Source organism: Bradyrhizobium sp. USDA 3256 (assembly GCF_054058275.1).
Map to the genome: position 1 here is coordinate 6153840 of NZ_JBSSAE010000002.1, position 57671 is coordinate 6211510.

Annotated in this window: 50 protein-coding genes (2 of these 50 cut by a window edge); 22 read left to right on the forward strand and 28 right to left on the reverse strand. The window is 63.1% G+C overall.

The genetic code is table 11. The annotated features are described in order from the left end of the window. Nucleotides 1-766, forward strand: partial view of an LLM class flavin-dependent oxidoreductase gene (locus ACVWY5_RS30990; RefSeq protein WP_028333353.1) — the 3' portion only. The gene continues 575 nt to the left of window position 1, outside the view; 766 of the gene's 1341 nt are visible here — the last part of the coding sequence; its start codon lies off the left edge, out of view; its stop codon occupies nucleotides 764-766. A 5-nt stretch (nucleotides 767-771) separates the two neighbouring features. Here ACVWY5_RS30990 and ACVWY5_RS30995 read toward each other — a convergent pair whose 3' ends face one another. Then, complete coding sequence (locus tag ACVWY5_RS30995; RefSeq protein ID WP_028333354.1) at nucleotides 772-1863, reverse strand: LLM class flavin-dependent oxidoreductase; 1092 nt, start codon at nucleotides 1861-1863, stop codon at nucleotides 772-774. A gap of 417 nt (nucleotides 1864-2280) precedes the next feature. Here ACVWY5_RS30995 and ACVWY5_RS31000 point away from each other — a divergent pair, with 417 nt between their 5' ends. The 6 genes from ACVWY5_RS31000 to epsC all read left to right on the forward strand — a co-directional run bounded on the left by ACVWY5_RS31000 (nucleotide 2281) and on the right by epsC (nucleotide 7727). Beyond that, nucleotides 2281-3036, forward strand: a complete 756-nt coding sequence (locus tag ACVWY5_RS31000) for an ABC transporter permease subunit (protein WP_321176719.1) — start codon at nucleotides 2281-2283, stop codon at nucleotides 3034-3036. Continuing rightward, nucleotides 3033-3758 (forward strand): ABC transporter ATP-binding protein, encoded by a 726-nt coding sequence (locus tag ACVWY5_RS31005; RefSeq protein WP_028333356.1) that lies wholly within the window; start codon nucleotides 3033-3035, stop codon nucleotides 3756-3758. Before ACVWY5_RS31000 ends, ACVWY5_RS31005 begins: the two co-directional genes overlap by 4 nt. 10 nt (nucleotides 3759-3768) lie before the next feature. Further along, nucleotides 3769-4773: an NrtA/SsuA/CpmA family ABC transporter substrate-binding protein gene (locus tag ACVWY5_RS31010; RefSeq protein WP_028333357.1), complete on the forward strand. Its 1005-nt coding sequence runs from the start codon at nucleotides 3769-3771 to the stop codon at nucleotides 4771-4773. Nucleotides 4774-4815: 42 nt separating this feature from the next. After that, nucleotides 4816-6045 carry an acyl-CoA dehydrogenase family protein gene (locus ACVWY5_RS31015; RefSeq protein ID WP_028333358.1) on the forward strand — a complete coding sequence of 410 codons (1230 nt, stop codon included), beginning with the start codon at nucleotides 4816-4818 and terminating at the stop codon, nucleotides 6043-6045. A 136-nt stretch (nucleotides 6046-6181) separates the two neighbouring features. Beyond that, nucleotides 6182-6754, forward strand: coding sequence for a flavin reductase family protein (locus ACVWY5_RS31020; protein ID WP_051376074.1), 573 nt, complete (start codon nucleotides 6182-6184; stop codon nucleotides 6752-6754). A gap of 19 nt (nucleotides 6755-6773) precedes the next feature. Further along, on the forward strand, nucleotides 6774-7727 hold the full coding sequence (gene epsC, locus ACVWY5_RS31025) for a serine O-acetyltransferase EpsC (RefSeq protein ID WP_028333360.1): 954 nt from the start codon (nucleotides 6774-6776) through the stop codon (nucleotides 7725-7727). Between the two features lie 9 nt (nucleotides 7728-7736). Here epsC and ACVWY5_RS31030 read toward each other — a convergent pair whose 3' ends face one another. The 5 genes from ACVWY5_RS31030 to ACVWY5_RS31050 all read right to left on the reverse strand — a co-directional run bounded on the left by ACVWY5_RS31030 (nucleotide 7737) and on the right by ACVWY5_RS31050 (nucleotide 13006). Further along, complete coding sequence (locus ACVWY5_RS31030) at nucleotides 7737-8606, reverse strand: ABC transporter permease subunit (RefSeq protein ID WP_028333361.1); 870 nt, start codon at nucleotides 8604-8606, stop codon at nucleotides 7737-7739. After that, nucleotides 8599-9465 carry an ABC transporter ATP-binding protein gene (locus ACVWY5_RS31035; RefSeq protein ID WP_028333362.1) on the reverse strand — a complete coding sequence of 289 codons (867 nt, stop codon included), beginning with the start codon at nucleotides 9463-9465 and terminating at the stop codon, nucleotides 8599-8601. The genes ACVWY5_RS31030 and ACVWY5_RS31035 overlap by 8 nt, the downstream gene beginning before the upstream one ends. Next, entirely contained in the window at nucleotides 9462-10517 is a 1056-nt protein-coding gene (locus ACVWY5_RS31040; protein WP_051376075.1) for an ABC transporter substrate-binding protein, read from the reverse strand. The genes ACVWY5_RS31035 and ACVWY5_RS31040 overlap by 4 nt, the downstream gene beginning before the upstream one ends. Nucleotides 10518-10542: 25 nt before the next feature. Then, a complete protein-coding gene (locus tag ACVWY5_RS31045) occupies nucleotides 10543-11472 on the reverse strand; it encodes a TauD/TfdA dioxygenase family protein (protein ID WP_028333364.1) in 930 nt (309 codons plus the stop codon). A gap of 97 nt (nucleotides 11473-11569) precedes the next feature. Next, nucleotides 11570-13006 carry an FAD-dependent oxidoreductase gene (locus ACVWY5_RS31050; protein WP_028333365.1) on the reverse strand — a complete coding sequence of 479 codons (1437 nt, stop codon included), beginning with the start codon at nucleotides 13004-13006 and terminating at the stop codon, nucleotides 11570-11572. A gap of 143 nt (nucleotides 13007-13149) precedes the next feature. On the opposite strand from ACVWY5_RS31050, the gene ACVWY5_RS31055 reads away from it, so the two are divergent. From ACVWY5_RS31055 to ACVWY5_RS31070, 4 genes are all read left to right on the forward strand, one after another. Next, nucleotides 13150-13500, forward strand: a complete 351-nt coding sequence (locus ACVWY5_RS31055) for a hypothetical protein (RefSeq protein ID WP_321176724.1) — start codon at nucleotides 13150-13152, stop codon at nucleotides 13498-13500. Beyond that, nucleotides 13395-14219, forward strand: coding sequence for a class I SAM-dependent methyltransferase (locus ACVWY5_RS31060; RefSeq protein WP_028352101.1), 825 nt, complete (start codon nucleotides 13395-13397; stop codon nucleotides 14217-14219). Before ACVWY5_RS31055 ends, ACVWY5_RS31060 begins: the two co-directional genes overlap by 106 nt. 27 nt (nucleotides 14220-14246) lie before the next feature. Then, complete coding sequence (locus ACVWY5_RS31065; protein ID WP_028333367.1) at nucleotides 14247-15587, forward strand: LLM class flavin-dependent oxidoreductase; 1341 nt, start codon at nucleotides 14247-14249, stop codon at nucleotides 15585-15587. Nucleotides 15588-15658: 71 nt separating this feature from the next. Further along, on the forward strand, nucleotides 15659-16480 hold the full coding sequence (locus tag ACVWY5_RS31070) for a MetQ/NlpA family ABC transporter substrate-binding protein (RefSeq protein ID WP_028333368.1): 822 nt from the start codon (nucleotides 15659-15661) through the stop codon (nucleotides 16478-16480). On the opposite strand, the gene ACVWY5_RS31075 is transcribed toward ACVWY5_RS31070, so the two are convergent. Both ACVWY5_RS31075 and ACVWY5_RS31080 read right to left on the reverse strand, forming a co-directional pair. After that, nucleotides 16477-17235, reverse strand: coding sequence for an SDR family NAD(P)-dependent oxidoreductase (locus tag ACVWY5_RS31075; RefSeq protein ID WP_028333369.1), 759 nt, complete (start codon nucleotides 17233-17235; stop codon nucleotides 16477-16479). The genes ACVWY5_RS31070 and ACVWY5_RS31075 overlap by 4 nt on opposite strands. A gap of 81 nt (nucleotides 17236-17316) precedes the next feature. After that, nucleotides 17317-18582: an ROK family protein gene (locus tag ACVWY5_RS31080; protein WP_028333370.1), complete on the reverse strand. Its 1266-nt coding sequence runs from the start codon at nucleotides 18580-18582 to the stop codon at nucleotides 17317-17319. Nucleotides 18583-18823: 241 nt separating this feature from the next. Here ACVWY5_RS31080 and ACVWY5_RS31085 point away from each other — a divergent pair, with 241 nt between their 5' ends. The 4 genes from ACVWY5_RS31085 (at nucleotide 18824) to ACVWY5_RS31100 (ending at nucleotide 24102) form a co-directional block, all read left to right on the forward strand. Continuing rightward, nucleotides 18824-19789 carry a sugar-binding protein gene (locus ACVWY5_RS31085; protein ID WP_028333371.1) on the forward strand — a complete coding sequence of 322 codons (966 nt, stop codon included), beginning with the start codon at nucleotides 18824-18826 and terminating at the stop codon, nucleotides 19787-19789. 64 nt (nucleotides 19790-19853) lie between these two features. After that, a complete protein-coding gene (locus tag ACVWY5_RS31090; protein WP_028333372.1) occupies nucleotides 19854-21380 on the forward strand; it encodes a sugar ABC transporter ATP-binding protein in 1527 nt (508 codons plus the stop codon). Continuing rightward, nucleotides 21377-22438 (forward strand): ABC transporter permease, encoded by a 1062-nt coding sequence (locus tag ACVWY5_RS31095; protein ID WP_028333373.1) that lies wholly within the window; start codon nucleotides 21377-21379, stop codon nucleotides 22436-22438. The genes ACVWY5_RS31090 and ACVWY5_RS31095 overlap by 4 nt, the downstream gene beginning before the upstream one ends. Nucleotides 22439-22749: 311 nt before the next feature. Further along, nucleotides 22750-24102, forward strand: coding sequence for a carbohydrate porin (locus tag ACVWY5_RS31100; protein WP_028333374.1), 1353 nt, complete (start codon nucleotides 22750-22752; stop codon nucleotides 24100-24102). A 142-nt stretch (nucleotides 24103-24244) separates the two neighbouring features. Here the strand turns inward: ACVWY5_RS31100 and arcC are convergent, their stop codons facing one another. The 8 genes from arcC to ACVWY5_RS31140 form a co-directional block, all read right to left on the reverse strand. After that, complete coding sequence (arcC, locus tag ACVWY5_RS31105; protein ID WP_028333375.1) at nucleotides 24245-25204, reverse strand: carbamate kinase; 960 nt, start codon at nucleotides 25202-25204, stop codon at nucleotides 24245-24247. Beyond that, the gene (gene fdrA, locus ACVWY5_RS31110) at nucleotides 25188-26729 is read right to left on the reverse strand and encodes an acyl-CoA synthetase FdrA (protein WP_038377335.1); all 1542 of its coding nucleotides are present in this window, start codon (nucleotides 26727-26729) and stop codon (nucleotides 25188-25190) included. Before fdrA ends, arcC begins: the two co-directional genes overlap by 17 nt. Continuing rightward, complete coding sequence (locus ACVWY5_RS31115; protein WP_028333376.1) at nucleotides 26726-27976, reverse strand: YlbE family protein; 1251 nt, start codon at nucleotides 27974-27976, stop codon at nucleotides 26726-26728. Before ACVWY5_RS31115 ends, fdrA begins: the two co-directional genes overlap by 4 nt. A 10-nt stretch (nucleotides 27977-27986) precedes the next feature. Next, complete coding sequence (locus tag ACVWY5_RS31120) at nucleotides 27987-28178, reverse strand: hypothetical protein (RefSeq protein WP_028333377.1); 192 nt, start codon at nucleotides 28176-28178, stop codon at nucleotides 27987-27989. Nucleotides 28179-28282: 104 nt separating this feature from the next. Further along, nucleotides 28283-29284, reverse strand: coding sequence for an oxamate carbamoyltransferase subunit AllH family protein (locus ACVWY5_RS31125; RefSeq protein ID WP_283089695.1), 1002 nt, complete (start codon nucleotides 29282-29284; stop codon nucleotides 28283-28285). Nucleotides 29285-29315: 31 nt separating this feature from the next. Then, complete coding sequence (locus tag ACVWY5_RS31130) at nucleotides 29316-31847, reverse strand: branched-chain amino acid ABC transporter ATP-binding protein/permease (protein WP_028333378.1); 2532 nt, start codon at nucleotides 31845-31847, stop codon at nucleotides 29316-29318. Then, entirely contained in the window at nucleotides 31844-32719 is an 876-nt protein-coding gene (locus tag ACVWY5_RS31135) for a branched-chain amino acid ABC transporter permease (RefSeq protein WP_028333379.1), read from the reverse strand. The genes ACVWY5_RS31130 and ACVWY5_RS31135 overlap by 4 nt, the downstream gene beginning before the upstream one ends. Before the next feature lie 40 nt (nucleotides 32720-32759). Further along, nucleotides 32760-33884: an ABC transporter substrate-binding protein gene (locus tag ACVWY5_RS31140; protein ID WP_028333380.1), complete on the reverse strand. Its 1125-nt coding sequence runs from the start codon at nucleotides 33882-33884 to the stop codon at nucleotides 32760-32762. Nucleotides 33885-34116: 232 nt separating this feature from the next. Here ACVWY5_RS31140 and ACVWY5_RS31145 point away from each other — a divergent pair, with 232 nt between their 5' ends. The 3 genes from ACVWY5_RS31145 (at nucleotide 34117) to ACVWY5_RS31155 (ending at nucleotide 37285) form a co-directional block, all read left to right on the forward strand. Continuing rightward, the gene (locus ACVWY5_RS31145) at nucleotides 34117-35115 is read left to right on the forward strand and encodes a polysaccharide deacetylase family protein (RefSeq protein ID WP_410712150.1); all 999 of its coding nucleotides are present in this window, start codon (nucleotides 34117-34119) and stop codon (nucleotides 35113-35115) included. Nucleotides 35116-35170: 55 nt separating this feature from the next. Further along, the gene (locus tag ACVWY5_RS31150; protein ID WP_028333382.1) at nucleotides 35171-36382 is read left to right on the forward strand and encodes an amidohydrolase family protein; all 1212 of its coding nucleotides are present in this window, start codon (nucleotides 35171-35173) and stop codon (nucleotides 36380-36382) included. 240 nt (nucleotides 36383-36622) lie between these two features. Then, nucleotides 36623-37285, forward strand: a complete 663-nt coding sequence (locus ACVWY5_RS31155) for a TetR family transcriptional regulator (protein WP_028333383.1) — start codon at nucleotides 36623-36625, stop codon at nucleotides 37283-37285. Between the two features lie 55 nt (nucleotides 37286-37340). On the opposite strand, the gene ACVWY5_RS31160 is transcribed toward ACVWY5_RS31155, so the two are convergent. Further along, entirely contained in the window at nucleotides 37341-38933 is a 1593-nt protein-coding gene (locus ACVWY5_RS31160) for a gamma-glutamyltransferase family protein (protein ID WP_028333384.1), read from the reverse strand. A 237-nt stretch (nucleotides 38934-39170) separates the two neighbouring features. Between ACVWY5_RS31160 and ACVWY5_RS31165 the strand changes: the two genes are divergently transcribed. Beyond that, nucleotides 39171-40736 (forward strand): winged helix-turn-helix domain-containing tetratricopeptide repeat protein, encoded by a 1566-nt coding sequence (locus ACVWY5_RS31165; RefSeq protein ID WP_028333385.1) that lies wholly within the window; start codon nucleotides 39171-39173, stop codon nucleotides 40734-40736. Nucleotides 40737-41496: 760 nt separating this feature from the next. Here ACVWY5_RS31165 and ACVWY5_RS31170 read toward each other — a convergent pair. The 4 genes from ACVWY5_RS31170 to wecB are packed head-to-tail and all read right to left on the reverse strand — an operon-like array spanning nucleotide 41497 to nucleotide 46910. Further along, nucleotides 41497-42477, reverse strand: coding sequence for a WecB/TagA/CpsF family glycosyltransferase (locus ACVWY5_RS31170; RefSeq protein ID WP_028333387.1), 981 nt, complete (start codon nucleotides 42475-42477; stop codon nucleotides 41497-41499). 4 nt (nucleotides 42478-42481) lie between these two features. Next, the gene (locus ACVWY5_RS31175) at nucleotides 42482-43468 is read right to left on the reverse strand and encodes a glycosyltransferase (RefSeq protein WP_244482620.1); all 987 of its coding nucleotides are present in this window, start codon (nucleotides 43466-43468) and stop codon (nucleotides 42482-42484) included. A gap of 4 nt (nucleotides 43469-43472) precedes the next feature. Then, a complete protein-coding gene (locus ACVWY5_RS31180; RefSeq protein WP_028333389.1) occupies nucleotides 43473-45680 on the reverse strand; it encodes a GumC family protein in 2208 nt (735 codons plus the stop codon). A 12-nt stretch (nucleotides 45681-45692) separates the two neighbouring features. After that, nucleotides 45693-46910 carry a non-hydrolyzing UDP-N-acetylglucosamine 2-epimerase gene (gene wecB / locus ACVWY5_RS31185; RefSeq protein WP_080667016.1) on the reverse strand — a complete coding sequence of 406 codons (1218 nt, stop codon included), beginning with the start codon at nucleotides 46908-46910 and terminating at the stop codon, nucleotides 45693-45695. 589 nt (nucleotides 46911-47499) lie between these two features. Between wecB and ACVWY5_RS31190 the strand changes: the two genes are divergently transcribed. Continuing rightward, the gene (locus ACVWY5_RS31190) at nucleotides 47500-48633 is read left to right on the forward strand and encodes a glycosyltransferase family protein (protein ID WP_028333391.1); all 1134 of its coding nucleotides are present in this window, start codon (nucleotides 47500-47502) and stop codon (nucleotides 48631-48633) included. Between the two features lie 109 nt (nucleotides 48634-48742). Beyond that, nucleotides 48743-50287 carry a hypothetical protein gene (locus ACVWY5_RS31195; protein WP_321176708.1) on the forward strand — a complete coding sequence of 515 codons (1545 nt, stop codon included), beginning with the start codon at nucleotides 48743-48745 and terminating at the stop codon, nucleotides 50285-50287. 16 nt (nucleotides 50288-50303) lie between these two features. On the opposite strand, the gene ACVWY5_RS31200 is transcribed toward ACVWY5_RS31195, so the two are convergent. From ACVWY5_RS31200 to ACVWY5_RS31225, 6 genes are read right to left on the reverse strand one after another with little or no spacing between them, the layout of a single operon-like run. Beyond that, nucleotides 50304-50792, reverse strand: coding sequence for a hypothetical protein (locus ACVWY5_RS31200; protein ID WP_028333393.1), 489 nt, complete (start codon nucleotides 50790-50792; stop codon nucleotides 50304-50306). A 15-nt stretch (nucleotides 50793-50807) separates the two neighbouring features. After that, the gene (locus ACVWY5_RS31205; RefSeq protein ID WP_157340716.1) at nucleotides 50808-52379 is read right to left on the reverse strand and encodes a lipopolysaccharide biosynthesis protein; all 1572 of its coding nucleotides are present in this window, start codon (nucleotides 52377-52379) and stop codon (nucleotides 50808-50810) included. Further along, on the reverse strand, nucleotides 52342-53523 hold the full coding sequence (locus ACVWY5_RS31210) for a hypothetical protein (protein ID WP_321176707.1): 1182 nt from the start codon (nucleotides 53521-53523) through the stop codon (nucleotides 52342-52344). Before ACVWY5_RS31210 ends, ACVWY5_RS31205 begins: the two co-directional genes overlap by 38 nt. After that, entirely contained in the window at nucleotides 53463-54116 is a 654-nt protein-coding gene (locus ACVWY5_RS31215; RefSeq protein ID WP_028333396.1) for a PIG-L deacetylase family protein, read from the reverse strand. The genes ACVWY5_RS31210 and ACVWY5_RS31215 overlap by 61 nt, the downstream gene beginning before the upstream one ends. A gap of 5 nt (nucleotides 54117-54121) precedes the next feature. Beyond that, the gene (locus ACVWY5_RS31220) at nucleotides 54122-54916 is read right to left on the reverse strand and encodes a glucose-1-phosphate cytidylyltransferase (protein WP_028333397.1); all 795 of its coding nucleotides are present in this window, start codon (nucleotides 54914-54916) and stop codon (nucleotides 54122-54124) included. Then, the gene (locus ACVWY5_RS31225) at nucleotides 54913-56202 is read right to left on the reverse strand and encodes a methyltransferase domain-containing protein (protein WP_051376081.1); all 1290 of its coding nucleotides are present in this window, start codon (nucleotides 56200-56202) and stop codon (nucleotides 54913-54915) included. Before ACVWY5_RS31225 ends, ACVWY5_RS31220 begins: the two co-directional genes overlap by 4 nt. Nucleotides 56203-56410: 208 nt before the next feature. Between ACVWY5_RS31225 and rfbC the strand changes: the two genes are divergently transcribed. Further along, the gene (rfbC, locus tag ACVWY5_RS31230) at nucleotides 56411-56941 is read left to right on the forward strand and encodes a dTDP-4-dehydrorhamnose 3,5-epimerase (RefSeq protein WP_028333399.1); all 531 of its coding nucleotides are present in this window, start codon (nucleotides 56411-56413) and stop codon (nucleotides 56939-56941) included. Between the two features lie 4 nt (nucleotides 56942-56945). Here rfbC and ACVWY5_RS31235 read toward each other — a convergent pair whose 3' ends face one another. After that, nucleotides 56946-57671: the 3' portion of a DUF4910 domain-containing protein gene (locus ACVWY5_RS31235; protein ID WP_456671781.1), read on the reverse strand. Its footprint extends 534 nt past the window's final position; the window shows 726 of its 1260 coding nt (coding positions 535-1260); its start codon lies beyond the right edge, outside the window; it ends in the stop codon at nucleotides 56946-56948.

A 57671-nucleotide genomic window follows, 5' to 3' on the forward strand; every position in this document is an offset into this window, starting at 1 on the left:
AGCCCATTACGCCGTGGCCGGTCCACTCAACGTGCCACGTTCGCCCCAGGGCCGTCCGGTGACCGTGCAGGCCGGCGGCTCGAGCGACGGGCGTGACCTCGCTGCCGCGCAGGCCGAAGCCGTGTTCACGCTGGCGCAGACGATCGAGGAAGGCGTCGCCTATGCGCGCGATCTGCGCGCCCGCGCCGCGACCTACGGCCGCGCCGGCGACTCCATCGTCATCCTGCCGGGCCTTGCCACAGTGATCGGCAGCACCGAAGCCGAGGCGAAACGGCGGCAGGATGAGCTGTGGGAGCTGGTTCCGATCGAGTACAGCCTGGCGCGTCTCGCGGGCACATTGCAGGTCGATCCTGCGATCCTTGAGCTCGACAAGCCGCTACCCGATCCGCTGCCGCTGCCGGCCAACGCCAACCACACCATGTTCCAGGGCACGGTGAACCTTGCCCGCCGCGGCAACCTCACCGTCCGGCAGTTGTTGCGCGCGCTCGGCGGCGGGGTCGGACACCGCATCATCGTCGGTACGCCCGAGCAGATCGCCGACGACATCGAGGCCTGGTTCAAGGCTGGCGCGGCCGACGGATTCAATCTGATGCCGGACGTGCTGCCGACGGGACTCGAGGTCTTCGTCGACAGCGTGGTGCCTATCCTGCAGCGCCGCGGTCTATTCCGAACCGATTATGCCGGCACCACCTTGCGTGAGCATTTTGGCTTGCCTCGGCCGATCAGCCGCTTTGCACGTCGGACGGAAGCCGCCGCAACCGCGTGACGCAGTTACCGCGAGCTCGCCAGCAGTGCTGGGGTGTCATTCGCAACAGATGACGCTTCGCGGACGCGCGGGATGATCTCCTTCGCAAAGCGCTCCATCTCGGCCTCGAAAGGCTGGAACTGCAGCATGAATAACTCGATGCCTGCGGCATGGAACGCCCCGATCCTGGCGGCCACGTCATCATAGCTGCCGACCAGACCGGCAGCGGTGCCGCCGTTGCTGCCGACCCGCTCCGACTTCTGCATGGTCTGCATCATCACGACCTTCGGGTCGGTGTTCTGTCGCTGGATCGCCTTCATCGAGGCGTCCTTCCGCGACAGCTCAAGCAGCCGCTCATAGGCGGCCTGGGCCTCGGCCTGCGTCTGGCGCGCGATGACGAAGGCGGACAGCCCGAAGCGAAGCGGCGCCGACGTCCGCGGCCGCGCCGCCACGTCGGCAATGAGGCCCGCAACATCCTCGAGCGGCTGACCGTTGATGAACCAGACGTCGCCGCGGTCGGCGACCAAAGCGCGCGCCGGCTCGGACTCGCCGCCGACATAGATCAATGGTCGCGGTCGGTAGAGGCTCGACGGCCGCAACAGATAATCGCGGACATCGAAATGCTCGCCCTTGTAGGTCAACCGCTCGCCCTGCATCAGGCGCGAGACAATCGTGATCCACTCGCGGCCATAGGCGTAACGGGCATCATGCTCGGCAAAGCCGATACCGGCCTTGTCGAGTTCGGGCCGGTTCCAGGCATTGACCAGGTTGATCGCGAAGCGTCCGCGGCTGATGTTCTCGATCCCGAGCGCGAGCTTGGCGAGAACCACCGGATGATAGAGATAGGGCTTGATGGCCGCGATGATCTCGATCCGGCTGGTCAATGCCGCAACGGCCGCCGCCGCGCTCCAGGCCTCGAGCTGATCGAAATCCTCCTGATGCGGATTGATGGTGTGCTGCGCGATCAGCGTGGAATCGTAGCCCAATGCCTCGGCGGCAAGCACGAGGTCGCGATTGCGCTCCCACGATGCGTCATACGGCTCTTCTGGATCCTGATAGGCCGCGCGCGAACCATGGACCAGCGCCCAGATGCCAAAGCGAAGCGGTCGTGTCGACATGCCGTCTCTCCGATTTCCCTGACGTTACGTCGGTGTGTTTTCAAAGAAGCACGGCGACAGATCAAGCAGCGGCGCATCAAAAGATTTTCCTTGCCGCGCCGCGCGCGCCGATAAACCAGAAAACTCCGGACGTAGCGACAATTGGAATACGGCTCTATTTCTGTTCGAGAAAATTCGTGGGACAGTTTGCGTCGCATGAGCCGCGCGCGCTTTCGAACGGACGAACCGTCGATCGAGAGAATGGCGGACCATGCCGCGCGCGATCAATGATGCTCGCGCGCAATGTTAGACGAGGACAGAACAGACTTGAGCAACCTCGAACAGGCTGCGTCATCGATCGCGTTTGAGTCAACGCCGCGCAGCGATCAAACGGCATCGCCGTCCCGGAAGGCACGAGTAGAGATCGACCGGCGCGGCATGCTGCTGCTGTCGTGGCTCGCCCCGGTCGTGCTTCTGATCGTCTGGGAGTTGCTGGCGCAAGCCGGCTGGCTCTCGCCGCAGGTGCTGCCGGCACCGAGCAAGGTCGTCCGGACGGCATTCAAGCTGGCGACGTCCGGAAGCCTGCTGAACGATCTCGGCGTCAGCCTGCTGCGCGCAACGGCCGGTTTTGCGATCGGCGGCAGCGTCGGATTCGCGCTCGGCATCCTCGTGGGCTTCTCGCGAATCGCGGAGGCTGCGATCGACCGCAGCATCCAGATGATCCGCGCGATCCCGTTTCTCGCCGCGCTGCCGCTGGTGATCGTCTGGCTCGGCGTCGGCGAAGCCCAGAAGATCTTCCTGGTCGCGCTCGGCGTCGCCTTCCCGATCTACATCAACACCACGCTGGGCATCCGGCAGGTCGACCCGAAGCTGCTCGAGCTCGGACGCGTCCAGGGCCTCGGGACACTCGAGCTGATCCGGCGCGTCATCCTGCCCGGCGCCCTGCCCTCGATCCTGACCGGTGTGCGCTATGCGCTGGCGACCGCGTGGCTGGCGCTGGTGGTCGCGGAGACCATCGGCGCCCAGTCCGGCATCGGCTTTCTCGCCATGGATGCGCGCGAGTTCCTGCGCACCGACGTGATCGTGCTGACGATCGCGATCTATGCGCTGATCGGCGTCGCCGCCGACGGCATCGCGCGCGCCCTGGAGCGACGGCTATTGGCCTGGCATCCGAACTATGGAAGCGCGCGATGACACTGCACGCCGTGCCCTCACCGGCCGCGATTGCGCCGGCCGTCGTGGTGACGGGACTGCATCGCGCCTATGGCAGTCGCGTGGTGATCGAGAACCTCAACCTGCGCATCGAGCGCGGCGAGTTCGTCGTCCTGCTCGGCGAAAGCGGCTGCGGCAAGACCACGCTGCTGCGGGCGCTGGCCGGCCTCGATGCGATCGACGGCGGGCGCATCACGGCACCACGGCGGCCCGCCGTCGTTTTCCAGGAGCACCGGCTGCTGCCCTGGGACAGTCTGTGGCGCAACGTCTCGCTCGGCCTCAATGCGACCGACGCCCGCCAGCGCGCCGCCACCGCGCTCACCGAGGTCGGACTCGGCGGCCGTCTCGATGACTGGCCGCGCAACCTCTCGGGCGGACAGGCGCAGCGCGTGGCGCTGGCGCGCGCGCTGGTGCAGGAGCCCGAGCTGCTCTTGCTCGACGAGCCGTTCGCAGCGCTCGATGCGCTGACTCGCATTCGGATGCACGATCTGGTGCGCGAGCTGGTCGCCGTCCATCGACCCGGCGTCCTCCTGGTCACTCACGACGTCGACGAGGCGATCGCGCTCGCCGACCGCATCCTGGTGATGCGCGAGGGCCGGATCGCGTTCGAGCATCGCATGAAACGTAACGGCGCAGCGCCGATCGCCCGCACCGACCTGCTGGCGGAGCTCGGCGTCGGCACCTCTCACCCCATTCCTGCCTGAGGACCACTCAATGTCTATCCCCCGGTTCACCAACCCCACCCGTCGCAGCTTCCTTGGCGGCGCCGCCTTCGGCATCGGCGCGCTTGCCGGCTTTGACCTGTCCGAGCCGGCGCATGCGGCGACCGGCCGCGTCACCGACACGGTGCGTCTGACCTGGGGTTTGAGCGGCCTCAATCTGATCGCCAAGGAGCGCGGCGAGTTCGAGAAGCTGCTGGCCAGGGACGGCATCAAGGTCGAGTGGCTCGGGCCGTTCCCCAATCATGCACCGACGCTGCAGGCTGTGACCGGCGGCAGTGCCGATTTCAGCTTCGGCGGCAGCACGACGCCGGCACTCGCCGCGATTATCGCCGGCTCGCCGCTGGTGTTCACCCAATTCGTGGTTTACGAGCCGCGCACCACGGCGATCATCGCGCGGGATGACTCTGGCATAAACAAGGTCGAGGATCTCGTCGGCAAGTCGGTGGCGGTGAACCGCTCGGGTCTCGGCGAATTCCTGCTGGTTGCGGCGCTCGAGAAGCACAAGGTCGACCGCTCCAAGGTGACATTCGTCTATCTCAACCCGCCGGACGCAGCGCCGGCGCTGGCCTCCGGGAAGGTCGACGCCTGGTCGATGTGGAGCCCGGGCGTCGATATCGCGCGGCTCGAATACAAGGCGCACGACATCTTCCTGGAAGGTCGCGATCTCGAGTTCCAGATCGATTACACGTCCTACCTGACCACCCGAAAATTCGCGAACGACAATCCAGCGCTGGTCCGGGCCGTCAACGATGCCTTCCGCGCCGAAGGCAAGTGGATCTCAGCGAACAGCAAGGATGCCGAATACATCGCGCAGAAGGCCGGCAAGTACAGCGACCAGGTCCGCGACCAGTTCATCGCGCTGAACCGGCAGTATCGCTACTTCGCCGCCAACGACGAAAACTTCCTCGCCGAACTGCAAAGGGCCGCCGACTGGCTGGTCGCGCGCAAGGTGCTCCCGGAGCCGATCAAAGTCACCGACCACCTGGCCCAGCTCTGATCAACAGCCGTCATATCAATCAACGCCATTCGGGTGATACCAATGAACAAGCCTCTGTCCGCCACCTCGCTGGAGCCTTCCGACCGCCTGCCCAGCCGCGCACCCGATATCGACGCGCTGCTCGGCCGCATCGCGGAAGGCGCCGCCGACCGCGAACGCGAGCGCGTCCTGCCGTTCGCGCAAGTCGATCTCATTCGCAAGGCCCGCCTCGGCGCGTTGCGGCTTCCGATCGAATCCGGCGGCGCCGGCCTGTCGATTCGCGCATTGTTCGAGATCGTCATCGGTCTCGGCGAGGCCGACGCCAATGTCGCGCATATCCTGCGCAACCATTTCAGCGTCGTCGAACGCCTGGTGCGCCGGCCGAAGGACGATCAGCACAGGCAGTGGCAGAAGGCAGTTGCCGACGGCGCGATCATCGGGCTCGCGGCGACCGAGCTCGACACGCCGAAGATCGGCAATGTCACGCCGAACACGACACTCACTGCCGACGGCGACGACTACCTGCTCAACGGCACGAAATACTACAGCACCGGCACACTGTATTCGGACTACGTCCTCGTTCGCACCGCTGACGCATCCGCCACCAATGCTGCCGTGCTGATTCCGGTCAACCGCGAGGGCATTGAGCTCATCGACGACTGGGACGGCCTCGGGCAGCGGCTGACGGCGACCGGCACCACCCACTTCCGCAACGTGCGCGTCAAGCGCCAGGAAGCCGTGTTCGACGCACCGGATACCGGCTACGGCATTCCCTATTCCAACACATTTGCCCAGCTGTTCCTGACTGCGATCAATGCCGGCATCGCGCGCGCCGTGCTGCGCGACGCCAGCGCCCTGGTGCGGACCCGCAAGCGGACGTTCTACTACGCGCCCAGCGAGCTTCCGGCGGACGACCCGCTGCTGCAACAGACCGTCGGCCAGATCGCCAGCGGCGCATTCGCGGCGGAGACCGTGGTGCTCGCGGCCGCGGAGGCGCTCGATATCGCCACCAATGCTTTCGATGCAGGCGACGAAAAGGCCGTCGATGCCGCGCACAGGGCCGCGCTGCTGTCGGCCAAGGCCAAGATCGTTGCGGACGAGTTCGCGATCCGGAGCGGCAGCCTGCTGTTCGACGTCGGCGGCGCATCGGCCACCAAGAAGGCGACTAATTTCGACCGCCACTGGCGCAACGCGCGCACCCTGGCGTCGCACAATCCAAACACCTTCAAGGCGCGCTCGATCGGACAATACGAGATCAGCGGCACGCCGCTACCCGCCAAGGGCTTCTTCTAGAGTTCCGTTCCGATCGAGTCGGAACGGAGCCTAGATTCCTGTTTTGATGCGTTTCTTCACGCGAACCGGTATCCACTTCGCTCGAAAACGCTCTGGCGAGGTCCAATCCGGCGAGGCAATGCAGGGGAGAATCCTGATGAGCAGGCCGGATATTCATCTTGTGGACGCCGACCACGAGATCGAGCGTCAATTTCGCCTTGTCATGCGCCGCCTCCCGGCCGGCGTTTGCATCATCACCGCAGGACAAGGTGAGGACATCACCGGCATGACGGTGACCTCGCTGACGTCGCTCAGCGCCAGCCCACCCCGGTTTCTGGTCAGCATCAACCGGCAGGCATCGTCCTTCGCACCGATCGCCCGCCATCGGCTGTTCGGCGTCAACATCCTCGGCTCCGACCAGCAGGTCCTGGCCGAGCGCTTCAGCGATGGCCGGCTGAAAGGCAGGGAGCGCTTCGAGGGCACCGACTGGACCCATGGAGCCTCGGGCGTGCCGTTGCTGCAGCGTTCGCTTGCGATGATCGAATGCCAGGTCGAGGAGATCATCGAGCGACATTCCCATGGCATCATCGTGGGCCGCCTCGCCAGCATGGAGTTGTCGCACCGGCTGTCCGGCCTCACCTACTGGAATGGACAGTATGTCCAGATCGACCACGAGGCCGATCTCGACCTATTGGCCGAAGTCAGCATTCCTCTGGCGCATGTTCGGTAGGGCAGAGAAAGGGTGCAGCATGAAACGCGAATTGCCGCCAGCATCGCCTCCGTCCTCAGCCGGCTCAGTCAGCCGACAACCGGGCCGCTGGCAGCTCGACCGGATCGTGGCCGAGTTGCGCACGTCGCGGGAGGAGACCCACAGCATCCGGCAAGACGGCGAGGCTCACCGCGCGCCCTCGCGGGACGCGCTGGAGGCGATCCTCGACGGCCTCACCAAGGCGCTGTTTCCGCGCCACTACGGCCAATCGGACCTCGACGGCGAGAACATCGACTATTTCGTCGGCAATACGCTAAGCACGGCATTGGATTCGCTCAGCGCGCAGATCCATCGCGGCGCGCTGTTCGTTGGCGACGAGCTTGAGCCGGGCTTTGTGCACGAAGAGGCGATCGAGCTGACGCGCGCATTTGCCACCCAACTGCCGTCCGTCCGCGGACTTCTGATCAACGATCTGCGGGCGGCATTCGTTGGAGACCCGGCAGCGCGGAATTTTCCCGAGATCCTGATCGGCTATCCGGGGATGACCGCCATCATCCACCATCGCCTTGCCCATCTAATCTACCAGATCGGCGCGCGGCTGGTGGCTCGCCTGATGTCGGAGATCGCCCACACAAGGACGGGCATCGATATCCATCCCGGCGCCCGGATCGGCTCCGGCTTCTTCATCGATCACGGAACCGGCGTCGTGATCGGCGAAACCGCCATCATTGGCAACAACGTCCGAGTCTATCAGGCGGTCACGCTCGGCGCGCGGCATTTCCCGACCGACGACGATGGCCATGTGATCAAGGGCGATGCCCGCCATCCGATCATCGAGGATGACGTCGTGATCTACGCCGGCGCAACCATACTCGGCCGGATCACGATCGGCCGCGGCTCGACCATCGGCGGCAACGTCTGGCTGACCAAGGACGTGCCGCCGAACAGCATTGTGACGCAAGCTACCGCACGAAACAGCCCGAGCGCCGCCTGAACCACGATCTCACGTCGCAACCTGTGCCTTCCATCGCATCAAGCGCCGCTCCAACGCCTCCAGGACGGCATTGAATGCCAACCCGATCACGGTGATCCCGATTATGCCGAAATACATCTGCGGGATCAGGAAGCTGTACTGGCTGTTGATGATGAGATAGCCGAGACCGGCCTTGGCGCCGACCATCTCGGATGCGACCAGCACCAGCATGGCTGACGCACTGGCGAGCCGAACGCCGACAAAGATCGTCGGAAGCGCCGCCGGAAGGATCACCTTGCGGAACAGCTGCTGTGGGGTCGCGCCCATGGTCCGCGCCGACTTGATCAAGAGCGGATCGACCTGCTTCACCGCGGCGATGGTGTTGAGCAGGAGCGGCCAGGCGCAGCTATAGACCACCATCGTGACCTTCGAGAGCTCGCCGATGCCAAGCAGCAGGATGAACACCGGCAACAGCGCGAGCGGCGCGGTATTGCGGCAAATCTCGATGAACTGGTTCAGCAGATCGCCGAGCCTTGTGTACCAGCCGACGGCCAGCCCGAGCGGGACGAACAACACGACCGACACCAGAAACCCGCTCAGGGCGCGGAGCAGGCTCGCGGAGGCGTCGTCATAGAGCTCGCCGGTTTGCGCGAGCTGCCAGCCTGCGGCGATGACATCCGAGAAGGGCGGCAGAAACACCGCGTCGATCAAGCCGAGCCTGGGCGCGGCCTCCCAGATCGCCAGAAGGGCGATCAGCAGCAGGGAGCGGCGCCCGAAAGCTGCCAGACCGCGGGTCGCGGCGCGGGCCGCGCTCACCAGCGGTGACCGCGCGGCCGCCGGGTGTTCGTCTCGCCGCCCATGCGCGAGCTCCAGCAATGTCAGCATCTCCAGGCTAGACATGAGCGACTTCCTTCACTTCACGGTCGACACGGCCTGCGCTGACCCTGCCCGCCGACTGCCCCTGCTGCGCCTTCTGCACTTCCTCGCGGAGCAGGCTCCAGATCTCATGGCGCACGCGGCCGAATTCCGGCAGCGAGCGCACGTCCTCGGCTTCGCTGCGCAAGGCCGCGGGGATATCGACAATCTCTTTGATCCGCCCCGGACGCGACGTCATGACCACCACGCGCTGACCGAGCACGACGGCCTCGTCGATGCCATGGGTGATGAAGATGATGGTCTTGCCGGTGGCACGCCAGATCCGCAGCAGCTCGCCCTGCAGTGTTTCGCGCGTCTGGGCATCGAGCGCAGCGAACGGCTCGTCCATCAGCAGCACTTCCGGATCGTAGGCCAGGCTCCGCGCGATCGCGACACGCTGCTTCATGCCGCCGGAAAGCTCGTGCGGGTAACGGTCGGCAAAACCGGACAGCCCGACAAGGTCGAGAAAGTGCTGCGCGACCTCTCCGCGCTGCTTCGGCTTGAGGCCGGCAATGTCGAGCCCGAACTCGACGTTCTGCGCGGCGGTGCGCCATGGAAACAGCGCATACTGCTGGAAGACGACGCCGCGGTCGCGTCCGGGACCGATGATCGGCCGGCCATCGAGCAGGATGCGGCCGCTGGTCGGCGTTGCGAGCCCGCCGAGCAGATCGAGCAATGTCGACTTGCCGCAACCGCTTGGACCGACCAGGGCGAGGAATTCGCCGGCGCGGACGTCGAACGTGATGTCCTCGAGCGCGGTGAAATGGCCCGCCGGCCGGCCCTTTTCGCCTCGTGTGACGAACTCCTTGCGGACCTTGTCAAAGCTGATCTTGACCGACGTCATCGCGCCTCCGCCGTCTTTCCGGGACGGAAATAGTTGAACTCGTTGGTGTAGGTGTCCGAGGCCTTGATCTGACCCGGCTTGAGCAGGCCATCCCTGACCAGCCAGTCGACCCAGACCTGCAGCTCAGCATCCGAGATCACGCCGCCCTTGGACGCGACGCCGGTGCTCTTCCAGTACTTGATCGAGGAGGCATCCTCGTTGCGCTTGCGCTCCGCGATGATCCGGTTGAAGCGAGCCCGCACTTCATCGGGCGGCGCCGTCTGCGCCCACTGGATCGCGCGCGAGATCCCCTCGACCAGCTTGCGGGCCATGTTCGGATTGTCCTTGATGAACTTCTCCCGCAGCACATAGGCACCGCCGGTGAACTGTCCGAACAGATCGGTATCGTTGAAGAGCGAACGGATCCCGCCACGCTCCAGCGCCTTGTCGCGCAACACGCCGCTGAGCGCGCTCACCTCGACCTGCCCTTGCCGCAGCGCCTGCTCGGCGGTGACGGGTGGGACCGCCACCAATGTCACCTGCTTGACCTCGACGGCGCTAAGGCCGTTCCGCGCCAGATACTCACGCAGCACGAACTCCAGATGGGCACCAAGCGTATTGACCGCGACCTTCTTGCCGATCAGGTCGCGGGCCGTCTTGATCGGACTGTCGTCCTTCACATAGTAGCCGTAATAGGTGTTCGCGTCGGAGCCGTAGTAGCCGACCACCGCCTTGATCGGCGCCTTGGCCGCGATCAGCTTGATAATCGCGCCATAGAAAGCGCCGCCGACGTCGATGTCGCCCGTGACGACGGTCTGGATGTCCTGCGGTCCGCTGATGGTGTTGCCGATCCATTTGAGCTTGAGGGGCGCAAGGTAGCCGAGGTCCTCGGCGAGCTCGGTGAACGTCACCTGCCCGGCCCAGCCTTGATAGCGGATCTCGGTCTTCTCGAGCGGTGGCTCAGCGAAGGCCGGAGCGATCAGACCCAACGCAAAGGCGCCGGCCAGCAGCAATCGCGCCGCGCGGCGCGCGGCGGCTCGCCGCGCACGCAGAATTCGAATGATGGCTTTCATTGCGTTGCTCCAATAGGAGACATGCTCAGGCTGCCTTCGCCGACTGTAGCTTCGGCGATTTGATGCGCGTCACGCTGTGGCGGCCGTCGACGCTGACCGGAACCTCGCCATCGATGGTGGCGCGGCGCACCACACGATGCTGATCGCCGTAGTCATTGACGGCGTAATGCTGGGTCGCGCGATTGTCCCAGATCACGACGTCCCCCGCCCGCCAGCTCCAGCGCACGGTATTCTCCGGAGCCGTGATGCGGGACTGGAACAGATCGAACAGCTTCTGGCCGTCATATTTCGGCAGGCCGACAAAGCGCTGGACGAAATTGCCAAGCACCAACGTGTGCTCGCCCGTTTCGGGATGGACGCGCACGACCGGATGCTCGGTCTCATAGATCGTTCCGGTGAATACCTCGTCGAAATGCTTTCTGTCGGCGTCGGTGACGCGAGACTTCACCGCGTAATCATAGGCATTGCTGTGAACCGCCCAGAGCTCGTCGGCGAGCTTGCGCAACGGCGCAGGCAGATCGAGATAGGCCGCCGCCGTGTTCGACCAGACGGTGTCACCGCCATAGGGCGGGATTACCACGCCGCGCAGCACCGAGATCTTCGGATAGGCATCGACGAACGTGACGTCGGTATGCCATTGGTCCGCGCGGCCGCCACCACGCCCCGAATCCAGCTCGAGGATCGACGACGTGCCCTTGCTCGGACCGATGGTCGGATGCGACACCAGTTTGCCGAGCCTGACCGCGAAGCGCTCCTGCTCGGCGTCGTCGAGGTGCCCTTGGTCGCGAAAGAAAATCACCTTGTGCTCGAGCAGCACCTGGTTGACAGCGCGGATGACCGCGTCGGGCAGGTCACCCGACAGCTTCACATTCTTGATCTCGGCACCAAGCCGGGCGGCACGCTTGACGATGTCGGCGCGCGGAATGACGTTGTCGATGGCGGTCGTGCTGCTCATGATGTTGGTCTCGTCGCCGCGATCCCCTGGACAAGGCTCCGCCATGCGCCGGTCGCGGAAACGACGGCGGAGATGAATGATGTAGTCGTGATCCTCGCTATTCCGCCGCGATGGGCTGCGGCGGTCGCCAGACAGCCGGTGCATAGAGCTCGGCGGTGAAATCCTCCGCGATCTCTCCGTTGATGCGCGCCTCGTGAGATGCAAGGTCGGCCAGGAACAGATCGCGGCTGATCCTGGCCGTGATCCCCGGAATGTCGCGCTTGAAGCTTGGAACGTCGCCGATCGGCAGGCCGAAGCTGACAAATGCTGCCGGGTTGAAGACGTGAATGTCCTTCAGATACGGCGCGCGGCCCGGAACTTTCTCCAGATACTCGTGCCCGGTCCCGAGATAAGGATAGGCCGCCAGGCGATCGTCCTTCTCGTCGTCAGGCGGCACGAAGCGATTTCGCCACAGCAGGATTTCGTCGGCGAAGTCGCCGAGCTCCGACTGCGCGCTCAGATCGACGGAATAGCCGGTCCCCGCAATCGCGAAATCGAAGGCGAAATCGCCCTGCGGAGTGATCGCGACCGGCCGCACCCCCTTCAATTGCGCCCAGGTCCACGGTGCGCCCAGGTGCAGATGAAAATTGGGGAAGGCTACCGCGCGCGAGATCGCATCCGGCGGCGGGGTCGACCCAGCCTGCCTGAACCGGATCGCCTGATGCCAGCGCACCCCGTCGGGCAGGCTGCAATAATTGTCATAGGCTCCCGGGTAGCCGCGGATCCGAATGACGGGCAACGCGGCCAAGGTTTCCCGGCGTGCAAACAGATGAACATCACGCGCTCCGGCCTCAAGGGCTGCGGCCGCCGCATCGAAGGCCGACGCAGCACTCCCGACCACCGCAACGGAAAGACCTCGCAGCGTCCTGAAATCGATCTTCTCCGATGTGTGCGCACGGAATCGTTTCGGCAGGACCCGCAGCGCGTCAGGGACAAAAGCGCCCCCGCTACCCGCAAAGCCGGTTGCGAGCACCAGCTTGCGCGTGGTCTCGATGGTCGTGACCCCGCTCCGCTCCAGATGTAACCGCAAATGATCGGCTGCGGGCTCGATGCGGAGCAGCCGCGTACCGTAACGAATGCCGGCGCCGGTCACGCGGCGATACCAGTCGAGATAGGCCGCCCAGTCGAGCCGCGGAATCCGATCGAGCGCGTCGAAGGCCGCCGCGCCATGGCGCGTTTCATACCATACCTGGAAACCGAGACCGGGCAGACCGAGCTCCGGACCTGGAAGCGTCTTCGGAGTGCGAAGCTTGTGCATTCGCGCGCTCGTCAGCCACACGCCGGCCTTGCTGGCGTCGGCGGCGGCATCGATCACCGAAACCTTGCCGATCCCGGCGCGCCGAAACGCGAACGCGAAGGCCGCGCCGGACTGGCCACCGCCGACCACGACGACGTTGTGATCGATTCCGTCGCGATCAGGCACCCAGTTCTGCGGGTCGGCCCCGATCAGCCGGAGGGCCTCGCGGGCGACGCTGTCGGGATCGGATTGCGGCATGAATGACCACCTCGCTTTGACGTTGCAAATCGTAAAAGCGATCGACATTCAGTCAATGAAACGAAACCAGCTTTGTTTTTGATAGCAGGCAATGTTCGCGTCGTGGACACCGCGGGCATTGAAATATTTGCGATGATCGCCGCTTGACCGATCACCTCATGTGCGTTGCGACGTGCGGGATCGGCGCGATCGATCGGGAGAACTTCCCAAATCATACGTCGCTGGGATCGGCGCGATCGCACTCATCTCCGGTGAACGACGAACTCGTCACGTTCATGCTCGCTTGCCGTGCAACAACGCAAATTCATTTCACCGCCGCCGACATAGAGTCTGACGCAACGCACGCGCCTGACGTCGACGCGCGGCGAGCAACGATGGATCTCTGGAAATGCCGCGAACTGCTGGCGACATCAGCCTTGAACACGATACTCCGGAGCTCGCCCGCTCCTATGATGAAGCTGGACTCGTTCAATTTCGCCACGGCAAGTTCCTGATCGGGCCGCTCGCCATCAAGACCGGCGAGCACGTGCTCGACATCGGGACGGGAACCGGCCGGCTTGCGGAATTCGTCGCCGGACTGGTCGGTCCGGACGGACGCGTGATCGGTATCGACCCACTTGCCGGCCGCATCGAAATTGCGCGCCTTCGGCAGGGGGATAACCTCCAGTTCGCCACCGGGCGCGCCGAAGAACTGTCGCGCTTCGACGACGCGCAGTTCGACGCGGTCTATCTCAATAGCGTCTTCCATTGGATCTCCGACAAGGATCGCGCGCTGCGGGAGATCCGGCGCGTGCTCAGGCCCGGCGGCCGCCTCGGATTGAATGTGCAGGATCCGTCCAGGCCGCACCAGTCGCGCCAGCTGCTTCGTCGCGCCATCATCGAGGCGGGTCTTGCCGGCGATCGCCAGGACTCGAACCCGGTGCTCGGATCGACCGACGAGGAGCTCAAATCGCAGTTCGCGGCACGTGGCTTCGCCGGCTACCGCAGCGAGCTGCGCGCGCTGATCGATATCCACGACGATGCGGCGTCGCTGCTGCAGTGGTCGGAAGCGAGCGCATTCGGAAATTTCCTCGAAGCGTTCACCCCTCACGAGCGCGAACTGGTGCGTCGCAACTTCGCGCGCCTTGTCGAAGAAAAGCGCACGCCCGAAGGTTTGAAGCTGGAGCGCTACCTGCGCTTCGCATTTGCGCACAAGGCGCCGTTCCACCAATAACGATCAGCAGAACTCACGAGATCCGAGATGAGCAAACGACAGCTTTCCCTTAATCTCTTTATTTATCCCGGCGGCCATCACGAGGCGGCATGGCGCTACAAGGGGTCTGCGGCGGATCGCATCCTTGACGTCAGCTATTACCAAGAGCTGGCGCAGCGCGCCGAAGCGCAGAAATTCGACGCGATCTTCTTCGCCGACGGCCCCGCGCTCGCCGACAATGTTCGCTACGCACAACGCTTCCGGTTCGAGCCGATCACCTGGCTGGCCGCGATCGCCGTCGCCACGAAACGGATCGGCCTGATCGCGACCGCGTCGACGACCTATACCGAGCCCTACAATCTGGCGCGCCTGTTCGCGTCACTCGATCACCTCAGCGGCGGCCGGGCCGGCTGGAACATCGTCACGACCAGCACGGCACAGGCGGCGCAGAACTTTGGCTTGTCCGAGCATCCACCTCACCACGAACGCTACGAGCGGGCGCGGGAATATATCGATGTCATCACGCGGCTGTGGGACAGCTGGGAAGACGACGCCGTGGTGAACGATCCCGCATCCGGCATTTTCGCTGATATGGGAAAGATCCATCCGATCGATCACGTCGGAAAGCACTTCCGGGTGCGCGGCCCGCTCAACATCTCGCGGACGCCGCAGGGACGGCCGGTCTATGTCCAGGCGGGTTCGTCTGATGACGGACGCGCCTTTGCCGCGCGCTATGCCGAAGCGATCTTCACCGCGCATCAGACGCTGGCGAGCGCCCAGGAGTTCTATGCGGACATCAAGCGGCAGGCGCGCGCCTTCGACCGCAGCCCCGATCAGGTCAGGATCCTGCCGGGCATCAGTCCGTTCATCGCTAGCACGCAGGCCGAAGCCGACCTGTTGCAGGACGAGTTCAACGAGCTGATCCAGCCGGAATACTCGTTGACCCAACTTCGCCAGATGATCGGGCTCGACCTCTCCGGCTTCGACCTCGACGGTCCCTTTCCGCGCCACCTGATCGACACCGGCAGCGCCCGCGGGGTCGCCAGCCGTTTCAAGCTCGTGGTCGACATCGTCGATCGCGAGCAGCCGACGATCCGCCAGCTCGTGCAGCGTCTCGCCGGGGCGCGCGGCCACTGGGTGATCGTGGGCCCGCCGGAGAAGATCGCCGACAACATCCAGACCTGGTTCGAGAATGGCGCGGCCGACGGCTTCAACGTGATGCCGCCCTGGCTACCCGGCGGGTTCGATATCTTCGCCGAGCAAGTCGTGCCGATCCTGCGCAAGCGCGGCCTGTTCCGCGACGAGTACAGCGGCACGACGCTGCGCGACCATTACCAACTGAGCCGGCCGCAAAGCGTGTTTTCCGGATCGATCAAGGCGATCGCCTGACGTGATCGAAACCGCCGACCCCGCGTCAGCCGGATCGCTATTTGCCCACAGCCTAAGGATTTGAGAATTCAATGACCACTGCGCGCGTCCTGTTCCTTTCGACCCTGCTCATTCTCGGTGCTCTTACCGGCGCCGCCCTGCACGCGGAGACATCAGCCAAATCCGATCTGAAAGTCGGCTTCGTGCCGGGCCCCTACATCGACGAATTCAAGGTTGGCGTCGCGCCGGAACTCGAGAAGAAGGGCTACCATGTCCGCTATGTCGAGTTTTCGAGCGGGCTGGAAGCCAATAATGCAGTGTTCAAGGGCGAGATCGACGCCAACGTCATGCAGCACACGATCTTCCTGAACTCCTACAACGAGCGGCAGCAAACCGACCTCGTCGGCATCGTCCACGTCCCGACGCCCCCGATGGGGCTTTACTCGAAGAAGCACCCGGTCGGCTCGCCGATCAAGCCCGGCTCGACCGTGGCCGTGCCCAACGATCCCGTCAATCTGCAGCGCGCGCTCTGGATCCTGCGCGATCTCGGCCTCGTCGAGATTCGCGACTCCAAGCCGGTCGATGTCAGCGAACTCGACGTGATCAAGAACCCCGGCGGCATCAAGATCGTGCCGCTGGAAGCGGCACAGGCGCCGCGCGCGCTCGATGACGTTGATTTCGCCGCCATCCAGGGCAACTTCGCGATCTACAGCGGCTTGAAGCTGACCAATGCATTTGCCCTGGAGAAGATGACGACGCCCTATATCAATGTGGTCGCGGTGAAGCAGGCCAATGCAGGCTCGCCGTGGGCGCAGGACATCGTCGCCGGCTACAAATCACAGACGTTCAAGACCACGATCCTCTCCGACCGCTTCTATGACGGGTTTACCTTGCCGGATTACCTGAAGCGCTAGACCCAGCCACCATCCACGATATGGCTCTGGTTGGTGCAGGCACCGCTGTCATCGGCGGCAAAGAAGAGCACGACACGGGCGATGTCATCAGGCACGAGTTTGCGCTTGAGGCATTGGCGCTGCATCAGCTCGGCCACGCCTTCAGACGTCAACCACAGATCCTGCTGCCGCTGGGTCATGATCCATCCGGGCAGGATGGAATTGACCCGTATGTTGTGCGGCCCGAGATCGCGGGCCAGCGCCCGGGTGAGGCCCTGAACGGCTGATTTGGCCGTTGTGTAGCAGGGCATGTTGCCCTGGCCGATCACCCAGCTCACCGAGCCGATGTTGACGATCGAACCGCCCCCTGCCTGCTTCATGTCCGGCGCGACCGCCTGGGCGCTGAAGAACTGGTGTTTCAGGTTGACGGCGATCCGCTCGTCCCAGAATTCCGGTGTGACATCCTCGATCGCGTGACGGTCGTCGCGGGCCGCATTGTTGACCAGGATGGTGACCGGCCCGAGCGCCTCGCGGATGCCGGCGACTGCGCGCCGCAGCGCGCCGATGTCGCGCAGATCGGCATGTTCGAAGTGCACGCGGGCTTGTGCCCCGAGATCGGACAGCAGCTGCTCCGACGACGCCAGATCGATATCGATGAATCCGACCCGCGCGCCCTGGCCGATGAACCGGCGGACGATCGCCTCGCCGATGCCGGAACCGCCGCCGGTGACCAGTACGGTCCGGTCCTTGAGACTTGGATAGATGGCGCCCTGCATTGGCATCCTCTCGATTTTGGCGCCTGAAGGGCGTCGGTTGCGTTGCTGCGGCTCAGGCAAGAGGGCCACAGATTCCGAAGTTCACTCGGTTGTCTCCATGAGGCTGCGGTCCACGACCCGCAGCGTCCGCCGCACCATGCCGTCGACGATGGTCGCCGACTCGCTTGGACGCACATATATCGCCGTGGACTTGAGCAGCCACGGCAGCACCGCCTGGTCGAGCCTCTCCTCATAGGCACTGCGCATCATGTCGAATGCCTGCAGGCCAGGACCTGCGAGGATGACATGATGCGGGCGCAGCACCGATATCGTCGTGGCGACCGCTTCGGCAAGCGCGTGGCCCGCCTGCTGGAACAAGTGCTCGAGACGGGAATCGCCGCTCCGTGCCCGATCGCGTAGCAGAGCCATCTGCGCCTCGGACGGCTGCTGCGACGCCGCCGGCGGCAGGTCGAGAAAGGTGCGGGCATCGCGGTAAAGCGCATAATCGGCAAGATGGGCCTCGATGCAGCCGCGCTGACCGCAGCGGCATTGCGGGCCGTTCAGCGCCAACTTGACATGACCGATCTCACTGCCCGCGCCGGCACCCCAGCGCGCTTCACCGTCGACAATGATGCCCATGCCGACGCCGTGGCCCACCATGATCGTGGCCGTGAGGCCCTGCGCCAGTGCCGGTTCGGCGGCAGCGAGGGACAGCGCGACCGCGACCGCGTCGTTCGCCATCACGACCTCGGCACCGAACGCTTGGCGGATCGGCTTGGCAAGATCGACGTCGGTGATCGACAGCGCCGGGCTCCACAGATGCCGGCCGGTATCGCCGTCGACGATGCCTTGCAGCGCTATTCCGATTCCGAGCAAGCGATGTCGCGGCGTGGCGGTCGCCTCAAGCATGGCGTCGATCTGTGCGATCACGAGCTCGCATAATGCGCTTGCATTGAGCGCGCGCGTCGCGAGTTCAAGTCGCGATTGCGCTAGGGCGGAGCCGCTGAAATCGGCGATCAGTGTCTCGACCAGATTCATGCGCAGCGAGACCGCGATGATGCGGCCAAATTCGGGATTCAGGGTCAGCAGGACTGCCGGCCGGCCGCGGCGACGGCCGCCATCCGTGTCCTCTTCGTCGGCGTCGTCGGGCCACAGCATCGCCGCATCTGTCTCGGCTTCGCACAGCAGGTCTTCCGCCATCAGCTTCGACGTGATGGCCGAAATGGCGGGGAAGCTCAGGCCCGTGCTGCGTGCGAGCTCGACCCGCGGCAACGGCCCCTGGCGTCGCAGGACCTCGACGAGACGGCCGGGGTTCGATCCGCGGGCCAGGCTCGAAGCACGTCTCAACGGCTCGGGCTGTTCGTTCATATTGCGTTTTTTAATTCTCTCGATGAAATTATTCAACGCAGGCTACTCGTTTGCGGGTCAAAAAGCGCGGATAGCGACTGAAATACGTCACTCCTATACTATTATTGGCTGAAGATGTGATCATTAACATCCTTGACTGGACATTTTGTCGCGCTAATTTATTCGTTACGTGAATAAAATAAGGCGTGAAAAGCGCCGAGCGTGAAATCCCCTCACCGGGGGTGTCGACAGGGAGGTGCATATGAATGTCTCAACCAGAAAATTGATCGTGCCGCTCTTGGCGGGCGCAGCCGCGTTCGCCATGGCGACGGGGGTAGCACAGGCACAGCAGAAAAAGACCATTGCGCTGGTGACCAATGTCGCGGCCGACTTCTGGACCATCGCGGGCCGCGGGCTTGAGAAGGCGCAGAAGGAGCACCCGGACTACAATATCGAATTGATCGTCACCAATGAAGGGACGGCGGCCGGCCAGCGGCGCGAACTGGACGATCTGCTGGTGCGCGGCGTCGCCGGTATCTCGATCTCGGTCGACGATGCACCGCATGCAACCGAAGAACTCAACAAGGTTGCGGCCAAGACCGTGCTAATCACCACGGACAGTGACGCGCCGCAGAGCAATCGCCTCGCCTATATCGGCACCGACAACGTCGCGGCAGGGCGGCAGGCCGGCGAGGAGATCAAGAAGGCGCTGCCGAACGGCGGCAAGATCGCGCTGTTCGTCGGAACGATGGACGCCGACAACGCCCGCGAGCGGGTGCAGGGCATCAAGGAAGCGATCGCCGGCACCAAGGTCGAACTGGTCGACGTGTTCACCGACCAGGTGGACTTCACCAAGGCCAAGGCGAACATGGAGAACGTGCTCGTCAAATATCCCGACATCGCGCTGCTGTCCGGCCTGTGGAGCTACGAGACGCCGCTGATTTATGACGCGGTGAAGGCCGCAGGCAAGGCCGGCAAGGTGAAGATCGTCGGCTTCGACGAGGATCAGCGGACGCTGCGCGGCATTTCCGACGGCACGATCGAATCCACGGTCGTGCAGCAGCCCTACGAGTTCGGCTATCTCTCCGCCACCAACATCATCAAGACGCTGAACGGCGACAAGTCCTGGATTCCGAAGGACAGCAAGCTGATCGTGCCGACCGAGGTGATCAGCAAGACCAACGTCGCGGAGTTCGCCGCACATCTGAAGGAACTGCTCAAGAAGTAACTTCAGACGGCTTCAACGCCCGACCGACACAGGCCGCCGGGCGTTGTGCAGGAGGACATGCCGAATGGCGGAAACGCTGCTGGAACTCAGCGGAATCAGCAAGACCTATCCCGGCGTCAAGGCGCTCGACGACGTTAATTTGCGCGTCAATCGCGGCGAGGTGCTGGGCCTGATCGGCGAGAACGGTGCCGGCAAATCGACGCTGATGCGCGTGCTCGCCGGCGTGATCGCGCCGAGCGCTGGCGTGATCCGCATCGGCGGCACCGAGCACGCCCGGATGACGGTGACCGAGGCGATGCGATCTGGCATCGCCTTCGTGCACCAGGAACTGAACCTGTTCGAGAATCTCGACGTCGCGGCCAATGTCTTCATCGGACGCGAGAAGCTGGCCGGCGGCCCGCTGAAGCTGGTGGACAATGCGCAGATGCACGCCCGCGTGATGCCGCTGCTGGAACGGCTGGGCGCCGATTTCATGCCGGGCACGCTGGTCGAGAATTTGTCGATCGCGGAGCGCCAGATGGTGGAGATCGCCACGGCGCTCTCGATCGACGCCCGCGTTATCATCATGGACGAACCGACCTCCAGCCTGACGATTTCGGAGACGGAACGGCTGCTCGAGGTGATTGCCGACCTGAAGACGCACGGCATCTCGGTGATTTATATCTCTCACCGGCTCGGCGAGATCATGAGCTGCGCCGATCGCGTCGTGGTACTGCGCGACGGGCGCACGGTGGGGGAATTGGCGCGCGACGAGCTCAGCCACGCCGCCATGATCCGGCTGATGATCGGCCGCGACCTGAAGGCGCTGTATACACCGCCGTCCTGCACGCCGCAGCCCGGCGGCTGCGATGTCGCCGGCGTCGTGACCACTGCCTTTCCTGACCGGCAGATCAATCTGTCCGTGCTGCGCGGCGAGATCCTCGGCCTCGCCGGGCTCGTCGGCGCTGGCCGCACCTCGCTTGCCCGCGCGGTGTTCGGCGTCGATCCGCTGCTGGGCGGCGAGATCCGGATCGACAACGCCCCGGTCCGCGTCGCCTCGCCGCGTGACGCGATCAGGCAAGGAATCTACCTGGTGCCCGAGGATCGCAAGAAATCCGGCCTGGTGCTGGAACTGCCGATCCGGGAGAACGTGACGCTCGCGAGCCTGCTGGATCATGCGCGGATGTGGCTGGTCAACGGCGCGGCCGAGCGCAGAATCGCCGAAGACCAGGCCAGGCGGCTGTCCATCAAGGCGCCGAGCATCGACATCGAAGCCGTCACACTCTCCGGCGGCAACCAGCAAAAAGTGGTGCTGGGCAAGTGGCTCTCCATGCAGCCGCGCGTGATGTTCTTCGACGAGCCGACCCGCGGCATCGATGTCGGCGCCAAGAGCGAGATCTACGCGCTGATGCGCAGCCTCGCCGACCAGGGCGTCGCGATCGTGATGATCTCCTCGGACATGGAGGAAGTCATCGGCGTCTCCGACCGGGTGGCGGTGATGCATGAAGGCAGTGTCAGCGGCGTGATCGAGCGCGACCAGTTCAGCGAATACAACGTGTTGAGACTGGCGGTCGGCCAAGCACTCGAAACCATGGAGGCCGCTGCGCCATGATGAAGAAGGAACTCGGCCTGTTCTTGCTGCTGGCGGTGATCTCCGCCATCACCGGCGCGATCAATCCGGCCTTCCTGTCGTTCGTGAATCTGCTGAACATGGCCAATCTGATCGGCCTGTTCGGTGTGTTCGCGCTGGGTGAAGGTCTCGTCATCATCACCGGCGGAATCGATCTTTCGCTCGGCTCGATGTTCGCGCTGCTCGGCGTCATCTTCATCGACCTGCTGACGACCTATCAGGTGCCCTGGCCGTTCGCGCTGCTGCTGGTCCTGATGGGCGGGCTTGCGCTGGGCGGCATCCAGGGCTTCCTGATCACGCGGCTGAAAATGCAGCCCTTCATCGTAACGCTGTGCGGCTTGCTGATCTATCGCGGCGCCGCGCGCTATTACACCAGCGATTCGACGCGCGGCTTCGGCTACGGCGACGAGGCGAGCACGCTGAGCAACATCGCCTCCGGTAATATTGCGGGCATCCCGAACACCTTCATCTTCCTGATCATCCTTGCGCAGATCCTCGGCGTCCTGTTGCACCGCTCGGTCTACGGGCGCTGGCTTTATGCCGTGGGCAAGAACGAGGAAGCGGCGCGCTTCTCCGGCATCAACACCAATCTCGTGATCGCGACCGCCTATGTCATCAGCGGCGGGCTCGCCGGCGTCTCGACCGTGATGTTCGTGTTCTACACCAACTCGGTCTCTCCGAGCTCGTTCGGCAACTTCTACGAACTCTATGCGATCGCAGCAGCCGTCCTCGGCGGCTGCAGCTTGCGCGGCGGCGAGGGCTCCATTCTGGGCATCGTGCTCGGGACGGCGTTGCTGCAGGTGCTGCAGAACCTCGTGAACATCCTCGGCATTCCCAATTCGCTGAACTTCGCGGTGATGGGGACCGTGATCCTGATCGGTGTGCTGGCGGATCAGCAATTGCAGGCCCGTCGACGGCGCAAGGCCGCGCTCGCAGGCCTCGCCCGCACTGCGCCAAGACCGAAGGAAAGCACAATTCTGCAAGGCGCGGCTCCGCATAGCGCGGCTGCGTTGCCGACGACGACGGGCGATCAGGCATGACAACTCGAAAAGGAAGGACCCGGACCGGGAATATGGTCGCGGCAGCTTGAGTAGAGGAACGAGGGGAAGGAGTTCGAGGCGCAAGATCAATCAAGCTCGCGGCGCTCGTATCCAGATTGGCGCAGCAGGCCTGGCCCAGCTGAGCCGCAGGCAGACCCCTCGCCGCCGTCTTGAAGGGCTTTGCGCGCGCACGGATTCTATCTCTGGTTGAATGATCGATGCACTGAAACGACCACGTTACCCGCTGAAGGGCTTTGGGCGGGAACGTGGCACAAAAATAGACAAAGCCGGGGACGCTGGGAGCGCAGAAAATGTCACTTAGGTCTGTAAACACCGCGCGGGCGTGCGGCGTGGGGATGGCGTTGTTATCTCTGTTCAGCGGCGGCGGCGCGCATGCGGCCGATCTCATGACGAAGGCTCCGCCGGTGCCTTACACGGAGACCGATGATTTCTGGACAAGACCATATCTGTTCGGCGATCTCGGCAGGACGCAACTAAAGGAGCGAGGGATTTCGCTGGCCCTGACGCTGGGCGACGAAGCCGTCGGCAATTTGTCGGGCGGCAACAGGAACACCGCGACCCAAGCCGGACAGCTTTTCTTTCAGGCCAAGTTCGACATGGCAAAACTTGCCGGCATCCAGGGCGGCACGGTTGGCCTCACGCTGGTCGACCGCTTCGGCCGCAACCTGAATGACGAGGCGGGAATTCCGGCGCTGCAGCTGACCAACGAAGTGTTCGGCCGCGGCAGCATTCTTCGCCTGACCGAACTCTACTACTCGCAGAAGCTGTTCGATGATCGCCTTGAACTCAAGGGCGGCCGTCTTCCGGTCGGCTCCGACTTCTTCTTTGGTCTCTGCGAGTTCATCAACCTGACCTTCTGCGGCGGCCAGCCCGGCAACATCCAGGGTGGCTACATCTACAATTGGCCGGTGAGCCAATGGGCCGGTGTGGTGCACTACAACTTCGCCAAGGAATGGCAGCTTTCGGTCGGCGTCTACGATGCCAACCCGAACTACCTGACAACGTCGGACTCCGCGACTTACTTCCTGCCGGGTGTCCCCGGCTCTAGCCCCGCCTCGGGCGTGCTGGTGCCGGTCGAGGTGGTCTGGGCGCCGAGCGGTCCGTTGAACGGGACTTGGAGATTTGGCGGCTGGTATGACAGCGCATCGACAATTGATGGCGGCCTGCCTGGGATCATTGCGATCTCTCCGGGTACCGGCGGCGTCTCGGACCAGAATCTCGGAGATTCGCGCGGTCGTTACGGCGTCTACGAATCGATCCTGCAGCGGCTGACGGTTGAAGGTCCCAAGGCACAGGGCTGGTACACCTTCCTCAATACGACCGTCGCCGACCACCGCACGTCGTACCAGGATTACCAGATCGCATTCGGCTTCAGGCACACCGGAACGTTCGCCTCCCGCCCGGAGGACGAAGTCGGTTTTGCGGTCGGTACGACCCATGTGAATACGGCTGCGCTCACGCCCAACGCCGGAGGAAACGAAGTTCCGATCGAAGCCTGGTACGGGTGGCAGGCGACGAGCTGGATGAACCTGAAGTTCGACGCCCAGTATGTGATGCATCCTGGCGGGCGCGGGTACAATGCCGCCGGCGTGAAGACCGACAACGCCTGGATTCTCGGTCTGCGCACGCTGGTGCACTTCTGAGCGGAGGTGGCCAGCATGCTTGAGCAAAGCCAGCCTTGGTAACTCCTCACGACGCGGGGCTAGCAGTCCTGGAGTTGAAGGGCATCGGCAAGAAGTTCGGCGCCATTCGCGCGTATGGCGCCGCCATCGCATCTGACGAGCGCTAGGGAACAACGTGAGTCCCGGTCTCGCCGGTCAGCGCGGCCATTGCGCAATTGAGGTGGCTGATGATCGCTCGCTTTCCACCACCCTCGAGAAAACGGATGGCGGCATCGACCTTGGGCCCCATGCTTCCCGGCGGAAAATGGCCCGCGCGATGATAGGCCTTGATCTCCGCCAGGCTGACCTGATCCAGCTCCCTCTTGTCGGGCTTGCCGAAATTGATCGCGACGCGGGGCACCGCGGTCAGGATCAGCAGTTCCTCGATGCCAAGCACGTTGGCGATATGGGCCGAGGTCAGGTCCTTGTCGATCACTGCCGGCACGCCGGTGCGCACGCCCCGTTCGTCGCGGATCACGGGCATACCGCCGCCGCCGCCTGCGATGACGATCGTGCCGCGCTTGACCAGCGCGTCGACCAGCGAAATGTCGCAGACATGTTTCGGTTTCGGAGACGGCACGACATGGCGCCAGCCACGCCCGGAGTCCTCGCGCATTTTCCAGTTCAACTCGGCGCTGATGCGCTGGGCTTCCTGCTCGGTGAAAAACGGTCCGACGAACTTGGTCGGATTGGCGAAGGCGGGATCGTTGGCGTCGACCTCGACCTGGGTCAGCAGGCTGGCGACGTGCCGCCCGTTGCCATGCGCGCGCAAGACGTTCTCGATCGCCTGCATCAGAAGATAGCCGATACCACCCTGGCTGTGCGCGACGCAGATGTCCATCGACATCGGCGGGATCCGGCTCATCGTCAGCATCTGGCGCATCATGATCTTGCCCACCACCGGCCCGTTGCCGTGGGTGATCACCAGCTCGTTGTCGAGCTCGGCGAGCGGCAGCAGCGCCTCGGCCGTATGCCGGGCGACGGCCTTCTGCTCGTCCGAGGTGCCGCTGATGTCTTCGGGGTGGACGGCATTGCCGCCGATCGCGATCACGAGACGGCGCGGGACCTCATTGAGTGTTCGCATAGCGCGGCATCCTGACGTCGTTGACGGAAAGAGCGAGAGCGAGGTCGCAGGCATGGGCATTCGACGGCGCCACCACGATGCCGGCGTCCTCGAGCAGCCTGATCTGCGCCGAACGCACCTGGCGATCGAGCTCGGTCCCCGTCACCGACGCAACCAGGACCGGCGCGTCATCGGCGCGGCCCGCCACGACGGCCGCCAGATGCGCTGCCGGATTGTCATGTGCGCCGTATCCGATCACGAGATCGAGCAGGATGACGGCGACCGCGGGATCGGCCAGCGCCGCCCGCAACGCATCGTCGCGCACCGAGGGATCAATCATCGGATGCGGCCGGCCCTGGGTATGTTCGTCGGCCCCGAGGTCGACGATGCGGTCCCTCCCCTGCGCCTCCGGCTCGCCGAAATGCGGGACGCCGGGAATGGCGGCGTTGGACGCCACCTTGCGGCCGCCTGCGGCAAGGATCACCTGCGCCTCGGCACAGAGCGTGCCGCCGGCGAACAACCCTTCGATGCGCTGCGCCGCCTTGCGTCGCTGCGGTAAACGCGCAGCCACGGCGGCAGCGTCGAACTTGCTTCCAATGCTCCGGCCGTTGCCCAGGGTTTTCTCGGCCGCTTCCCTCAATGTAGCGGCAAAGCGTGCATTTGGCGGCAGGTCCGCCGCGGCGGCGCCGATGAAGCACACTGTGTAGGGCTTCGAGCTCCGGCCGATCCGGCCGAGCACGGCCTTGGCCACGTCCGGATGCGGCGGCTTGGAGATGAGCACGACGCGATCGGTCTCGGGATCGGCATCAAGGGCGTCGATCGCCATCAATGTCGTGATGCCGCCAATCTCCTTCTTCAAATCCCGTCCGCCGACGCCGATGGCGTGGGAAATGCCTTCGCCCGCCTCGGACAGCAGGCACGACACCTCCTGCGTACCGGTCCCCGATGCGCCGATGATCCCGATCCTCCCGCGCTTCAGCCGGTTGGCGAAGGCGAGCGGCGCGCCGCCGATGATCGCGGTGCCGCAGTCCGGTCCCATCATCAAGAGGCCCGCTTCGCGCGCCTGCTGCTTCAGCGACAATTCATCCGCAATCGAGACATTGTCGCTGAACATCAGGACATGAAGTCCGCGGTTCAGCGCCTTGCGCGCTTCTGCCGCGGCGAACTCGCCGGGAACGGAGATCAGGGCGAGGTTGGCGGCGGGCGCGGCCTTGACGGCTGCGGCAATGCTGCGCGGCCGCCACGCCGCTTCGCCGGTGCTGCTCGTCTTGGGACGGTCGAGCGCCTTTTGCGCTTCGGCAAGCGCGGCGCTCGCCGCCGCTTCGCTCTCGGCCTTGATCGCGAGAATCAGATCATTGCCCTGGGCGATCACCTCGCCGTCGAGCAACCCGGCGTTGCGCAGGATCGCCTGGTTGGACGGCGTGCCCATCATCAGCGCGGCTTCGACGACGCCCGCCGCCGACGCGATCTCGCGCGACAACCGCATCAACGCCACCGAGTCGAGATAGAAGCCTTTACGAATTTCGTTCAGGACAAACGCGCTCATGACACCCCCAGATCTTCCGCAATGGCGAGGACGGCCTGCCGGAAGCAGGCCATCGGCGCCCGCACCACGCCGGCGCCGACCTGGCCGATGCCGGGCTCGCGATGCGCGATGCCGGTGTTGATGACCGGTGCAAGGCCGGTCTCCACCACCAGGCGAACGTCGATGCCGGTCGGCACTCCGGCAAAGTCGAGCGCGGGGATCGTCCATTCCGGATTCTGCCCGACGGTGATTTCACTCATTGCCCGCGTGAAATTGCCCGCCGACGACGGCGCCCCGGCGCCGATGAATCCGGCAACCGCCGGAGCTGCCGCCATCGCGAAGCCACCAAGCCCGACCGTCTCGACGATCGCGGAGTCGCCCATGTCGGGATTGGCATCCTTGCGCGAATAGCCCGGGAAATAGAGCCCTTCCGGCATTTCCACCGGCGCCGTGAACCAGCGATCGCCCAATCCGCTGACGCGGACCCCGAAGTCGGTTCCATTGCGGCACATCGCGGTCACCACCGTCGAACCGCGAATGCCGTTGGCGGGATCGGTCAGCGCCTTGCCCATCGCCATCGCGATGTTGAGAAAGAACTGATCGTTCTGCGCGATGAAGCCAATGCAGCTTGCGAGAACCTCGTTGTCGTTCGAGGTGCGCGCCAGCGCCGACCCGATCTCGCGCAGGAACACGCTGGAGCAGGCCAGGTTGCGCTGGTGCATTTCATCGCCCATCGAGAGCCCGCGGGCGATGATCGCCTTCAGGTCGATCCCGCCATGCGCGCGGATCGACCTGGCCAGCACCGGCCCGAAGACGTCACGCAGCCAGGCGAGGCGCGCCAGCACGCTATCGTCATTGCCGCCGAAGCGCATGACCTTGCCGAGGCCCTCGTTGATGGCGCAGTAGGCGCGGTTGCCGTATTTGACGTTCTCGACGACGAACACCGGCATGGAGACCGTGGTCATCCCGGTCATCGGACCGACCGCGCCGAAATGATGGTTGGGGTGGAAGGCGACGCCGCCGCCGGCCGCGAGTTCGAAGGCGGCTTCAAGATCCGGAGCCCAGCCTTCGAACACGATCGCGCCTGCCACTGCGCCTCGCATCGGGCCGCACATTCTATCCCACGTGATCGGCGGCCCGGCATGAAGGATCATGCGTTCCTTCAACCCTTCCAGCACATCGCGTGCCGTAACGATATCGATCAGCCTGGGCTCACCCTCGAGGATGCGGGCCAGCGCCTGCTTGTTGGCGTCTTCGATCAGCTTCATGGCCGCGCTCTCACGTACCGAGCTTGGCGAGCAGCGCCGCCATTTTGGGATCGCCGTCGGCAGGAGGCGTCCAGTCGACCTGCACGACCTCGATATCGCAGTCCCGCAAGTCTTTCACAAAGCCTGCTAGCCCGACGTTCACCACGCTCGGCTTGCTCATCAACAGACGCCCGCTCGGCGTTCCTTCCTGCTTGGTCACCACTCGCGGCCTCCCTATATCCGATGCGTCGATCTTAGTAAGAAGGTTTTTACTTTGTCAAACACGCGCAGCCTTTGGTCCGAATTCCCGTCGCGTCGCATGATCGATTAGGCCCCTGCGATTGATCGCGTCGGCGGTCCGTTGCCGGCGAGACCGGCATGATGCAGCGCGCTGTCGTTGAGCAGGCGGCACTCGATCGCGCGCACCACCATCAACGCACCTGCAAACGCATCCAGTCCGGAGCTTTGCCCGATCCTCGACAGCGCCGCGACCGCGGACTTGATACGATTGACCCGTCCGCCAATCGTCGCGTCGATGGCTTCATGCAGCGCCGCCGCCGCGAAGCCGAGCCCGGCACTTTGCAGGTGGGCGGCACTGATCTCATTGGTGCGGCCGAGATGCGCGCGACAGGTCTTCCACAGCGCGTCGCGCGTCGCGAGACGGCCGAGGCCCGCGAGCGCGACCAGCGCGCCGCCGATCAGGTCGTCGCCGGATGGCGTGAGCCCGGGACCAAGTCCGATCAATTCGACGATCTCCGGGTAGTCACGCGGTGCACATCGCTCTCCACGAAGCCCGGCCTCGATCAATCGCTTGAGCGCGGCGAGCCCCGGCGCCGCGGCAGCGAGCACCCGCGACGGCCTTGCGGCCGGCTCCGCGCCACCCGACGACGCCAGTCCCTGCTCGACCGGCAAGCGACGCCAGACCTGATCGACCATCGCAAGCCCTGCCCGCAAACTGTCGATCGTCCATTCCGGCGAAGGCGGCGGCGCCCATACGGAGGCCGTCTCGAAACCGGCAAACCGCATACCGTCGACGAGCAGCATCGTGTCGAGGATCGCAACCTCTTGTCCGGGAACGAGCAGCCGCGGCTCGATCCCGGTGCACAGAAGATGCAGCGGGCCGGAGCCGAGGTCTTTGACACCGATGCAGATCCAGCGATCGTCGAGCACCGCATAAAGGCTGCGCTCGAACACCGCCGCAATACGGCCGCGCCGTCCGCTGCGCAGCGCGCGGCGCGCAAGCACGCCGACCTCGATCACGGCACCGCCGTCGAATCGTTCTGACACGGGCGCGCCGGGCAGGTCGCGAAACGTATTGCCTGGCCGCATCACACCGATCTCCCGTTGCGCAACCATGGCGTCAGGACGCGAGCACGGCGGTTCGCGGCACGCTACTGCCGTGAGCCTCTCCGCCGAGATAGGCGGCTTCAAGCGAGGGATCCTCCGCGATGATTTCGGCCGCACCGCTCTTCAGGATGGCGCCGGTCTCGAGCAGATAGGCCCTGTCGGCAAGCGCAAGGGCTTGCCCGGCCATCTGGTCGACCACGATCAAGGTCATCCCCTCGACGCGAAGCTGCTCGAACGAGGCGAACAGCTCGTCGACGACGAGGGGCGCCAGTCCAAGCGATGGCTCGTCAAGCATGAAGACCTTGGGCGCGGTCAGGAGCCCACGCGCGACTGCGAGCATCTGCTGCTCGCCGCCCGACAAAAGGCCCGCGCGATGGTTGATGCGCTCCTTCAGGCGCGGAAAGCGGGCAAACATCGCGTCGATCTCCGCATCGAGATCAAGACCCTTGCGTGCGAAAGCGCCGAGCTGCAAGTTCTGCCGCACCGTCAGCTCGGGAAACACCTGCCGTCCTTCGGGTACCAGCACGATGCCGGCCCTGGCGCGCGTATGCGCCGGCATCTTGTCGACGCGGCCGCCGGACAGCCTGATCTCGCCGACCGACCGCGGCGGTTCGAGACCGGCAATCGAGCGCATCAGGGTGGTTTTGCCCGCTCCATTGGCGCCGAGTACGGCGATAGCCTCGCCGGGCGCGACGGCAAGGTCGATCCCGCCGAGCGCCCGTGACAGGCCATAGAAGGCATCGAGTGTGCGGACTTCGAGTGCCGTGCCTTGTTTCGCAGGGCGCGGCGCGCGGCGCCGCTCACCGGACGGCGCGTCGCCGAGATAGGCCTTGCGGACCAGTGGATCGTTGCGGATCGCCGCCGCATCGCCGATCGCAATGCGCTTGCCGCCATCGAGAACGACGATGAGGTCGCTCAGCGACATGATCATCGGCATGTCGTGCTCGACGATGATCACCGCGATCCCGGTCTCCGCGATGCGACGGAGCAGAACCGTCAGCCGCTGCTTGTCACCCTTCGAAAGACCGGCGGCTGGCTCGTCGAGCAGCAGGACCTTCGGACGCAAGGCGAGCGCCCTCGCGATCTCAACCAGTCGCTTCTCGCCATGGGGCAGCGCGTCCGCGCGTCTGCTCAAATCGCCGTCGACACCGGCAAAGCGCAACAGCGACCGCGCAAGGCGCTCCTGCGCGTCATTGTGCAGCGCCGACACGATGCTACCGAGCTTGCCGGCCGCCGCCGCCAGAAGGACGTTCTCGATGATCGAGAGCGAACCGAATAGCTGCGTCGTCTGGAACGTTCGCGCCACTCCGACACGTGCAAGCTGGTGCGACGGCAAGCCGGTGACGTCGCGGTCGCCAAGCTTCACGGTGCCGGATTTCGGACGATAGAAGCCACAAAGCAGATTCAGCGCGCTGGTTTTCCCCGCACCATTGGGGCCGATGACGCTGGTCACCGTGCCGGTTTCGGCGGTAAACGAGACGTCCTGCACGGCGCGGACACCGCCGAACGAGATCGAGAGGTTTGTGACGTCAAGACGCGACGCGCTGCTGGTCCCGATGCCGAGGTCGGCGACCGGCTCGACGTCCCCCGCACCCGTATCGGCCTTTCCCGTCGGCAGGAACCTTGCCGCGAATTGCTCGATCAACCCCATGATGCCAGAGGGCGCGACCCGCAGCACGGCGAAGAGCAACACGCCAAAAGCAAGCAGACGATACTCCGCGAGATCGGACAGCATTTCCGGCAGCAGCACGACCAGCGCCGCCCCGATCACCGGCCCCAGCGCCGAGCCGGCGCCGCCGACCATGACGCCGAACAGTAGCAGGATCGATTGCAGAAAGGGAAACGAACTCGGACTGATATAGCCCTGGAGGGGTGCAAACAGCGCCCCCGCCAGCGCCATCGCTGCCGCCGAGATGATGAACGCCACGGTGCGGACCCGCACGAGATCAATGCCGATCGAGCGCGTCGCAACCTCGGTGTCGCGGGCGGCACGCATGGCGTAGCCCCAGCCGCTGCGCTTCAGGCGCTCGAACAGGATGAGGCCGGCGAACACCAGCACGATGCCCGCGATCGCCAAATGCCGCTCCGACAGCGGAAAGCCGAACACCTGCGGCGGTGCTGTCAGGATCAGGCCGTTGCCGCCGCCCGTGAGGTCACGCCACTCGATCGTGCCGTGCTCGACGATGAAGCCGAAGGCGATCGTCACCATCGCGAGATATGGACCTCGCACGCGCAAGGCCGGCATCGCGAGCAGACCACCGACGACGCTGACAAGAGCAATCGCTGCAGCCGTCGCCGCGAGATAGGGCCACCCTGCCTTCTCCATCAGGAGCACGGTCGTATAGGCCCCGATCGCCATGAAACCGATGTGGCCGAGCGAGATCTGCCCGGCGAGACCGAGCAGCACGTTGAGGCCGATGCAGGCGATCGCCGTCAGCGAGATGGTCGCGACCAGGAACACGCCGTAGCTGTCGGCAGCGGCGGCATAGAGGATGGCGGCCGCGAGTGCCGCGACGGCGGCGAGAACGGAGACGCGGGAGGTCATACCTTTTTCACTCCGGCTCGGCCGAGCAGCCCGTGGGGGAGGACGACAAGTATCGCGATCACCGAGGCGAACGTGATGATCTGGGTGTAGACCGATCCCAGATAGTTGGTCGCGAACACCTCGATCAGGCCGAGACAGAGCCCGGCCAGCATCACGCCCCAGGCGCTGCCGAGGCCGCCGATGATCGCCGCCGCGAAGGCCTTGATGCCGAACAGCGTGCCCATTTCGGAGGACACGTTGAACAGGGGCGCGATCAGCAGCGCAGCAACGCCGGCTAGCATCGCCGAGACCGCGTAGCTTGCCGCGATGGCGCCGCTGACGTTGATGCCCATCAGCCGCGCGGCGTTCGGGTTCTGGACCACCGCGAGCATGGCGACACCGTGACGCGTCCGGCGACTGAGCAGATGAAGTGCCAGCGCCAGCAGCAATCCGACCACGGGAATCAGGAGCTGCAACGGATAGACCCCGGCGCCCTCGACGATCTGGATCGGCTTGGCCGCCAAGACCGACGGAAAGCTGCGCGGCTCCTTGCCGAAGACGAACATCATCACGTTGTCGACGATGATGCCGACCGCAACGGTCGCCATCAGCCAGTTGTCGGAGCCGCGCTGCACGAACGGCCGAACGGCAAGGCGCTCAATCAGCAGGCCGTAGACCGCGCAGACGAGCAGAACGGCGGGAATGCCGGCCGCGGCCGGCCATCCCCACAGCACGAGGAAGAAGTAGCCGGCAACGGCTCCCAGGGTCATCGAGCTGCCCTGGGAGAAATTGACCGTGCCGGAGACGGCGTAGGTGACGTGGAAGCCAAGCGCAAGCAGCCCATACATGCTCCCGAGCGCCAGTCCTGTTATCACCGCGGGAAGAAATGACATCGATGACCACCCTGCTTGTTTGACGGACGATCGCGCGCGGTCAGTTCCGCGCGAACGGCATGATGTGATTGTCCTCGAACCGCGCCCAGATGTAGTCGCCCGCCGTTAGCGCATCGTGCTTGTCCTGCGCGAACGGCTTCTCATAGGTCTTGATCAAGCCGTCCACGCGGTCGATGGCGTAGAAACCGTCACGGACGGCGGTCGGTTCGGTGCCGCCCGCCTTTTCGATTGCTCGCGCAATGACCAGGATGGAGTCGTAGGCGTTGGCGACGCCAACCGCCGGCGTCACGTCCGCAGGCCCCTTGATATCCGAATACTTCGCCTGCAGCGCCGACATCACTCGCTTGCCGACGGGCGACAGGTTCCCGAAGAAGCTGTAGGTCTGGACGAAGATCACGTTCTCCGCGCTCGGCCCGGCGAGCTCGGTGAAACGGCCGCCGGCCGGTCCCCAATGCGAGACGATCGGCGGCGCCCAGCCCATGCGGTCGAGCGATTTCACCACCTGGGAGGACGGTCCGACGTTGCCGACCAGGTAGAGCGTGTCGGCGCCTGCCTGCTTCAAGCGCGACAGCTGGGAAACGACGTCGACGTCGTTGCCTTCAAACTTCTCGACGCCGGCAGGCTCGATTCCTGCGGCCTTCAATGCCGCCTTCAGCCCATGCTCGTTCGACTCGCCCCAGGGATTGTTGACCAGGATGAGCCCGGGCTTCTTCGCATTGTAGGTCTTGCGCGAGAACTGGACGATCGCCTTGTCGACCTCATCGTCCATGGCCGACACGCGGAACACGTAGTTGGACGGGGCGCCGTTCCGCGTGATGTTGGTTCCGGCGGCCCACGGCACGACGAACGGCACCTTGACGTTGTTGACGAACGGCACGATGGCAAGCTCGACCGGCGTGTCGAGGCCGCCGACCAGGACGGCGACCTTTTCGCGCTGAATCAGCTCGCGCGCGGCGATCAACCCTTTGGCCGGATTGCTCTCATCGTCGCGGCGGACGAGCTCGAGCGGACGTCCGAGCACGCCGCCCTTCGCATTGATTTCCTCGATGGCGATCGTCGCTCCGCGGGTGAGCGCCTCGCCGGCGCGCGCCGACTGTCCCGACAGGGCGGTCACCAGGCCGATCTTGATCGGTTCGGCCGCGCGCGCGCCGGACGCGAACGGCAACGCGGCCAGCAGGATCGTCGCTGCGGCGTGCCAAGCCGGCCAACGACGCGCAGGTCCGGACGAAACTATGCTCCTGAAGTTCATCTTCGGTGTTCCTCCGCTGATGGCGGCCTCGGCATCGAAGCCGCCAGTTCCTCCGCTGCCGCTTATGCGCGGACTTGACGGAAGTAAAAACTTTCTTCAAAAATATTCCGATGTCAAGCGAGCGATCAACCGCGCGGGGAAAATTCCGATGGACCCAAGGATTGTCGAGGCCCGCGACGTGTTGATCTCGATCGCGGAAGATGGCGACCGCCTGTCGCGCGGGGAAGCCGTGCTGCGCTCGGATTCTGTCGGACCGGCCCTCGCCGCTCACGGACGCTATCGCTACAGCGCGATCGCGCAACGCCCGGATTTCAATTGGCCGCAAGGACGGCGGCTTGCCGTCTACGTCGGTCTCAACCTCGAGCATTTCGCGTTCGGCGACGGGCTCGGTGCCGAGCTCTGCCCCGGCGGTCCGCATCCGGACGTCCTCAACTACGCCTGGCGCGACTATGGCAACCGCGTCGGCGTATGGCGCCTGATCGAGCTGTTCGACGAGCTGGAGCTACCGCTGTCGGTGCTTGCAAACAGCAGCATCTATCACTACTGCCCTGAAATCATGGAGGCATTTCGCGCCCGCGGCGACGAAATCGTCGGTCACGGCCGCACCAATTCCGAGCGCCAGGGTGTGCTTGCGCCTGACGAGGAGCGTCAATTGATCGCGGAAGCGACCGATGTCATCGCACGAGCCGAAGGGCGGCCGCCGCGCGGCTGGCTGGGGCCCTGGATTTCGCAATCACAGGTCACGCCCGATCTACTGGCCGAAGCAGGCTACGAGTACCTGCTCGACTGGTGCATGGACGATCAGCCGGTGTGGTTCTCGACGCGGAACGGCGGCCGCATCCTTTCAGTGCCCTATCCGCAGGAGTTGAACGATATCCCCTCAATCGTCGGTCGCAAGGACTCCGGCGAGCAGTTCGCCGCCATGATCACCGACACGTTCGAGGAGATGCTGGCACAGTCGAAAGGGCAATCGCTCGTCATGGGAATTGCACTGCACCCCTATCTGGTCGGGCAGCCGCACCGCCTGCGTCCGCTGCGCCGCGCCCTGCAAACGATCCTGGCGCGTCGTGACGAGATCTGGATCACCACCGCTGGAGGAATAGCCGCGTTCTCGCGCGCGCTGCCCGATGGCATCGTCCCAACATGATGGAAACAAATCGGGCCCCGATCGCCTCGCCGTTGCAACGAACCGGAGACGACCAGTGAGCACTGCCGACACGCTGTTTCGAAACGCCCGATTGGGCGATGGACGCACCGTCGATATCGCCGTGCGCGACGGCCGCATCACCTCGATCGCGTCGCACTCGCAATCGCCGGTCGCGGCCGGCGAAACCCTTGATCTAGCCGGACGCCTGGTGCTGCCGGGGCTGGTCGATGGTCATATCCACCTCGACAAGGGCTTCGTCGGCGACGATTGGAGGTCCCACCGCCCCTGCACCGCCGGTTTCAGCGTGCGCGAGCGCGTCAAGTTCGAAAAGGAGGCGCTTGCCGGCGCCAGGCCGATCGCGGTCCGGGCGGCGGCGCTGATCGACCTCTGCGTCGCGCACGGCACGACCCGGATGCGCAGCCACGTCGATATCGACCTTCAGGTCGGGTTGCGCAATCTCGAGCAGGTCATGGCCGCGCGCGACGCGCACCGCGACAGGGTGTCGGTCCAGATCGTCGCCTTTCCGCAAAGCGGCATCGTGACATCGCCGGGCGTGGCCGGACTGCTCGACGAGGCGGTTTGCGCCGGCGCGGACCTAGTCGGCGGCCTCGATCCGGCGGGTTACGATGCCGACATCGACGGGCATCTCGACGTCATCTTCGGCGTTGCCGACCGGCGTGGGGTCGGCATTGACATTCACCTGCATGACGGCGGCTTGCTCGGTATCTTCGAGATCGAGAACATTGCACGCCGGACGAAGGCCCTCGGGCTCGGCGGCAAGGTCACGATCAGCCATGCCTATGCTCTCGGCGAGGTGCCGCGAGACGTGGTTCAGCGCACCGCGCAGCTGCTCGCCGAGGCTGGAGTCGCCATTTTGACCAACGCGCCCGGAGCGCATGCGTTTCCGCCGGTGTTGCTGCTGCGCGATGCCGGCGTCAATGTATTCGCCGGCAATGACAACATCCGCGATTCCTGGTGGCCCTACGGCGACGGCGACCTCCTGGAGCGCGCCATGATCGTCGGCTACCGCTCCGGCTTCAGCACCGATGCCGACCTGGCGGCGGCGTTCAACATGGTGACCACCAACGCCGCGCAGGCACTCGGCCTCCCGGACTATGGGGTGGCCGAGGGCGCGGCGGCGGACTTCGTCGTGATCGACGCCCAGCACGTGCAAGAGGCCGTGGTGGCCCGGCCCAGGCCGCGCGATGTCTACAAGAATGGGCGCCTCGTCGCGCATGGCGGCACGGTCGTGACGGCGGCGCGTTGATCTGGATGTGGAGACCGAAACATCCGGAAGGTTACCCCTTGACGAGCCACCGCAATAGCGATCTCAATCCCGCGAGCCTGCACGGCAGGGCCCCGCATCCCGTTGAACATGATGGGCGGGGACATATTGTCCGCGCTGGGCTCGTACAACCTGAGAAAAGCTTGTCCCGTGACTGAAACGACAGCATCGACCAACCCGGCCCGCAGCGCCACACGCGGCAGACGGGCACGCGATTCCGCGTTGACGAAGGAAGCGATCCTGCACGCGGCGACGTTCGAATTCTGCCGCAACGGCATTGGCGGAGCTCGGGTTGAAGCCATCGCGAAGCGCGCCAAAGCCAACATGCGGTTGCTCTACGCCTATTTCGGCGACAAGAACGGCCTTTATCTCGCCGTGCTCGAACACGTCTACACCGAGATCCGCGCAGCCGAACAGCAACTCAAGCTCGACGACCTCGATCCGGTCGCGGCCATGCGCGAGCTGATCAACTTCACGTTCACGTTTTTCGGGGCGCACCAGAACTATATTGCCCTGATCAACAATGAGAACCTGCAGCGCGGCCGCAACCTGCGCAAATCGCGCAAGATCGCCGACCTCACACTGCCCTTGGTCGCGAGCATCGAAAATATCCTTCGCCGGGGCCTTGCGGTCGGGCTGTTCCGCAGCGACGTCGATCCGGTTCAGCTCTACGTCACGATCACGGCCATGAGCTATTTTCATGTCTCCAACCGCTACACGCTGTCGGCGATGTTCGACAAGGATCTGGGAGAGCCGGACTGGCTGGAGAAGCGTCGCCATCACGCGCTGGACGTGATCATGACCTGGTTGACGGCGACGACGGCCGCAAGCGAGGGAAAACGGAAACCGTCCGCAGCCAGAACACCGGCCGGCGCCGCACGGTAGCTCACGCGCGGCAAAATTCCGAGCAGCCTGCGGATGAGCGGCCAGGGTGCTGGCTTCACCGGGCAGCGACGACGCCGTCGCTGCGGGGATCGCTGGCGCCCTCGAGCAGTCCATCCGGGTGCCAGACGATTGCGCCGGCGTGGCCCATGAATTCCTCGAACGCACCGACCACCTGGATGTCGTGGCCGAGCGCCCGCAGCGCGTCGATGACGGCAGGATCGAAACGCGATTCGACCTTGAGATTGTTGTTCTCCTCGCCCCATGTGCGACCGAGCAGCCAGCGCGGCGCGGTCACTGTCGACTGAAGGTCCTGACCGTGCAACGCGTAGCGTGTGAAGATCGCCGCCTGGGTTTGCGGCTGCCCTTCGCCGCCCATCGTGCCGTAGGACAACAGCCGGCCGTCGCTGAGTTCAGCCATTGCGGGCTGAATGGTGTGGAACGGCAGCCGCCCAGGTTCCAGGCGGTTGATATCGGTCTCGGCGAGACCGAAGCTTGTCCCACGGTTCTGCCAGGTGACCCCGCTTTGGGGCAGGATGACGCCCGAGCCAAACTCCCAATAGATGCTCTGAATGAAGCTGACGCTGAGGCCGTTCCGGTCGGTCGCAGCAAGCCAGACCGTATCGCCCTGGGCCGTCGGGTCAGGCCAGCGCGCTGCATGATCAACGGCAACGGTCTTTTCGAGCGCCGAAATGGACTCGTCGGTGAGAAACTCGGCCGCCGACCGCGCCATGTAGTCGGGATCGGTCACGTAGCGATTGCGGATGCGGAACGACGCCTTCGTGCTCTCGACCAGCCGATGCAGATGATCGACCCCGTCCGCCCCCTTCGCCATGCGCCGGGCATAGAGCGCAAGAATCAACAGCGAGGCCAGGCCCTGCGTCGGCGGCGGCATGTTGAACACCTTGTGCCCGGCCACATCGACCGACAGCGGTGTCACCAGTGCGGCTCGATGCTGCTCCAGATCGGATAGGCGGAGCGGGCTGCCGAGCCGTTCGAGATCAGCGGCCATCGAACGCGCCAGGTCGCCGCGATAGAAATCGGAAAGGCCGGCTTGCGCCAGCTGCCGCAACGTGGCCGCGACGCGCGGCTGCCGCAACCGTGCGCCGACTGCAAGCGGAACGCCCTGCGGCAGATAGACATCGGCAAAGCCCGGCACATCCTGCAGTTCAGCGCGCTTCTTCGAGGTGTTGTCGTGCAGGGTCTGGGTCACGGCGACGCCATCGGCGGCGTAGCCGATCGCAGGTTCGAGCAACCGCGACAGCGGCATGCGCCCCCCATGGCGATCGCGGCTGAGCTCATAGGCCTTCTGCCAGCCATCGACGGTCCCCGCGGCGGTGAGTGCCGCGAGCGGTCCGCGGCTTGGGATGGTGCTGCAGCCATGCTCGCGATACCAGGCGCGGCTGGCGGCCTTCGCCGACCGTCCGCACGCCTGGATTCCGACCGGTGCGGAGCCCGCCCGGCCGACCAGCCAGAAGCTGTCGCCGCCGAGGCCGTTCATGTGGGGATAGACCACCGCGATCGTGGCGGCGGACGCAATCATCGCCTCGACCGCATTGCCACCTTCGGAGAGGACGGCGAGCCCGGCCTGCGCCGCAAGATGATGCGGCGCGGTCACCATTCCGCTATAGCTTCGCTTGGTCTGCAGCATGAACGCGTTCTCCGAAAGCAGCAGCTTGTAATAATATTCTTACTTACATTGTCAAGCGGCCGTCGCCTGGCCGCGGCGGCGCGAACGGCTGGCGGAGGTGCCGCGCGAGGTGATCGTGGCGAAAGCGGAAATCGGCCGCGCAAAGCTGCGCGGCAGCGGCAGCGGGGCGGGTCGCCGGATTCCCGGAGGTCCTGAATCTGTTCCGAAAAAGAAGCAAAAAATGTAGTCTCCTGAACCATGGCGACGATCCACGAATTCGGCCCCTACCGCCTCGACGCGGAAGCCGTGATGTTGTTTCGAGCGTCCGAACCGGTCGCGCTCGGGCGGCGCGCGGTGACGCTGCTTCGGCTGCTTGTCGAGCAGGCCGGAACGCCGGTTTCCAAGGACGCATTGATGCAGGCAGCGTGGCCGGGGCTTGCGATCGAGGAGAGCAACCTGACGGTGCAGATCGCCGCTCTGCGGCGGGTATTTGCCGACGTCGAGGGCGGCGCGACCTGGATCGAGACCCTGCCGCGCCGCGGCTACCGCTATGTCGGGCCACTGGTCGCCGCCGAATCCGGCGCCGGCCTGCCCGCCTCGCCGGCAGCGACGGTGCCGGATGGGCCGTCACTTGCGGTGCTGCCGTTCTCGAATCTCAGCGGCGATCCCGCGCAGGAATATTTTTCCGATGGAATCACGGCAGACATCATCGCCGAACTGTCGCGCTTCCGCTCGCTGTTCGTTGTCGCCCGCCACTCCAGCTTCGCTTACAAGGGCAAGACGCCTGAGATCAAGCAGGTCGGCCGCGAGCTCGGCGTCAGGTACGTGGCCGAAGGAAGCGTACGCAGGATCGGCAGCCGGATGCGGGTGATCGTCCAGCTTCTCGATGGCGCCAGCGGTTACAATCTCTGGACCGAGCGCTACGACCGCGAACTCGAGGACGTCTTTGCCCTGCAGGACGAGATCGTCCGCGCTATCGTCGCAGCCCTTCCGGGCCGGCTCGAGGACGCCGGCCGCGAGATCGCCAGACGCAAGCCGACCCCGAGCATTACCGCCTATGACCTGGTTCTGCTGGGCAACGAGCGGTGGCGTCAATTGACTGTGAAGGGCATGGCGGAAGCCAGGCAGTTTTTCCGGGACGCCGTCGCGCTCGATCCGCAATATGCCCGCGCTCACGTCAACATTGCCTGGACGATCGTCTGCGACGCGTTTCTCGAATCGCCCGGTACGGCGAAGCTCGACGACGCGCTGAGCGAGATCGAGACCGCGCTCGACATCGACGGCGGCGACGCCTGGGCCCATGGTGTCTTCGCGCAATTGCTGTTCCTGCGTCGCGAGGACGCCAAGGCCGAAATCCATTTCAGCCGGGCGCTCGCGCTCAATCCAAACGACGCCGACGTCGCCGCCGTTTTCGCGAACATTCTGGTCTACTGGGGACGGTGGCGAGAGGCCCTCACCTGGATCGGTGCGGCCAAACGACTGAATCCCTTCCCGCCCAATCTGTACCACTGGTACCACGCGCTCGCGCTCTATTCGGGGCGCCAATACGATGAAGCAGTCAAGACGCTGATGGAGGCGCGATCCCCCGACCGTTGGTCGCACAGTCTGCTTGCCGCCTGTTATGCGCAGATGGAGCGGCACAACGAAGCGCGATCCGAAGCCGAAGCGTTCGTCACGGAACGTTGTCGTGAAATGAGCGCGAACGGCGCAACGCCGCCAGCGAACACCCTCGATCTCGTTCGAGCGCGGGCCGAAAGGTACAGAATTTCAGCCGAACGCGAGCACTTCCTCGACGGCTTGCGCAAGGCCGGCCTATCCGGCTGAGCCGTAACGAGGGTCGCAACAGGCTGTTCGAAATTGACCGACAACGGTGCTCCGCCTCGACTTGCTTCGACCTCAAATTTCTGAGCCGCCGCTGCTGTCCGGATTGTGCAATGGTGGAGGATCGACGCTTGGCGTGGCGAAATTCGTAGCCCGTGGTAGCCGGGGAGCGCCGCCGCCATTCCCCGACACTCAGAAAAACGCTTCCAATGCGCGCGGTGCGGAAGCAGCTCGTTATAGAGGTCGAGGACGAAGGGGAGCGTGCCCGCGGAAAACAGCAGCCTCTGATCTTTGAATCTTTTGGATCTGGCCTGGGATCAGCTCAATCTGAGGAGATCGAGCATGGGAAAACTCCATGAAGGCGTCTGCGGTTTCGAATATTTGATCCACGAGCCCGCGATGCTCTGGTTCAATGATGGAGTAAATGTCGGGTTTGTCGCACCTCCACCATCCTGACCATAGTTCCGCTTTCTTCTCATTGGGATCAAAAATAAGGATGAGCGCCCCTCCGTCCTCATAGATGAACTCGGCGGGCACGCAGCCGTGTTTGATCAGCGTTTGCAGAACGTGGCAAAACTCATACCCGAATACGTACACATCGGGCTTTAGCTTAACGACTATGGGTTGGTCTGCGTTATCGTACCCGAAGGAATCGATGCTACTTGGCGGTTTAATCACTTTGATGCTTCCCGCGCTTGCGCCATGAAGCGAATCGCTGAGCTGCCTGCTTGGGATCAGTGATCCTGGTGGGTCAGCCGATACGTCAGGCGCTCACCTCGATACCCTTGAGAGCATTAGCCGACCGTGCCCGACGCTCTGAGATACGTCGCTCTATGCCGCGCCGGCGATCGGGCATCGGAACCTGCGAATCCCGCACGTTGCTCCTTCGCCGGACAAGAATTCGCCGATCAGCTACCCTGCGTTCCGTACCCACTTTTCGGTCGTCTCTCCGCACCACGCTTGTCGATCCGGCGATCGCTCTCTCCGGACGGGCGGCGTAAGCCCTGCGCGCCACCACGTCGCGGAGCGCCAGCCAGATGAACTCGCTGTTGGTGGAAAGATATCGCCGCCATAATTTGCGCGGCTCCATCATCAGGCGCCAGAACCACTCGAGACCGAGCGATTGGAATAGCCGAGGAGCGCGCCTGATAAAGCCGGCCAAGACGTCGAAGCTGCCGCCTACCCCCAGGATGACGGGAACTTGCAGCCGATCCCGATAGCGTTCGCTCCACACCTCTTTGAACGGGGACGGCAAGCCGATAAAAAGAATGTGGGCGCCGCTGGCTCGTATCTCATCGACGATAATTTCGTGCTCGTCCGGACCGAAGTAGCCGTTCCGAAAACCAGCGATCTTCAGCTGCGGAAAGCGCGCCTCGCAGACGCGAACGAGCTTTTCGACGACTTCCTGGTGCGCCCCTAGAAAATAGACACAAAGTCCGTTGGACGCGGCACCCCTTAAAAGTCCTTCCATCAGATCGATGCCGGCCACGCGTTCCGGCATGTGTTGACCTGACGCTCGTATTGCCCAAACCACCGGCATACCGTCCGCCACCGTCATATCTGCCGCGGAACATGCGTGCGCCAACTCCACGTCTCGCCGCATCATGCAGAGATGCGACGCATTGATCGTCATCACGACGTGAGAATTGTTCGAGCGGAGACAGATATCGACACAGCGCTGCGCCGCCTGACCGAGCGTAACCGCATCAAATTCGACGCCCAATAGGCTCGCGTGTTGCTTCATCTGCTCAACTCCCCTGCGGCGATTGCCGGCTGGCTTGCCACCGAGCCACTTGCTCGGCGTCCAGGCGAGCCGTCGCAGCTCGTTTACCCAGTCTCAGGCACGCGTGCTGATACGTACGAAGAAAACGTCTGAACTCGGGGTCATTATAGCGCGGCAACCCCTTTGCCCAGCTGCTGAAGTAACCCCAGAGCATCGCGACGCTTCCGATGAACATTGGGTGCGCGCGAAGGCGGGAAGCCGCCACCGCCAGATAGTAAAAAGGCGAAGTGCCCATGAAATACTGACCGAAGCCAGCACGAATTCTGCCCGCCCAGATGCTCTTCTGGCTGGCCCCTTGCGGACGAAGGTGGACGAATCGAATTGGCTCTGAATCGACGCTCTCCGCGATCCAGCCCAGCATTCTGGCGCGGTGGCAATCGATGCCATCCCACATGACCTGTCGCACGAAACCCCCGATCTGCTCGAAGCACTCAACCCGATAGAATTTCGTCATCCCAACCGACATTTCGTCACCGCAGATCTCGGGCACGAGATCGCCGGTTTGGGGATGAACGAACCAGGGTTTGCCCGAGGTCGTCCCGACGCGCGGATTGCCTTCCATCCGCTGCATCAGCAGTTCGAAGTAGCGAGGCGGCAGGATGAGATCCATATCTAGCTTGCACAAATAGTCGAAGTCGCCGAGCGGCACTTGATCAAGACCATCGTAGAACGCCTCAATCACGCCGGGCCCTACCCGCCGGTGGCCGCGGTCCTGACGGCGCACGACGCGCAGATAAGGCAATCGCGCCGCATACTCTTCCAGGATCCGTGGCGTCTCGTCGGTAGATCCGTCGTCAACGACGATCCACAGCGCAGGCGGCACCGACTGTGCAGCCACGCTATCCAGCGTGTGGCGGAGATAGGGCCCCTCATCGCGGCAGGGCGAAATCAGCACATACCTGCGCGGCGCTACGCCGTGCGGGGACACTGAAGCGCTGTCAAGCTCGTCCACAGGTCTACTCCCGGTAATATCCTTCGGACCTGACGCCATTTCTTGCCTCGATGGTTCTAAGCTCGACGGGATCGATCTGGTTGAGCACAATGGTCGACACGCGCTCACGGATGAGCTGCGTTACCGACAAGGCTTCAAGCACGCTTGTGCGCTTGGTCTGACCGCATTCCACAACGAAGACGAACTCGTCGATGAAGCGTTCGATCAGCCTTGCATCGACGACCGACATGATCGGCGCCACCTCCACTACAATGTAGTCATAAGACTTCCGTGCGACCGCAAGCAGGTTTTCCATCTCCTGCGACCCCAGGAGTTCAGCAGCGTTGGGAATCCGAAGGGTGCAAGCATTCGGCAGGACATCCAGCCCCGAATGCGGCCGCTTGCAAACAAACTCGCCAAGACGGGACGGATCTTCCAGCGCTTCGAAAAGCCCGACCTTCGCATCCGGGGAAAGTGCAGTCGTGAGATTCCGGAGATGAAGGTCGGCATCGATCAGCAGCGTGCGCGATCCAGAGGACGACAATATGAGCGCGGCAAGATTGGCGGCAACGACAGTCTTTCCCTCTTTCGAAACCGCCGACACGACGCCGATGACTTTTCCCCCGGTCGAGGCCGACGAATGGTCGAGCATCGCCTTCACATTGCGAAGACCTTCCGCGAAGCGCGAGAAGGGGGCAGCAAGGACATGCTCCTCGATTGGCAATTGACCAGCATAGACGAAGGGCAGTCCGATGCACCGCGTCTCGGTTACCTGTTCGACGGCCTTGGGCGTACGGAACACATCCGCCATCCATTCGCGTCCGAAGGCAGAGCCTATGCCGAGAAACAGACCGAGAAAAATGCTGCCTGCCGCCACGATGAGGGTTTTCTTGGAACTCTTGGTCAGCGGCGGAACTGCTCTCGTGATGATCTGCGCACTTTGGGCCGGAAGCGTCTCCGCCTGCGCCGCCTCGATCTCCTTATGCTTTTGCAGGAATCCGCTATAGAGATTGCGCAGCGCCTCGGCGGCGCTCTCGAGTTCGCGCAGCTGGCTTCCGGTTTCCGCGGAAAGCTTTGCGGCGGTGTCTTCGAGTTCGGTCTGTCGCGCCTTGGCGACTTCGTATTCGCTGGCGTAGGAATCGGTAATGCGCCCCTCGTCGGACCGAATGGCGGCGTCAACGCTGTTGAGCTGCGCACGAAGCTTGACGACAGCCACGTGCTTGCGACCGACGCGAGCTTCCATCTCCGCAAGCCGAGACGCAAGGTCGCGCTTTTGCGTGCGGAGACGTGCAAGTTCGCTGTTGTTGAGCGCGAAGTTGATGACTGCCGCTCGCTTGTCGTTGAATAGTGCGTCCGTCGACACGGCCGACGGAATCCCGTTTGCCTCTGTCCGCTTGATCCGGTCGAGGCGTTCCTTTGCCTCGACTGCCGCGAACTTGGCATTCATCAGCTGGGTATTCAGACTTGCCAAGAGCTCGGTATCCTGAGCGCCAGTGCTGCTGAGATTGTTAGCCGTCTTGAAGTCCTGCAGCGCCTTGTCCGCATCGGCCACCTGCTTCTTCAGCTCGATCAGCCGCTCCTGCAGCCACTTGCTCACCTTCTGCGTTGACCTCAATTTTGCGTCCTGAAGGGATGCGAGATAGCTATCCACGATGCCGTTGGCGATCTTCGCGGCCTTCTCCGCACTCTGCGACTCGACCGTCACATTGATGACGTTGGCGACATCCTCTCGCGCAATTGTCACGCGCTTCAACAGGGCTTCGAGAGCAGCTCGTTCAGCGGCCGCATTGGCTTCCGCCGTGCTGGAGTTCCCGTCTGCGGCGCTGCCAAGCGCAGATCGCCCGGCAAACTCGCTATCACTGGCCAGACCCAGCGAGCGAATAACCGGAAGCAGGACCCTGTCTGATGACAGTACGTAGAGCTGGCTGCCGACCTCCACTTCGTCCATCGTCGGCTGATCCACGATCTTGTTGGTCTGCAGATAACGATTGAGACTTCGATCGATGAGGATGCGTGCACTGCTCTTGTAGGGCGCCTTCATGACAACAACGGAAGCCACGGCGACCGCCAGCCCAATCAACAGTCCGATAACGGGCAACCGCCATTCGCGGCGTAGAACGTCAACGACGTCCCACAGGCCGAAAGTCGGCCGGGCCACCGCTGGCACAGCGTAATCCTCAGCGAGCTGCTGGCCGTATTCCTGAATAACCAATTGATTGGTTCTGGTGTCCATGGCTTCGTTTGATCAGTGCGCCGGTTGGGAGAGTGGTGGTGTCGGCCGCGACTGCATCTGGGCAGTCGGAAAGCCATTGACGCTCGTGATGTGATCAGTTGGACGTTGCGGCCGACGGACGTTCAGAAGATCACGCACGATGAGTTTGCTGGCTCGCCCGTCACCGAATGGATTGGCACCGAGAGACATGGCTTCGTGCTCCGTTGGCACATCAAGCAGGCGTTCGACGCCTGCGACGATACGAACCGGGTCGGTGGTGACCAGGCGAGCGACGCCGGCGTCAACGGCCTCCATCCGCTCGCTGGTATCTCGCATGACGAGTACCGGCTTACGAAGCGCCGGTGCTTCCTCCTGAATCCCACCGGAATCGGTGAGGATGAGATACGAGCGCGTCATGAGGTAGACGAACTCGGGATAGTTGAGGGGCTCGATCAGGAAGATATTCGACGCATCGCGCAGATGGTCGAATACCGGCCCGCGCACATTCGGATTCAGATGAACGGGATACACGATTTGAATATCGTCCCGCCGACTGATCGTCTTCAATGCCTCGCAGATCTGCCGGAACCCGGATCCAAAGCTCTCGCGCCGATGTCCGGTCACGAGGACGAGCCGCTTCGAGGTATCGAGCCATGAGTATTTCGCTTCAAGCGACCGGCGAAGCTCGCCCGGTTGAGAGATATTTGAAGCCATACGAAGCAGCCCGTCGATCACGGTATTGCCGGTGACAATGACGGCGTCTGGCGGATACCCTTCCTTCAGCAGGGCAGAACGCGCACGCAACGTCGGCGCATAATGCCTCGTCGTTACGACGGCAGTGACCCGCCGATTGGCCTCCTCCGGCCATGGACTCATGAGATTGCCGGTTCGCAATCCCGCTTCGACATGCCCGACACTGACCGACCGGAAGAACGCGGCAAGTGCAGCCGCCGTACTGGTTGCGGTGTCGCCCTGTACAAGAACGTAGTCCGGATTGTAGTCGGCGATGATCGGATCGATTCCAGTCATGACCGCGCTGAACACCTCGCTCAACGACTGGTTGGGTCGCATGATGTTCAGGTCGTAGTCAGCCTTCAACGAGAAGGCCGACATCACGTCGTCGAGCATCTGACGATGCTGGCCCGTTACGCAGACGCGCGTGTCAATTCCTTCTGCTTCGCCCAGCGCCAGCACAAGCGGTGCCATTTTGATCGCCTCTGGACGAGTACCAAATACGCTAAGAATACGCATGAAGCCCGACGCCGCCTGTGTTCAAAAATTTTGTCGTGTTGAATATTCTTGCCGTGTCGAAATGATGCGGCACGCTACCGGATTTTCCCGACGCGTTCATCGCCAACGTTGGCTCGGCGCATGTTAAATGAAATTTATAGCTAATTCTCGGAGTTGCCGCGGAGCGCGTTGCGCATCATCGATGCCGGCTGTTGTCAGGCGGTTCCAGATTTAACCTTTTCGGGTTAACGCGCATCCAGTGATTGTCCGCTGACGTTCTTCCCTACTGCCGGCGAGTTCCAGATTTAACTTCTCCAGGTTAACGCGCATTCGCTGTACCGTTCGCAATCGTCGTCGGTGCATCCTCGTGCTTGCATTCGCAACAGCTCGGCGAGAGTGCAATCGCGCGTGCAATGAATTCCGATGACAGACTCGCATTATCCAATTTCGGGAAAACTTGGACAAAACAAGATTAAATAGCGTATGTGGACTTGCGTAGATTGGCACCGTTCGTGGCGACGATCACTGCGCAACTCGCTCCTGGTCGGGGGATTCCGGAAGTCGTGTGGCCGGCACTTTCCGGCATTTGATAGATCGGAGGCAGCGCCTCGTGGAAGGCAAGGTTTTACTCCTCTCGCAGCGTCGGATTTCCGATCTTGTCGCATTTTGTCTCAGCTATGAGTTCGAGGACAATTTGGCGGCGATGACGCGCACCGATCGGTTCGATGTTCAAGATCGCGCTGCATTGGAGTTCTCGCGGCGGGTCTACAAGTGGACGCGCCTTGCATCAGGATCGACCAAACTGGCAGGTGTGCTGGCACCCTCCCCGCCGCAGCTGCGGCTCCAACGCGATTACGAACTGTTCTTTCCGATCTTCAGCAATGCGTATCAACTCCACGCGCTCGCGGCGATTCCCGACTGGCGCAAGCGGTGTCGCAAGGCGGCGTGCTTCATCACTGAAGTTTGGGCAGACGACATCCCGGAGTATCTGGTCGAGCTCCTGTCCGGATTTGATCATATATTTGTCGGCCTGCATCACTGCGCATCGCAGATCGCGCGAATAGCAGGTCGACCGTGCAGCTATCTGCCGTTGGCGGTCGACGTTGAGCGGTTCGCGCCGAAACCCGAGCAGCAGCGATCGATCGCCGTGTGCAACATCGGGCGTCGTTCGGCGACGACCCACGCCGCGTTGCTGGCCGGCGCCGAGAGAGAGCGGTTCTTCTACTACTACGACACTGTGGCGGCGAGCGGTTCGAACCGAAAGGAAAGGACGTTCCGGGTCGACAATCCGGAAGAACACCGCATCATGATTGCGAATATCTTGCAGCGCAGCCGCTATTTCATTGCCAATCGCAGCCACGTCAACAACCCGGAGTTCACGGCTGGCCGAGACGAGATTTCCGCTCGCTATTATGAAGGTGCTGCAGCCGGGGCAGTGATGGTCGGAGAAGCGCCGCGCACCGAAGAGTTTGCACGGCAGTTCGACTGGCCCGATGCTGTCATTCACGTGCCCTTCGAGTCGCCGGACATTTGCCAGGTCCTCGAAGCGCTGGACGCAGACCCGGCGCGACTGCGAGCGGTTCAGAACGCAAACGTCCGGGAAGCCGCGCTGCGGCACGATTGGCTCTACCGCATACAGACGGTATTCGACATCCTCGGTATTGCTCACACCGACCAGATGAGCGCACGAGCCAACCGTCTGCGCCAGATCGCCGGATCCTTTGAGCTGCCGGCAGCCGCCTGAAATCGTCACCTCGAGTGATACGGAGCAATGCGACATTTCCGCCGGTTTATGGTTAACGCCCTGTTAAGCGGCGGCTGCTACATCCCAGCAGGTAGGCGATCCTTTTCATATGATCGCCAAGGTGTCGCGAACGTCCGCAACGGCGGACAAACGTCAAGCTGCGTATCCAGGCATGAAACGCTCCAGTCAGCTCCCCTCGGCTCAGGCGGCCATCCTCAATGCGCCGCCTTTGCCACGTCAGGCAGACAGGCTTGCTGCACCTCTGCGACGGCGTGGCGCCTGGACACAATTCGTCGAAGCCCGCCTGCGCGAGCCCGTAAATCCGGAACGAAATCCCGCCGAGCCGCCGCCAGACAGTCCGACCGACAAGCAACCGACGATCCTCGGCGACGATCCGAGCTCGCCAAGCGGTGGGCCGACGAATGAAGCCCACCAGCTCGCCGACTTGGAACACCTGCAGCCGATTGCGCTCCCGCAGGATGAGGTCAGTCGGCGGCTGAATGAGGCCGCGGAGAACATCGGCCGTCGGACAAATGTGGCTCCGCCTGATGCCGGACCAGACGACGAGTCCGCCCCCCCTGCGGCCGATCCAAACGATGTTTCAGCGGAGGAATCCGACAACCCCACGCAGCCAGCGCCATCGGACTCGCATGCCGGCTCAGCGGTAGCCACGTACACGCCTGAGGCAGATGAAGGAGAGGGATTCCGTCCGGCCGCGGACCCAGGTCCGAACTCGGTGCCGCCGGCGTCAATCCGTCCAGCAGTGCAACCGCCCGTGCACACAAGCACTGCCGAGGCGAGCGTCGCGGTGCAGGAACAGCAGATCATACTGATCGACAAGCTCATCGCGGAAGAACTTCAGAGCTCGCCGCGGGACCGACGTTCGGTCAGCAGCGAATGGAAAGTGCGCAACTTTGTATGGTTCCTCGCTCCAACAACGGTTCTGCTGGCGATTGGGGCCGGAATGCTCATGCGGGGCAATGTTGCATCCCTGTTCAGCACAGCATCCCAGGTTGTCAGCCATTCGAACGCGACGCCCGTTCAGCCGCCACCGCAAAGCAGACGCAAGCTGAAACCGGCAATTGCCACGTTCGTACATCGTGCTCCGATCGAAACAGCCGCAACCGCACCACCCGCACGTTCACTGCCGACGACATACGGGATTTTTGCGTCAAGCAACGGGCGGATGATCCGGCTTGAGCCGATGAACATCCGCCTTCCCGACAGCCGGATCGCCGTGTCGGTATTGACCACGAAGCCGGGCACCGTTGTGGTGCCGCACGGCCCGCTTTCGTTTGTCGCGTATCAGCGCGAGCTTATGACAAGCGCGCCCGACAACGCACAATTGCGCATTCTCGCCCAGGTCGCACGAACACCGTCGTCACCGGCAGTCGCTATGGCCAACGATGCCTGGGCAATCCGGTCCGTTTCCGTCGACCTGACCGTAGCGCCGGTCCCTGAAAGCCGCGAGATGGTCGAGCTGCAGCCAGTGAACCCCGATCTCGTCCTCTCACCCGGCCGTTACGTGCTGGTTTTCAAAAACCAGGCCTACGACTTTGTCGTAGCCGGCAAGGTTACCGATAAGGCCCATTGCCTCGAGAGGGCGGAAACGCCGGACGGCGACAGGTTCACCGAGTGCCGCAGGCTCCCGTAATATAGGGCGGCCGGTCCTAGGGCGGCGTCGACGCGACCGCGGCCGGCGGCAACTTCGTCGCTTTCGCAGTGGCGGCACCGACGCTGAGCTGGCCGGTCCTACGCCAAAGCAGCAGCCCTGCTCCGCCGCCGATCGTACAGATCGCAAGCAACATAATTTCCCCGCGCCCCAATCCAGGAGAGATCAGCGCGTAGGGCAGCATGCCCAGACCCATCCAGAAGAGCTTTTGCCACTGGTAGGAGTCGTACCTCTTGCCAAGGTTGCGCCGCTTGAACCATAGATCTTTCGCTTCGCGCGAAAACGGAAGAACACGTCGGCACACGGCCGGCACGAGGCGAAGCGCGAGCAGCAGAGCAAGGAACATCGCCAACACGACCACGATACGATCGTCGCCGCCGGACAGCAGTCGGAACACCGGCAAAATGCAAAGGCCGAGGCCGATCCTTAGCAATGCCCCGGCGGACCAGGTGTCCAAGTTAATCAGGAAGCGCTCAAAGGACGTCATGGGCGTAATCCAGGATTAGGAGTTGACTTGCAGTCGTACGATGCCGAAATCGCGTAGCAAGGACCACGCGAGTTGCAGTGGCCGCGTGATCCTGAAGACACCAACCACGACGGTCAGGTAGGCCGTCACGCAGATCACGCTCGCGACCGGGATTCGCAGCAACCGCGGCAATTCCAGCAGAAATGCCTCCTGTATCGAGAAAGCAACCGCGACGGCGACCAGCGCAGCAATGGTCTGCGGCGCAGTCGCGCGCAGGACGTCCCCGATGCTGATCCCGACCGGCCTGCCGGCGTAGACGAGCGCAGGAACGAACAGCACGAACATGGTGACCGTGTAGGCGATCGTCACCCCGACCACGCCGAACGGCAGTCCGGCTGCAAGCGCAACCAATTGGCAGATCGCACTGAAGATGCCCCATCGCATCCATCGATCGGGACGTCCGACCGCAACATGAACCCAACCGAGAGTTCGCTCGATGCAGTCGGCAATGCCTCGAATTGCAAGGATACAGAGCAAGGGGCCCGCGGGAGACCATTTCTCTCCGAGAAGCACGATCACGATGTCATGAGCGCTCACGGCCAGAGCGGCGAAGGCAGGCCCCGAAAAGTAGCAAAGCAGTGACAGCGCGCCTTCCCAGGAGCGCTTCAGTTCGGCTGCACTGTGCTGGAGCTTGCTCAGTCCCGACACCGCGATGTTATGCAGCGGCTCACTGAGAATCGACAGCAGGTTGTTGTAGATCGTGAAGGCGTTCTGAAAATAGCCAAGCGGCCCTGCACCGAGGAAATACCCCATCGCGATTCTGTCCGCCGAACGAGCGAAGTAATCCGTCATGGTGAAGCCGGTCACTCCCAGCCCGAACCGCAGCAGTTCCTTGACCATTGGCGTGAGCCTGGGCCTGCCCGGTATCCATCGACAGGCGGTCCAGGCTCCCACGACGGTCAAAGCCGACGTTATGATCGGCTTGGCGATCAGCGCCCAGTAGCCCCAGCCCGAAAGCGCCAGTCCGACGCTTGCAGCGCTTCCAATGATGTTCGCCGATATGTCGATCATCGCGATGCGGCGAAACTGCATTGCCCGACGCATCAGCGCATAGTGCTGCGTCGACAAAGCCATCATCAGGAAGGTCACCGACAATGCCAACGCCATGCCCGCGAGCGATGGCTCGCCGAAGGCACGCGCTATCCACCGACCGGACGCAGCCAGCACGACAGCCAGCACGACGCCGATCAGCACATTCAGCCAGAACAACGTGCTGACCTCGGCTCGTGAGATGCTGCTCCGCTGGGCGGAGGCCTCGCTCATCCCGAGATCGACGAAAAGGGGCGCGAAGCCGATCAGGGCCAGCATCATGGCCACCAACCCGAAATCATGCGGTCCGAGCAGCCGCGCCAGTACGATCGTCGAGGCCAACTGAACGAAGATATTCAGTCCGCGCGCAGCAATGAACGCCACGCCGCTGTGCAGCGACCTGCGGCCAAGGCCTGAGTATGGCTTGTTGTCCGCAAAATACTGATCGGTACGTTCGTTCCGCTGCACGCGTCGTTCCCGTTCAATTCGCTGGATTCTGGCTTTGAGATACCCGCTCAAGCCAGATTTCCCGCCAATAGGGATAGATGGCGCGCGGGCAGAAGCGGCGGCAGATCGCATAGCGCGCCTCACACACGACATCCTTCAGGATGATCGCGTCCGTCTTGAAACGGACCATCTTGCACGAACCTTCGTCGATGATCTGCTTTTGACGCCTCTCGACCTCGTACTCGCGTTCGGTGAACGGTACCATCTCCGGATCGAAATACAGGCCGCGGTTGCGGTAGTTGCAGTCCAGTGTTTCGAGGATGTCCTTGTACGGCTTGACGCGCACGACGTCGCCCGCCTGCAGATCAAGCCGGGACTGCGGGACCTTGCTCCCTTCCGGCACGCCGAAGGGCCTGATCGGATAAGGTACGCCACCTCTGAAGCGTTGGAATGTGTCGTAGATCCAGCGCATCGCGGTGCCGATGCCCAGCCCTGCTTCGGTGACCGTACGCCAGACCGAGAACGTCAATCCGGCGACGAGGTCCTGCAGCCGAACGTTACCGGAAGCGTAGTCCTCGACATACTGTCGCGGATCCCACCACTTCAGGGGCTGAGTGGCGAATTTCACCTGCGTGTTCTGGCAAACGTAGGTCGGCTCGGTTTCGCCCACCTTCGGCGGATGCTTGATCGTGCTCCACAGCGTTTCCTCGCTGCAGCCGCCAGACCCGAACGGCTTGCCCGCGCCATTCGGCGACGGCCCTTTCTCGCCCGCCGGCTTCAACCAGGCGTCCTTCCAGAATATCAGACAGGCCGCCTCGCAGCCGTCATGAGCCGCGCCGTTGCAGCGGATGTTCTCGAGATGGACCGTGTTCAGCATCTTGCGGCCGCCGATACCGAGCGCGGGATCGCAGGTCTTGTGAGCTCGCTTGCCGACGCGGAGCGTCTTGCCGCAATACTTCAGCATCTCGGGCATGAAGGGCATTTCCTCCAGGCGGCCGTTAGCATCCAGCGTCGCGAGAATCTCCTCCTTGCTTCTGACCTCCACCAGGTCACCAGCGCGAAAGATACTTGAAAATAGCGTGCTCATATCGTGCGCCTTGAGATATACCCTGCAATCAGAAATTCGCCGGCTGCGCGACGTCCGCGCAACCATCGTCAGATCAGTGTCAATTTTCGCCCGAAAAATGCCTCGGCGAAGCGTTCCGCAGCCCTGCACTCCATGCCCCGAATCCGTGCGAGGCCGCGAAAGGTGTCTGCATCGAACCACTGCTTGGATCGCTGCGTCCCGAAATGCTTGAGCAGGAGTTCAATCTTACGATCGAGCGCCGCCGCCGATACCGGCATGTAAACGTTGGGTTGACCGAAGTCGCCATCCCACTTCGGAATCTCATATTCCAGGATCTGATGATCGCGAAACGTGTTCCAGGTCAGGCGGCAGACCTGGCGATGGTCCTGATGGGCATCATCCCTGCGATGCGTCAGAATGACGTCAGGCTCGACCCGCCGCTTCAGCGATTCAAACCATTCCTTGATGGCTTCTCCCCTCTCCGGGAAAAATCCATCGGGAAACGACAGCACCTCGACATTCGCGGATGCAGCCCCGGACAAGAAGTCAGCCGCCGACGCTCTGGCCTCAGCCTCCCGTATGGCGCCACCGCTTAGAACGCACCAATGCACATCCAGCTTGATACCGCGCTCGATCAGCTCCAGCAGCGTCGCTCCCGCGCCGATTTCGATATCATCCGAATGGGCGCCAAAGCACAGGATCGACAGATGGTCTCCGGGCCTGGCAAGCTGCAATGCTCTCATTCCGGTTAAGCCGCGCTGGCTACCGACGAGTGATTCAGCCGCCACGGCGTGTCGCCGCGCTCCACCATGTCCTCCAACACTTGTCTATCGCGCAAGGTATCCATGGCGCGCCAAAAGCCCTCATAGCGATAGGCCATGAGGTGACCGCCCTCGATCAAACGGTTGAACGGTTCCTGGACGAGCTCTTCTCCCTCCTTGATGTAATCGAAGATTTCGTTACGGAAGATGAAGTAGCCGCCGTTGATCCAGATCTCGGACTCCTGACTGGAGCGAATCCGCTGCACCGACCCGTGAGCATCAAACTCGGCAAGGTGGAAGCTGATCGGTGGATGGATCGCCACGAAGCAACCGATCTTTCCGCTTTCCTTGAACTTCTGGATCATGTCAGGTAGCGGCGCGTCGGTCAGCCCGTCGCTGTAGTTCGCAAGGAACATCTCTTCGTCCTTGACGAGATGGCGGACGGCCAGCAAGCGCTGCCCGATGTTGCGCCATGTCCCCGTATCCACCAACGAAACCCGCCAGTCCGGTTGATGTTCGCCGATCAGCTCGACCTTTTTGCCGTACTCCGAAATCACGCAGTCGCTGTTCGCAGTCGCGCGATAATTCAGGAAGTAATCCTTGATCACGTTCGCCTTGTAGCCAAGGCACAAGATGAAATCATTGTGATTGTACTGGCTGTAGTACTGCATCACATGCCAGAGGATCGGCTGATGGCCGATCGGGACCATCGGCTTCGGTATACTTTCCGAATACTCGCGGATCCGCGTACCGAGACCGCCGCAAAAAAGGACAACCTTCACGGCGCAACCTCACGCGGATCAATGATTTCGACGTTAGGAATCGGAACGATGAACTTGCAGCCCCAGTCCGCGACATGCCGCATTTGCGCAACGATTTCCCTCTTCAAATTCCAGGGAAGGATGAACAGGTAGTCGGGACGCGCCTCGTCGATGGCTTCGACCGGCAGGATCGGAATGTGCATGCCCGGCGTATAGCGGCCGTGCTTGTAGGGGTTGCGGTCCACGGTGAAGTCGAGGAAGTCGGTTCCGATGCCGCAGTAGTTGAGCAGCGTGTTACCCTTGCCGGGAGCGCCGTAGCCGCAGATCCGCGCCCCCTTGTTCTTGCTCTCAATCAAGAACGACAGCAGTTCGCGCTTGGTGCGATGAACCCGCGATGTAAACTGCTCGTACTGCCCTATGTCTTCCAGGCCGATCCGACGCTCATGGGTCAGCAGTGCGGTCACCGCGGCGGAGACGGCGTGAATCGCATCGGCGCGGCAGAGGTAGACGCGAAGTGAGCCGCCGTGCGTTGGGATCTGCTCGACGTCGAAAACTTTCAGATCATGCCGCCGCGCGAGACGATCGATCGTTACCAACGAGAAATACGAGAAATGCTCGTGGTAGATGGTATCGAACTGATTTTCGTCGATGAGCCGCTCAAGATGCGGGAATTCGAGCGTAATCACTCCTTCCGGCGCGAGCAGGCACGCCATTCCGGCGGTGAAATCGTTTAGATCCGGAACCTGTGCCAGCACGTTATTGCCGATAATCAGATCGGCCCGCTTGCCATCCGACACCAGCTTCCGCGCGAGCTCCAGGCCGAAGAACTCGACCATTGTCGGGACGTTTTTCTGCCTTGCAACTTCGGCCACGTTGGCCGCCGGCTCGATTCCCGTGACCGGCACCCCGAGCGGCAGGAAGTGCTGCAACAGGTAGCCGTCGTTGCTCGCGATCTCGTAGACGCGGCTCTCGGCACCAAGGTTCAGCCTGGCCTTGATCATCTCACAGTAGCGCCGCGCATGTTCCACCCACGACGTCGAGTAAGACGAGAAGTAAGCATACTCGGTGAAGATATGCTCCGGTTTGACGTATTCCTGGAGTTGCACCAGGAAGCAGGACCCGCAAACCACGGTGTGCAGCGGGTAGTACGGCTCCATGGCGTCGGTCTGGTCGGCTGTGAGGAAACTTTCGCAGAGAGGCGACATTCCCAGGTCGACAAATGTCGATTTCAACGTCGCGCCGCACAGACGGCAGTTACCGTGAGAGGATTTCGACCGAATCGATTCGAATCTCGAGTGAGCGTTCATTGGGCCGTACCATGAATATAGGATTGCCGAATATGAGATTGCCGGCGCTTAAATCGGGCTCGTTAGATTGAATTTTATCGTATGAAAGCGAACAATATGAAGCGATATCGAACAACAAGGTAAACCACGCAGTTGCTGAAAATTTTAGTAAAATTGTATAGAACTGGTCGTCGACAATTGGCCTCTCGGTCGGGAGTGGATGCGTCCCATGCGCTTTGAAGCAACAGGACTTGACGGAGCGTGGCTCGTCAAACTCGAGCCTGCACACGATGAGCGCGGCTTTTTCGCGCGCACATTCTGCGAAGACGAGTTTCGCGCATACGGGCTCGTGACCAGATTTCCCCAGCACAGCATCTCGAGCTCCTCGCGCAAGGCGACATTGCGCGGAATGCACTTTCAGAATGAGCCGCACGGCGAGGTTAAGCTCGTGCGCTGCTTGAACGGATCGATTTGGGACGTCATCATCGATCTGCGTGCGAACTCGCCGACCTTTCGTCAATGGCGCGGCTTCGAGCTTTCAGCGGAGAACGGTTCGCAGCTCTACATCCCCAAGGGGTTCGCGCACGGCTTTCAAACCTTGAGCGACAACGTTCAGGTCAATTATCTGATTTCGGAGTTCTACGAGCCTTCGGCTGCTAACGGCGTCCGATACGACGACCCGATGTTCGGCATCAGCTGGCCTCTGGCCATAAGCACGATCTCCGATAAGGACCTGAACTGGCCGCGCCGGGGTGCGTGAGCGCTTACCGCACAGGCGCGAGGAGCCCGTGGCGCTCGAGCACTTTTGCTGTCTTCAGAATGACCGGGAACGGCAGGTCGGCACGCCTGGCGATATCAAGCAGAGAATGATGCCCATCGGACAGATTTAGGATCCACAGCATCGCCATGTTGGCTGCAGCGGCGTCCTTGTCACCGCCGATCGCACCATAGAGTCCGCGTCTGCCCAGTTGCGGTTCGCCTTTCGGTGACGTGTTATAGTAGCTGCGGTTGCCTTCGAGCAGGTCAATGACTTCGGAAATGATGCGGAAAGATTCCCCGAGGTGCTCCGGCCGAATGAAGCTCAGGTCGTCGGCCGAGGTGTGATACTGCGGGATGGCGCCGAAGCGGCTGCGCTGAAACAATCCCACCGGCAGGTTGAACCCCGGCGAGCAGTATTGCCGCTCATCATAACCGTAGGGCGAAAACTCCAATATCGTCGGCGCCAGTTTGGAATGCTGCAGCGTGTGTATCATTGCACGGTCGATTTCGGCATCGCCCTGCCTGCTCTTCTTGTATGTCGGACCGGCGCCGTCTCCGACCATTGATACCACGAGGCCATGCTTGATACGAGACACACGATGCTCGTTGCGGGCGAGCCAGGTGATCGCGCCAATCGTTCCCGGCGCAAAGAGAAACCGATAGCTGTATCGCGTTCGCATTTGAGAGATGCGGCTTGCGATCTCCGCGAGCAGGGCCAGGCCCGAACAGTT

What these genes read in the sequence shown, in the direction of transcription:
- ACVWY5_RS31050 (WP_028333365.1), bottom strand. Translation starts at nt 13,006, where the DNA reads ATGCCGCAATCCGATCCCGACAGCGTCGCCCGCGAGGCCCTCCGGCTG.
- arcC (WP_028333375.1), bottom strand. Translation starts at nt 25,204, where the DNA reads ATGCGAACACTCAATGAGGTCCCGCGCCGTCTCGTGATCGCGATCGGC.
- ACVWY5_RS31115 (WP_028333376.1), bottom strand. Translation starts at nt 27,976, where the DNA reads ATGAAGCTGATCGAAGACGCCAACAAGCAGGCGCTGGCCCGCATCCTC.
- ACVWY5_RS31125 (WP_283089695.1), bottom strand. Translation starts at nt 29,284, where the DNA reads ATGCGGCCAGGCAATACGTTTCGCGACCTGCCCGGCGCGCCCGTGTCA.
- ACVWY5_RS30995 (WP_028333354.1), bottom strand. Translation starts at nt 1,863, where the DNA reads ATGTCGACACGACCGCTTCGCTTTGGCATCTGGGCGCTGGTCCATGGT.
- ACVWY5_RS31035 (WP_028333362.1), bottom strand. Translation starts at nt 9,465, where the DNA reads ATGACGTCGGTCAAGATCAGCTTTGACAAGGTCCGCAAGGAGTTCGTC.
- ACVWY5_RS31130 (WP_028333378.1), bottom strand. Translation starts at nt 31,847, where the DNA reads ATGACCTCCCGCGTCTCCGTTCTCGCCGCCGTCGCGGCACTCGCGGCC.
- epsC (WP_028333360.1), top strand. Translation starts at nt 6,774, where the DNA reads ATGAAACGCGAATTGCCGCCAGCATCGCCTCCGTCCTCAGCCGGCTCA.
- ACVWY5_RS31080 (WP_028333370.1), bottom strand. Translation starts at nt 18,582, where the DNA reads ATGAACGAACAGCCCGAGCCGTTGAGACGTGCTTCGAGCCTGGCCCGC.
- ACVWY5_RS31010 (WP_028333357.1), top strand. Translation starts at nt 3,769, where the DNA reads ATGTCTATCCCCCGGTTCACCAACCCCACCCGTCGCAGCTTCCTTGGC.
- ACVWY5_RS31225 (WP_051376081.1), bottom strand. Translation starts at nt 56,202, where the DNA reads ATGAACGCTCACTCGAGATTCGAATCGATTCGGTCGAAATCCTCTCAC.
- ACVWY5_RS31100 (WP_028333374.1), top strand. Translation starts at nt 22,750, where the DNA reads ATGTCACTTAGGTCTGTAAACACCGCGCGGGCGTGCGGCGTGGGGATG.
- ACVWY5_RS31170 (WP_028333387.1), bottom strand. Translation starts at nt 42,477, where the DNA reads ATGAAGCAACACGCGAGCCTATTGGGCGTCGAATTTGATGCGGTTACG.
- ACVWY5_RS31015 (WP_028333358.1), top strand. Translation starts at nt 4,816, where the DNA reads ATGAACAAGCCTCTGTCCGCCACCTCGCTGGAGCCTTCCGACCGCCTG.
- ACVWY5_RS31145 (WP_410712150.1), top strand. Translation starts at nt 34,117, where the DNA reads ATGGACCCAAGGATTGTCGAGGCCCGCGACGTGTTGATCTCGATCGCG.
- fdrA (WP_038377335.1), bottom strand. Translation starts at nt 26,729, where the DNA reads ATGAGCGCGTTTGTCCTGAACGAAATTCGTAAAGGCTTCTATCTCGAC.
- ACVWY5_RS31040 (WP_051376075.1), bottom strand. Translation starts at nt 10,517, where the DNA reads ATGAAAGCCATCATTCGAATTCTGCGTGCGCGGCGAGCCGCCGCGCGC.
- ACVWY5_RS31090 (WP_028333372.1), top strand. Translation starts at nt 19,854, where the DNA reads ATGGCGGAAACGCTGCTGGAACTCAGCGGAATCAGCAAGACCTATCCC.
- ACVWY5_RS31165 (WP_028333385.1), top strand. Translation starts at nt 39,171, where the DNA reads ATGGCGACGATCCACGAATTCGGCCCCTACCGCCTCGACGCGGAAGCC.
- ACVWY5_RS31200 (WP_028333393.1), bottom strand. Translation starts at nt 50,792, where the DNA reads ATGACGTCCTTTGAGCGCTTCCTGATTAACTTGGACACCTGGTCCGCC.
- ACVWY5_RS31085 (WP_028333371.1), top strand. Translation starts at nt 18,824, where the DNA reads ATGAATGTCTCAACCAGAAAATTGATCGTGCCGCTCTTGGCGGGCGCA.
- ACVWY5_RS31095 (WP_028333373.1), top strand. Translation starts at nt 21,377, where the DNA reads ATGATGAAGAAGGAACTCGGCCTGTTCTTGCTGCTGGCGGTGATCTCC.
- ACVWY5_RS31005 (WP_028333356.1), top strand. Translation starts at nt 3,033, where the DNA reads ATGACACTGCACGCCGTGCCCTCACCGGCCGCGATTGCGCCGGCCGTC.
- ACVWY5_RS31065 (WP_028333367.1), top strand. Translation starts at nt 14,247, where the DNA reads ATGAGCAAACGACAGCTTTCCCTTAATCTCTTTATTTATCCCGGCGGC.
- ACVWY5_RS31160 (WP_028333384.1), bottom strand. Translation starts at nt 38,933, where the DNA reads ATGCTGCAGACCAAGCGAAGCTATAGCGGAATGGTGACCGCGCCGCAT.
- ACVWY5_RS31020 (WP_051376074.1), top strand. Translation starts at nt 6,182, where the DNA reads ATGAGCAGGCCGGATATTCATCTTGTGGACGCCGACCACGAGATCGAG.
- ACVWY5_RS31060 (WP_028352101.1), top strand. Translation starts at nt 13,395, where the DNA reads ATGCCGCGAACTGCTGGCGACATCAGCCTTGAACACGATACTCCGGAG.
- ACVWY5_RS31000 (WP_321176719.1), top strand. Translation starts at nt 2,281, where the DNA reads ATGCTGCTGCTGTCGTGGCTCGCCCCGGTCGTGCTTCTGATCGTCTGG.
- ACVWY5_RS31135 (WP_028333379.1), bottom strand. Translation starts at nt 32,719, where the DNA reads ATGTCATTTCTTCCCGCGGTGATAACAGGACTGGCGCTCGGGAGCATG.
- wecB (WP_080667016.1), bottom strand. Translation starts at nt 46,910, where the DNA reads ATGCGTATTCTTAGCGTATTTGGTACTCGTCCAGAGGCGATCAAAATG.
- ACVWY5_RS31215 (WP_028333396.1), bottom strand. Translation starts at nt 54,116, where the DNA reads ATGAGAGCATTGCAGCTTGCCAGGCCCGGAGACCATCTGTCGATCCTG.
- ACVWY5_RS31195 (WP_321176708.1), top strand. Translation starts at nt 48,743, where the DNA reads ATGATCGCCAAGGTGTCGCGAACGTCCGCAACGGCGGACAAACGTCAA.
- ACVWY5_RS31075 (WP_028333369.1), bottom strand. Translation starts at nt 17,235, where the DNA reads ATGCAGGGCGCCATCTATCCAAGTCTCAAGGACCGGACCGTACTGGTC.
- ACVWY5_RS31030 (WP_028333361.1), bottom strand. Translation starts at nt 8,606, where the DNA reads ATGTCTAGCCTGGAGATGCTGACATTGCTGGAGCTCGCGCATGGGCGG.
- rfbC (WP_028333399.1), top strand. Translation starts at nt 56,411, where the DNA reads ATGCGCTTTGAAGCAACAGGACTTGACGGAGCGTGGCTCGTCAAACTC.
- ACVWY5_RS31045 (WP_028333364.1), bottom strand. Translation starts at nt 11,472, where the DNA reads ATGAGCAGCACGACCGCCATCGACAACGTCATTCCGCGCGCCGACATC.
- ACVWY5_RS31070 (WP_028333368.1), top strand. Translation starts at nt 15,659, where the DNA reads ATGACCACTGCGCGCGTCCTGTTCCTTTCGACCCTGCTCATTCTCGGT.
- ACVWY5_RS31180 (WP_028333389.1), bottom strand. Translation starts at nt 45,680, where the DNA reads ATGGACACCAGAACCAATCAATTGGTTATTCAGGAATACGGCCAGCAG.